Origin of the sequence: Enterocloster sp. 210928-DFI.2.20 (assembly GCF_020554465.1) — a bacterium.
Taxonomy (GTDB): Bacteria; Bacillota; Clostridia; order Lachnospirales; family Lachnospiraceae; genus Enterocloster; species Enterocloster bolteae.
Genome location: NZ_JAJCHK010000032.1, coordinates 1 through 57671 on the forward strand (window position 1 = coordinate 1; position 57671 = coordinate 57671).

53 protein-coding genes (1 of these 53 running past the window's edge) are annotated in these 57671 nt (G+C 50.8%); 44 read left to right on the forward strand and 9 right to left on the reverse strand.

The window, feature by feature from the left end; genetic code table 11:
* The first annotated feature begins 78 nt into the window (after positions 1 to 78).
* The 5 genes from LI015_RS22045 (at position 79) to LI015_RS22065 (ending at position 4780) form a co-directional block, all read left to right on the forward strand.
* Entirely contained in the window at positions 79 to 1209 is a 1131-nt protein-coding gene (locus LI015_RS22045; protein ID WP_002568943.1) for a TRAP transporter substrate-binding protein, read from the forward strand.
* A gap of 72 nt (positions 1210 to 1281) precedes the next feature.
* Entirely contained in the window at positions 1282 to 1806 is a 525-nt protein-coding gene (locus LI015_RS22050; protein WP_002568942.1) for a TRAP transporter small permease, read from the forward strand.
* A complete protein-coding gene (locus tag LI015_RS22055; RefSeq protein ID WP_002568941.1) occupies positions 1806 to 3101 on the forward strand; it encodes a TRAP transporter large permease in 1296 nt (431 codons plus the stop codon). Before LI015_RS22050 ends, LI015_RS22055 begins: the two co-directional genes overlap by 1 nt.
* 106 nt (positions 3102 to 3207) lie before the next feature.
* On the forward strand, positions 3208 to 3693 hold the full coding sequence (locus tag LI015_RS22060; protein ID WP_002568940.1) for a YcxB family protein: 486 nt from the start codon (positions 3208 to 3210) through the stop codon (positions 3691 to 3693).
* 67 nt (positions 3694 to 3760) lie between these two features.
* Positions 3761 to 4780 (forward strand): TRAP transporter substrate-binding protein, encoded by a 1020-nt coding sequence (locus LI015_RS22065; protein ID WP_002568939.1) that lies wholly within the window; start codon positions 3761 to 3763, stop codon positions 4778 to 4780.
* Positions 4781 to 4904: 124 nt separating this feature from the next.
* On the opposite strand, the gene LI015_RS22070 is transcribed toward LI015_RS22065, so the two are convergent.
* Complete coding sequence (locus LI015_RS22070; RefSeq protein ID WP_227126387.1) at positions 4905 to 6062, reverse strand: hypothetical protein; 1158 nt, start codon at positions 6060 to 6062, stop codon at positions 4905 to 4907.
* Between the two features lie 210 nt (positions 6063 to 6272).
* Between LI015_RS22070 and LI015_RS22075 the strand changes: the two genes are divergently transcribed.
* From LI015_RS22075 to LI015_RS22135, 13 genes are all read left to right on the forward strand, one after another.
* Positions 6273 to 6851, forward strand: a complete 579-nt coding sequence (locus tag LI015_RS22075; RefSeq protein WP_227126388.1) for an HD domain-containing protein — start codon at positions 6273 to 6275, stop codon at positions 6849 to 6851.
* Positions 6848 to 8311, forward strand: coding sequence for a polysaccharide deacetylase family protein (locus LI015_RS22080; RefSeq protein WP_227126389.1), 1464 nt, complete (start codon positions 6848 to 6850; stop codon positions 8309 to 8311). Before LI015_RS22075 ends, LI015_RS22080 begins: the two co-directional genes overlap by 4 nt.
* A gap of 394 nt (positions 8312 to 8705) precedes the next feature.
* On the forward strand, positions 8706 to 9734 hold the full coding sequence (locus tag LI015_RS22085; protein ID WP_227126390.1) for a hypothetical protein: 1029 nt from the start codon (positions 8706 to 8708) through the stop codon (positions 9732 to 9734).
* A 74-nt stretch (positions 9735 to 9808) separates the two neighbouring features.
* The gene (locus LI015_RS22090; protein WP_002568933.1) at positions 9809 to 10642 is read left to right on the forward strand and encodes a purine-nucleoside phosphorylase; all 834 of its coding nucleotides are present in this window, start codon (positions 9809 to 9811) and stop codon (positions 10640 to 10642) included.
* A gap of 143 nt (positions 10643 to 10785) precedes the next feature.
* Positions 10786 to 11619, forward strand: coding sequence for a hypothetical protein (locus LI015_RS22095; RefSeq protein ID WP_002572932.1), 834 nt, complete (start codon positions 10786 to 10788; stop codon positions 11617 to 11619).
* Between the two features lie 216 nt (positions 11620 to 11835).
* The gene (gene clpB / locus LI015_RS22100; protein ID WP_117626951.1) at positions 11836 to 14427 is read left to right on the forward strand and encodes an ATP-dependent chaperone ClpB; all 2592 of its coding nucleotides are present in this window, start codon (positions 11836 to 11838) and stop codon (positions 14425 to 14427) included.
* Positions 14428 to 14738: 311 nt separating this feature from the next.
* On the forward strand, positions 14739 to 14918 hold the full coding sequence (locus LI015_RS28875) for a DUF4250 domain-containing protein (RefSeq protein ID WP_002586814.1): 180 nt from the start codon (positions 14739 to 14741) through the stop codon (positions 14916 to 14918).
* A gap of 102 nt (positions 14919 to 15020) precedes the next feature.
* Complete coding sequence (locus LI015_RS22110; RefSeq protein ID WP_002568930.1) at positions 15021 to 16211, forward strand: type II secretion system F family protein; 1191 nt, start codon at positions 15021 to 15023, stop codon at positions 16209 to 16211.
* A 10-nt stretch (positions 16212 to 16221) separates the two neighbouring features.
* Positions 16222 to 17679, forward strand: coding sequence for a hypothetical protein (locus tag LI015_RS22115; RefSeq protein ID WP_227126391.1), 1458 nt, complete (start codon positions 16222 to 16224; stop codon positions 17677 to 17679).
* Positions 17666 to 18316 (forward strand): hypothetical protein, encoded by a 651-nt coding sequence (locus LI015_RS22120; protein ID WP_118019054.1) that lies wholly within the window; start codon positions 17666 to 17668, stop codon positions 18314 to 18316. Before LI015_RS22115 ends, LI015_RS22120 begins: the two co-directional genes overlap by 14 nt.
* Positions 18300 to 18566 (forward strand): type IV pilus modification PilV family protein, encoded by a 267-nt coding sequence (locus tag LI015_RS22125; protein ID WP_227126392.1) that lies wholly within the window; start codon positions 18300 to 18302, stop codon positions 18564 to 18566. The genes LI015_RS22120 and LI015_RS22125 overlap by 17 nt, the downstream gene beginning before the upstream one ends.
* Positions 18567 to 18644: 78 nt before the next feature.
* A complete protein-coding gene (locus LI015_RS22130; RefSeq protein WP_002568926.1) occupies positions 18645 to 19178 on the forward strand; it encodes a prepilin-type N-terminal cleavage/methylation domain-containing protein in 534 nt (177 codons plus the stop codon).
* Positions 19175 to 19969, forward strand: a complete 795-nt coding sequence (locus tag LI015_RS22135) for a hypothetical protein (protein ID WP_038270208.1) — start codon at positions 19175 to 19177, stop codon at positions 19967 to 19969. The genes LI015_RS22130 and LI015_RS22135 overlap by 4 nt, the downstream gene beginning before the upstream one ends.
* Before the next feature lie 28 nt (positions 19970 to 19997).
* Here the strand turns inward: LI015_RS22135 and LI015_RS22140 are convergent, their stop codons facing one another.
* Entirely contained in the window at positions 19998 to 20753 is a 756-nt protein-coding gene (locus tag LI015_RS22140; protein ID WP_227126393.1) for a prepilin peptidase, read from the reverse strand.
* A gap of 72 nt (positions 20754 to 20825) precedes the next feature.
* On the opposite strand from LI015_RS22140, the gene LI015_RS22145 reads away from it, so the two are divergent.
* The 10 genes from LI015_RS22145 to LI015_RS22190 all read left to right on the forward strand — a co-directional run bounded on the left by LI015_RS22145 (position 20826) and on the right by LI015_RS22190 (position 32990).
* Positions 20826 to 22544, forward strand: a complete 1719-nt coding sequence (locus LI015_RS22145) for a GspE/PulE family protein (RefSeq protein WP_227126394.1) — start codon at positions 20826 to 20828, stop codon at positions 22542 to 22544.
* Between the two features lie 39 nt (positions 22545 to 22583).
* Positions 22584 to 22940, forward strand: a complete 357-nt coding sequence (locus tag LI015_RS22150; protein WP_227126395.1) for a type II secretion system protein — start codon at positions 22584 to 22586, stop codon at positions 22938 to 22940.
* A 72-nt stretch (positions 22941 to 23012) separates the two neighbouring features.
* Positions 23013 to 23435, forward strand: a complete 423-nt coding sequence (locus LI015_RS22155) for a type IV pilin protein (RefSeq protein WP_002568921.1) — start codon at positions 23013 to 23015, stop codon at positions 23433 to 23435.
* Between the two features lie 15 nt (positions 23436 to 23450).
* Complete coding sequence (gene cls, locus LI015_RS22160) at positions 23451 to 24983, forward strand: cardiolipin synthase (RefSeq protein ID WP_002572927.1); 1533 nt, start codon at positions 23451 to 23453, stop codon at positions 24981 to 24983.
* 133 nt (positions 24984 to 25116) lie between these two features.
* Positions 25117 to 25620 carry a putative ABC transporter permease gene (locus LI015_RS22165; RefSeq protein ID WP_002568919.1) on the forward strand — a complete coding sequence of 168 codons (504 nt, stop codon included), beginning with the start codon at positions 25117 to 25119 and terminating at the stop codon, positions 25618 to 25620.
* 105 nt (positions 25621 to 25725) lie between these two features.
* Positions 25726 to 26478: a lysophospholipid acyltransferase family protein gene (locus LI015_RS22170; RefSeq protein WP_227126396.1), complete on the forward strand. Its 753-nt coding sequence runs from the start codon at positions 25726 to 25728 to the stop codon at positions 26476 to 26478.
* 2 nt (positions 26479 to 26480) lie between these two features.
* Positions 26481 to 27617 carry a bifunctional chorismate mutase/prephenate dehydratase gene (locus tag LI015_RS22175; RefSeq protein WP_002568917.1) on the forward strand — a complete coding sequence of 379 codons (1137 nt, stop codon included), beginning with the start codon at positions 26481 to 26483 and terminating at the stop codon, positions 27615 to 27617.
* Between the two features lie 15 nt (positions 27618 to 27632).
* Positions 27633 to 28901, forward strand: coding sequence for an ATP-binding protein (locus tag LI015_RS22180; RefSeq protein WP_002568916.1), 1269 nt, complete (start codon positions 27633 to 27635; stop codon positions 28899 to 28901).
* A gap of 127 nt (positions 28902 to 29028) precedes the next feature.
* Positions 29029 to 30594, forward strand: coding sequence for a Ppx/GppA phosphatase family protein (locus LI015_RS22185; protein WP_002568915.1), 1566 nt, complete (start codon positions 29029 to 29031; stop codon positions 30592 to 30594).
* Positions 30595 to 30596: 2 nt separating this feature from the next.
* Complete coding sequence (locus LI015_RS22190) at positions 30597 to 32990, forward strand: RNA degradosome polyphosphate kinase (protein WP_002568914.1); 2394 nt, start codon at positions 30597 to 30599, stop codon at positions 32988 to 32990.
* A gap of 116 nt (positions 32991 to 33106) precedes the next feature.
* On the opposite strand, the gene LI015_RS22195 is transcribed toward LI015_RS22190, so the two are convergent.
* From LI015_RS22195 to LI015_RS22205, 3 genes are all read right to left on the reverse strand, one after another.
* A complete protein-coding gene (locus tag LI015_RS22195) occupies positions 33107 to 34450 on the reverse strand; it encodes a GntP family permease (protein WP_002568913.1) in 1344 nt (447 codons plus the stop codon).
* A 22-nt stretch (positions 34451 to 34472) separates the two neighbouring features.
* Complete coding sequence (locus tag LI015_RS22200) at positions 34473 to 35621, reverse strand: CdaR family transcriptional regulator (RefSeq protein WP_227126397.1); 1149 nt, start codon at positions 35619 to 35621, stop codon at positions 34473 to 34475.
* Positions 35622 to 35684: 63 nt separating this feature from the next.
* Complete coding sequence (locus LI015_RS22205) at positions 35685 to 36488, reverse strand: MBL fold metallo-hydrolase (RefSeq protein WP_227126398.1); 804 nt, start codon at positions 36486 to 36488, stop codon at positions 35685 to 35687.
* A 305-nt stretch (positions 36489 to 36793) separates the two neighbouring features.
* Between LI015_RS22205 and LI015_RS22210 the strand changes: the two genes are divergently transcribed.
* The 9 genes from LI015_RS22210 to LI015_RS22250 all read left to right on the forward strand — a co-directional run bounded on the left by LI015_RS22210 (position 36794) and on the right by LI015_RS22250 (position 47146).
* Positions 36794 to 37498, forward strand: coding sequence for a response regulator transcription factor (locus LI015_RS22210; RefSeq protein WP_002572923.1), 705 nt, complete (start codon positions 36794 to 36796; stop codon positions 37496 to 37498).
* The gene (locus LI015_RS22215; RefSeq protein ID WP_227126399.1) at positions 37488 to 38624 is read left to right on the forward strand and encodes a sensor histidine kinase; all 1137 of its coding nucleotides are present in this window, start codon (positions 37488 to 37490) and stop codon (positions 38622 to 38624) included. Before LI015_RS22210 ends, LI015_RS22215 begins: the two co-directional genes overlap by 11 nt.
* A gap of 34 nt (positions 38625 to 38658) precedes the next feature.
* Positions 38659 to 41175: a hypothetical protein gene (locus tag LI015_RS22220; protein WP_002572922.1), complete on the forward strand. Its 2517-nt coding sequence runs from the start codon at positions 38659 to 38661 to the stop codon at positions 41173 to 41175.
* Positions 41175 to 42137, forward strand: a complete 963-nt coding sequence (locus tag LI015_RS22225) for an ABC transporter ATP-binding protein (protein WP_002568907.1) — start codon at positions 41175 to 41177, stop codon at positions 42135 to 42137. Before LI015_RS22220 ends, LI015_RS22225 begins: the two co-directional genes overlap by 1 nt.
* Entirely contained in the window at positions 42115 to 43047 is a 933-nt protein-coding gene (locus LI015_RS22230; protein ID WP_002572921.1) for an ABC transporter permease, read from the forward strand. Before LI015_RS22225 ends, LI015_RS22230 begins: the two co-directional genes overlap by 23 nt.
* A 2-nt stretch (positions 43048 to 43049) precedes the next feature.
* Positions 43050 to 44486 (forward strand): SPFH domain-containing protein, encoded by a 1437-nt coding sequence (locus LI015_RS22235; protein ID WP_118019066.1) that lies wholly within the window; start codon positions 43050 to 43052, stop codon positions 44484 to 44486.
* 27 nt (positions 44487 to 44513) lie between these two features.
* A complete protein-coding gene (locus LI015_RS22240; RefSeq protein ID WP_118019067.1) occupies positions 44514 to 45614 on the forward strand; it encodes a TFIIB-type zinc ribbon-containing protein in 1101 nt (366 codons plus the stop codon).
* Complete coding sequence (locus LI015_RS22245; RefSeq protein WP_227126400.1) at positions 45611 to 46603, forward strand: TPM domain-containing protein; 993 nt, start codon at positions 45611 to 45613, stop codon at positions 46601 to 46603. Before LI015_RS22240 ends, LI015_RS22245 begins: the two co-directional genes overlap by 4 nt.
* 282 nt (positions 46604 to 46885) lie before the next feature.
* The gene (locus LI015_RS22250) at positions 46886 to 47146 is read left to right on the forward strand and encodes a GIY-YIG nuclease family protein (protein WP_002568902.1); all 261 of its coding nucleotides are present in this window, start codon (positions 46886 to 46888) and stop codon (positions 47144 to 47146) included.
* Between the two features lie 112 nt (positions 47147 to 47258).
* Here the strand turns inward: LI015_RS22250 and trhA are convergent, their stop codons facing one another.
* Positions 47259 to 47930, reverse strand: coding sequence for a PAQR family membrane homeostasis protein TrhA (gene trhA / locus LI015_RS22255; protein WP_002568901.1), 672 nt, complete (start codon positions 47928 to 47930; stop codon positions 47259 to 47261).
* A 257-nt stretch (positions 47931 to 48187) separates the two neighbouring features.
* On the opposite strand from trhA, the gene LI015_RS22260 reads away from it, so the two are divergent.
* The gene (locus LI015_RS22260) at positions 48188 to 49012 is read left to right on the forward strand and encodes an RluA family pseudouridine synthase (RefSeq protein WP_227126401.1); all 825 of its coding nucleotides are present in this window, start codon (positions 48188 to 48190) and stop codon (positions 49010 to 49012) included.
* Between the two features lie 148 nt (positions 49013 to 49160).
* Positions 49161 to 49526, forward strand: coding sequence for a DUF6465 family protein (locus LI015_RS22265; protein WP_227126402.1), 366 nt, complete (start codon positions 49161 to 49163; stop codon positions 49524 to 49526).
* 93 nt (positions 49527 to 49619) lie between these two features.
* On the opposite strand, the gene LI015_RS22270 is transcribed toward LI015_RS22265, so the two are convergent.
* From LI015_RS22270 to LI015_RS22280, 3 genes are read right to left on the reverse strand one after another with little or no spacing between them, the layout of a single operon-like run.
* A complete protein-coding gene (locus tag LI015_RS22270) occupies positions 49620 to 50957 on the reverse strand; it encodes a sensor histidine kinase (protein ID WP_227126403.1) in 1338 nt (445 codons plus the stop codon).
* Entirely contained in the window at positions 50954 to 51688 is a 735-nt protein-coding gene (locus LI015_RS22275; RefSeq protein WP_002572915.1) for a LytR/AlgR family response regulator transcription factor, read from the reverse strand. Before LI015_RS22275 ends, LI015_RS22270 begins: the two co-directional genes overlap by 4 nt.
* Before the next feature lie 12 nt (positions 51689 to 51700).
* A complete protein-coding gene (locus LI015_RS22280) occupies positions 51701 to 52753 on the reverse strand; it encodes an LCP family protein (protein ID WP_227126404.1) in 1053 nt (350 codons plus the stop codon).
* 251 nt (positions 52754 to 53004) lie between these two features.
* Between LI015_RS22280 and LI015_RS22285 the strand changes: the two genes are divergently transcribed.
* The 5 genes from LI015_RS22285 to LI015_RS22305 form a co-directional block, all read left to right on the forward strand.
* Positions 53005 to 53973: a D-2-hydroxyacid dehydrogenase gene (locus LI015_RS22285; RefSeq protein WP_117626733.1), complete on the forward strand. Its 969-nt coding sequence runs from the start codon at positions 53005 to 53007 to the stop codon at positions 53971 to 53973.
* A gap of 483 nt (positions 53974 to 54456) precedes the next feature.
* A complete protein-coding gene (locus tag LI015_RS22290) occupies positions 54457 to 55536 on the forward strand; it encodes a zinc-binding dehydrogenase (RefSeq protein WP_002572912.1) in 1080 nt (359 codons plus the stop codon).
* A gap of 20 nt (positions 55537 to 55556) precedes the next feature.
* Positions 55557 to 56600: an NAD(P)-dependent alcohol dehydrogenase gene (locus tag LI015_RS22295; protein WP_227126405.1), complete on the forward strand. Its 1044-nt coding sequence runs from the start codon at positions 55557 to 55559 to the stop codon at positions 56598 to 56600.
* 38 nt (positions 56601 to 56638) lie between these two features.
* Positions 56639 to 57493, forward strand: a complete 855-nt coding sequence (locus LI015_RS22300; protein WP_227126406.1) for a class II fructose-bisphosphate aldolase — start codon at positions 56639 to 56641, stop codon at positions 57491 to 57493.
* Positions 57483 to 57671, forward strand: partial view of a carbohydrate kinase family protein gene (locus LI015_RS22305; protein WP_002572910.1) — the beginning only. 777 nt of this gene lie beyond the right edge of the window; only the first 189 of its 966 coding nucleotides appear in the window; it begins with the start codon at positions 57483 to 57485; its stop codon lies beyond the right edge, outside the window. The genes LI015_RS22300 and LI015_RS22305 overlap by 11 nt, the downstream gene beginning before the upstream one ends.

Sequence of the window (57671 nt, forward strand, 5' to 3'; positions counted from 1 at the left end):
AAAAGGAATCTGAAAGCCTTATATTTACTGGCTTAGAGATTCCGAGAGATTATAAGTATTAAGAGGAGGACACGTTTCATGAAAAAAAGATGGATTAGTACCGCGTTGTGTGCAGCAATGGTAGCCGGCTCCCTGGCAGGCTGCGGCTTAAAGAGCCCTGATGCAACCACAGCGGCTCCCGCAGCAACTGAGGCACCTACAGAGGCCGCAAAGGCAGAGGGGGATGCTGCTGAGGAGTCAAAGACAGAAGCAGCTGATACCGAGGCAGCAGCTGATACCAGCGACATGCCTGAGGTTACTCTGGTTATGGCAGAGGTTAACCCGTTAGACACCATTGTGGGACAGACTGATACCAAATTTAAGGAGACTGTTGAGGAACTGTCCGGCGGCAAGATTAAGATTGACCTGCAGGCCAGCGGTGTACTTGGTTCAGAGAACGACGTTCTGGATACCATGCTTGGCGGCGGCGGCACCATTGATATTTCCCGTATTTCCGCATTTGCCCTGACAAGCTACGGCGCTGAGAAGTCCGTGCTTTTGTCCATTCCTTATACATTTGCAAACCGTGACCACTTCTGGAAGTTTGCTGACAGCGAACTGGCTCCTGAATTCCTCATGGAACCTCATGACAACGGACTTGGCGTAAGAGGCCTGTACTACGGCGAGGAAGGCTTCCGTCACTTCTTCACAGTTAAGGAAGTTAAGGGCTTAGACGACTTAAAGGGCATGAAGCTGCGTGTGTCCAATGACCCGATTATGAATGGTATGGTGGAAGGCCTCGGCGCAAGCCCAACGGTTGTTTCCTTTAACGAACTGTACTCCGCACTTCAGACCGGTGTTGTGGACGGTGCTGAGCAGCCAATCGCAAACTACAAGTCCAACGCATTCCAGGAAGTTGCTCCAAACCTGATTCTGGACGGCCATACACTGGGCGCAATCCAGGTTATCATCACAGATGAAGCATGGGATAAGCTGACAGAAGAGCAGCAGAACATCCTGATGGAAGCCGGCAAGGTTGCATCCCAGTTCAACAGAACCATTTCTGAGGAAGCTGAGAACAAGGTGCTTGAGGAATTAAAGGCCGATGGCATCAACGTGGTTGAGGTTCCTGATATCAAGCCATGGCAGGATGCTTGTAAAGGCATCATCGAGTCTTCTACAAAGGACCAGGCTGAACTGTATCAGCAGATTCTTGACATGAACAAATAATAAACGGCAATCAGACAGGCACAGGGCAAATGAATAAACTCTGTGCCTGTAGTTTTTGAAAGGGGAATCAATATGCCTGCAATATTTCAAAAGATTGATAAAATCAGGCCTGCATATGATATGACATACAGGGTTGTACTGTTCCTTTGCAAGCTGCTTCTGGTAGTGGATATCCTTATCACCACCATGGCTGTGGCAGGAAGGTACATTTCGTTCATTCCCGATCCTGCGTGGAGTGAAGAGGTTGTTCTGACCTGCATGTCCTATATGGCAGTGCTTTCGGCAGCTCTTGCCATCAGAAGAGGCGCCCATATCCGCATGACCGCATTTGACCGGTATCTGCCCGCTAAGGTGGTAAAGAGCCTTGATATCATCGCTGACCTGGCAGTACTTGCGCTGGCGGTAATCATGATTACAGTGGGCTGGAAGTATGCAACAGGAATCGGCTCCAAAGGTACCTATGTGAGCATGCCCAAGGTTTCCAGGTTCTGGATGTATTTCCCGGTGCCTCTGGCCGGCGTGGCCATGCTGGTTTTTGAAGTAGAGGCCTTATACAATCATGTTAAGAGTTTCTTTGTAAAGGAGGGGATGGAGTAATGGATGCAAATAGCATGGCAATTCTGGTTTTGCTGGGCAGCTTCTTCCTGATGGTATTCTTACGGTTCCCCATCGCTTATGCGGTGGCGCTTTCATCTGTGTTCTGCCTTTTGTTCCAGGGACATAACCTGACTACCATCTGCCAGCAGATGGTAAAGGGAATCAGCTCCTTCAGCCTGATGGCTGTTCCCTTCTTTATCACCATGGGATGCCTGATGGGTTCCGGCGGTATTTCCGAAAAGCTGATTGCACTGGCCAATGCATGTGTGGGATGGATGCGGGGCGGCATGGCAATGGTTAATATTGTCGCTTCTTATTTCTTTGGCGGTATCTCAGGTTCTGCTTCTGCAGATACGGCTTCTCTTGGTTCCATCCTGATTCCCATGATGGTGGACCAGGGATACGATGACGATTTCTCAACAGCAGTAACCATCACTTCATCCTGTGAGGGACTGCTGGTGCCTCCCAGCCACAATATGGTTATCTATGCCACCACGGCAGGCGGTATCTCCGTGGGAAGCCTTTTCCTGGCAGGATATATACCGGGAGCACTGCTGGCCGTAACGCTGATGATAGGATCCTATATCATTTCCGTTAAGCGTAATTACCCTAAGGGCGAGAAGTTCAGCATCATCAACCTGATTAAGCAGCTGAGTGTTTCCTTCTGGGCTCTGGCAGCTGTGCTGATAGTTGTATTCGGCGTGGTGGGCGGTGTGTTTACGGCCACAGAGTCCGCAGCAGTTGCTGTTATCTACAGCCTGATTGTCAGCGTGTTTATCTACAGGGGACTGGACTGGAAGGGCGTATGGAGAGTCCTGGGAGACAGCGTGGACACCCTGTCCATTGTAATGATTCTCATTGCCACATCCAATATTTTCGGATTCTGCCTGACCCAGCTGCATGTGCCTATCCTGGCCGCCAGCGCAATCACCGGCATGACCAATAACCCCATTATTCTGGCCCTGCTGCTGAACCTGATTCTTCTGGTGCTCGGATGTATCATGGATATGGCGCCAATCATCCTGATTGCAACCCCTATCCTGCTGCCTATCGCCACATCCATTGGTCTGGACCCGATTCAGTTTGGTATCATGGTAGTGCTTAACTGCGGTATCGGACTTCTGACACCTCCTGTTGGCGCTGTTCTGTTCATTGGCTCTGCGGTTTCCAAGGTGCCCATGGAGCGGGTGGTTAAGGCTACGCTTCCATTCTATGTGTGTATGATTATCACCCTGCTGCTGATTACCTTTATTCCGGCTGTCAGCATGTGGCTTCCATCTGTACTGGCCCACTAATAAATGAATACCGGAAAGCAGTTTATCATGTTATAATGAAAGTTCAGAGTGGCGGCCATGTCGCCACTCTGTTAAGATTCAGGACATCCGTACAAGGAGCATATGAATGAGATACAAATACACATACAGGACAACAGCGCGGGATTTATGGCAGCTTTCCATGTATTATATATACGGTTCGCTGGCAGGACTTTGTAATATCATATTTACAGTGGCGGCATTTGCCTTGGGCTTCTCCAGGTGGGACCAGGCCCAGGGGATCGTGAGGTGTCTCATTGTGCTGGGGTGCTGCCTTTTTACAGTTATCCAGCCGCTTATGATTTATGCCAAGGCAAAGAAGCAGGCGGCGGGGATTACCCAGGACACCCAGGTTTCTATTGACGACAACGGGCTTTACATCCGGGTGGGCGATGACACGTCGCAGCTGCCGTGGAAGTCGGTAAAAAGGATATCCAGGAAACCTGCCATGATTATTATATTCAGCGATACCACCCATGGATTTATATTTACAAACCGTGTGCTTGGAAATGAGAAAGAAGAATTTTACCGTTATGCCTCCTCTAAGGTGGAAGGCAGGAATGTGCATAATTAAAGGACAGGCCCTCCTTGACCGGGTCTGGTAACTGGGGTATGATATATGCGAAGGGAGGGACGGCTGCTTGAGAAAAAATGTGATTTACCTCATGGGCTGCGCCGCTGTAATGATTCTGGCCGCGTCCTGTGCAGGCAGAAGCAAGGACAGCACGGCGCAGAAGACAGTTCCGGAGTTCGTCCTGACATATGCTGAGAATCAGGCGGAGGATTATCCCACCACCCAGGGAGCTTATAAATTTGCAGAGCTGGTACATGAACAGACCGGGGGCAGGGTGGAGATACAGGTCAATGCGGGCGGTGTTCTCGGAGACGAGAAAACAGTGATTGAACAGCTTCAGTTTGGCGGGGTGGATTTTGCCAGGGTATCCCTGTCGCCCCTGGCTGAGTTTGTGCCCAAGCTGAATGTACTTCAGATGCCCTATCTGTATACAGGAAGAGAGCACATGTGGAAGGTGTTAGAGGGGCCCATTGGCACGGATTTCATGAATTCCTTCGGCGGTTCCAGCCTGGTGCCGCTGTCCTGGTATGATGCAGGCGCCCGTAATTTCTACAGTACGGCCGGGCCCATTGAGTCCCTGGACGACATGAAGGGGCTTAAAATCAGGGTCCAGGAATCTGAACTGATGATGGATACGATTCAGGCTCTGGGTGCCACGCCGGTGCCCATGGCTTTTGGGGATGTATATTCAGGCCTGCAGACAGGGGAGATAGACGGGGCCGAGAACAACTGGCCTTCCTATGAGTCCACCAGGCATTATGAGGTGGCCAAATATTTCACCCTGGATGAACACACCAGGGTTCCGGAACTCCAGCTGGCAGCCCAGTCCACCTGGGATAAGCTGCCGGAGGAATACAGGAACATTATACGGGATTGTGCACAGAAATCGGCCCTGTATGAGCGTGAACTGTGGGATGAGCGTGAGAAGACCTCAGAGGACAGGGTCAGGAGAGCCGGATGCGTGGTGACGGAGCTGGATGCCAGGGAGAAAGAACGGTTCCAGGAAGCCGCGGCCCCTATGTACGAAAAATACTGTTCTGAATATGTGGATATTATTGACGATATCATGGACGCGGGCAGACAGTGACAGGCTTCAGATTGGACAGGATAGAAATGAATTAGAATATAGAGCAAAAAACAGACCATGGTCCGTGCAGTGGATCCATGGTCTTATTTTGATTGATTTTTTTACAGATAGACTCAGATAAGTGTCAGCCCAGGGGTACGATGGTGACATTATCCCCCGAACCGTTATCAGGAGACGGTGCCTGTGATGCCTGAGTAGGTGATGGTGCCTGCGGCGCCTGAGTGGGAGACGGTGCCTGTGACGACTGAGTAGGCGATGGTGTCTGGGGGTCGGCGGGAGACAGGGCAGCTGTTGTGGCTGCGGTGGATTCTGCGGCTTTAGTGGATTCTGCGGCCTTAGTGGTCTCCTTGGCTTTGGTGGTCTCCTTGGCCTTGGTAGTCTCCTTGGCTTTGGTGGTTTCCTTGGCCTTGGTAGTCTCCTTGGCTTTGGTGGTCTCCTTGGCCTTGGTGGTTTCTTTGGCCTTGGTGCTTTCCTTGGCCTTGCTGGTTTCCTTATCCGTGCCCGAACCTTTGGAGCTGCTGCCGTTAGTGCCGTTGGTGCCGTCTGAAGGGAATTCCTTGTCACGGCCGCTGAGGTCTATGCCGTCTTTTACGCTGAAATAGGAGCTTTTTATGGTATTGCCCGCGTAATCCGCCACAAATACTACAAGGGTCTGAGTATCCATGGGGAAGGTGATCTCTCCGGATTCTTTATTAATATGGCTGGGTTTGACAGTCTTTTCCTCTTCATCCGTGGCATAGACAGCATCAAAGTTAATACCGGACTGGCTGTCCTCCGCTGTAATGGTTAGAATGCCGTTTTCCATCACATAATCTTCCTGTATGGTAGGCGCCATATCGTCCAGGGCTTGAATGGTGTCAGACAGTCTGGTAGACATTCCGTTCCATCCCTTCACATATATCTGCAGGGTTCCGTTGCTGGTCAGGGTGGCAGTGTAGACTCCCTTTTCCTTTTCCATTTCAAGGGGCTGGGATTCCATGGTGACGCTGGTTTCGCGTATGGGGAGAAGGGAACGTATGCGGATGGATATATCCACGCTGCGGTAATCCCTGGTGTCAGATACATCATACTCTATCTTTGGTTTGGATGTGGCCACAATGAATATGACCAGATTGATTAGGATAAAGGGGAGTATGTAGAATACCAGGGTATGCAGTTTTCTGTTATCGTTCCATGAACGTTTATTATAGGTGTTGCGTTTGGTGCTTCTGCCGCGGTTGCCGCCGTAAGAACCGGAAGCACGTTCGCTGCGGGGAGCCGAATATGACGAATGACGATCCATGAATTATCCTCCTTAAGTATTGCGGAAAAAATACTTCTATAGCATATCAGAAATTCTCTTTTCTTACAAGTTTAACTTGGAAAATGGCAAAGATTCCACAATACCCTTCAAAATGCCGCCTGAATATGTTATGATAGGTATGATTCCTGACATCAAAGGGAGAGGTACATAAGGAATATAAATAGTGCTATCACAGAAGGAGTAAGACCTATGATTGGAGAAGCGGCTGCGTTTGCAGATAAAGCCCACAAGGGAGCTTTCAGAAAGGGCACGAAGATTCCGTACATCACGCATCCCATGGAGACGGCAGTGATTGTGTCCGCCTTTACGGATGATGAGGAAATTATTGCGGCAGCGCTGCTTCATGATGTTATGGAAGATGCAGGAGTTACCAGGGAAGAACTGGAGGACAAGTTTGGTTCCAGAGTAGCGGATCTGGTAGTGGATGAGAGCGAGGATAAAAGCCGCAGCTGGCAGGAGCGAAAGACCCGTACGGTCAGACATCTCTGCACGGCTTCCAGGGACATTAAGATATTGGCTCTGGGGGACAAGCTCAGCAACATGCGCTGTACAGCCAGGGATTATCTGGTGGTGGGCGATGCCATATGGCAGCGGTTTAATGAAAAGGATAAGCAGAAGCATGCCCGGTACTATTGGGGGATAGCCCATGCTCTGAAGGAGTTGGAGGACCACCTGTATTTCAAGGAATATGTGATGTTATGCAGGACCGTGTTCGGTGAGGATGTTATTTCCTCAAATAAAGACATGATGCGAGGAGAATGTGAATGATCAGATGTGGGAAAAAGTCGAAGATTCTGGCTGCTGTCTTGGCAGCCGGAATTATTTTAAGTATGCAGGGAATGACGGCATTTGCCGGCAGTACGGGGGTAGGTGCGGCTAAGCCGGCCCAGACAGGTCCGGGTGTGGCAGCACAGAATGACAGCCAGCCGGGTCAGGCTGGGGGGCAGACAGTACAGCCGGAGGGCCAGAACGGCCAGACAGGCCAGGCGGAAGGCCAGGCAGTACAGCCGGTGGGCCAGACAGGCCAGACGGAGGGACAGGCAGGCCAGACGGAGGGACAGGCAGGCCAGACGGAGGGACAGGCAGGCCAGGCTGAGGGCCAGACAGCTCAGCCGGTGGGCCAGGAACAGAGCGCACAGCCGGTTACGGGCCAGGAACCTCTCCAGGTGAATTACAGTGCTTTTATATTGCAGCAGGGATGGAGCGCGGTCACGGCTGATAACAATTTGTGTTCAGCCCCGGTCAACTCATGGGTCACTGCCGTAAAGGCTAATCTGATTCATATTCCGGACGGTACACAGGTGGGCATTCGCTACCAGGTGAATCTGAGCGGTACGGGTTGGCTCTCCTGGGCGGAGGACGGAGCTGAGACAGGAGGAGCAGAAGGCGTCATGCCTCTGGAATCCATACGCATGGAACTGACTGGCAGCGGCGCAGCCGCATATGATTTATACTATAAAGTACTTCAGAACGGCGCCTGGACAGACTGGGCGGCCAATGGCGCGTCTGCCGGACAGGAGGGGGCAGGTCTCAGGGTGGACGGCATACGGGCTTCCATCACGGCTAAGGGTGCAGGGATTCCTGCGGAACCGGTGGTTTCCCATGGAATTGACCCATCCAGGCCCATGATTGCCCTTACATTTGATGACGGACCCAAGACATCCGTGACCAGCCGGATACTGGACAGTCTGCAGGCCAATGGAGGAAGGGCAACATTCTTCATGCTGGGTTCCAATGTGAACGCCAATGCAGGCGTAATCAAGCGCATGGTGGACCAGGGATGCGAGGTTGCCAACCACACCCATGACCACAAATACCTGACTAAAATCGGTGCAGAGGGAATTGTAAGCCAGGTGGGATCTACCAACCAGAAGATCCAGGCTGTCTGCGGCGTATCACCGGTCCTTATGCGCCCGCCGGGCGGATATATTGATGGGGCATCCCTTAACGTGCTGGGCTCTATGGGTATGCCCGCCATCATGTGGTCCATTGATACCAGGGACTGGCAGCATAGGAATGCGCAGAGGACCATTGACACCGTGCTGAGCCAGGTAAAGGATGGGGATATCATACTGATGCATGATATCTACAGTACAACAGCAGATGCGGCGGTGGTGCTGATTCCGGAACTGACAGCGCGGGGATATCAGCTGGTGACAGTAAGCGAGCTGGCGGCCTACAGGGGAGGAATTGCTCCCGGACACAAGTACAGCCAGTTCAGACCGTGATTCTTCAGCTGACAGTGCAGAGGCAGGTAAATTAGAGACGGTATTCCTTCTAGCGGAGAGGGGATACCGTCTTTTTGTCCGCCCTGCTGTCCATGGGGGCCGGGGATTGATTGAGCGTCCCGGCATATCAGGCCCGGCATATAAGTCCCTCCATATGAGGTGAATAATATCGGAATTACCCTTGATTCTTGTTCTCAGGTTATGTATAATAAGACCACAGATTGTTTTCTTCAGACATCTGGCTGTGCGTCTGCACAGAGGCGAGGTTTTCTTCTGAAACCCGTGTTTCCCATTTTAGCAGGCAGTTTTCATCTGTGCACATTGACATATTCATATGATTTGTATACTGTTCTCCGGCAGTTTGTAAAATGGCAGATAGCCGGGAGGAATGCTTATGGCATATAGAGAGAAAGGAATACCGCCGGAAAGACGGTTGAATATAAGAGGTAAAATGGGCAGGGTTGTGCTTGCTGTGACTGCCGTGGCGGCAGCTGTATTCTGGCTGTCAGGCAGCGGGGCGGCCATGGCGGCGCAGGAACCGCAGGAGGAAGGTTATGGCGCAGAGCTTCGGATCACCCGGGATGTGGAGACGGCAGAGGACGGTGGAATCCGGGAGCCGGCTGACCGGTATTGGGACGGTGATGGAAAGGAGTACCGGCTGGATTCCTGGGAGATAGTGACAATTCCAGGACAGGATGTCAGCCGGCGTCTGGAGCGGAAGATGGTGTATACTGGTGTGGAAGGGGCTGAAGAGATTCCAGGGTCCATTTCTTTGAAGGAGGATGTATCGGGAAGCCAGGCAGAGGGAACCCTGTTCCTGAGGAAAAGCCGGATTGTAAGAGAGGAGTGGCAGGATGGATTTACGGTGCCTGTCACCTTTCACGCCTACGGTGCGGATGAATACCATGGAGGTTCCCTGGTTATACCGGGGGACGCGGTTTTAGAGACCTGCGTGTCCATGGGGGGACAGCTGCTGGAGTTTATGGGCCTGTCTCCCCTGGAGTACCGCATACTCTCCGCAGACTGGTATGGGGAGTCATACGAGGATGAGGAGGGGAGAATGTGCCGCCAGGCCATGGTCTGGGGACAAAAGCTCCTTAGGGACTATGAGGCTGAATATGAAGGGGAAGTCAGCTGGATTAAACCGGAAACCCAAGAGCTGGAGATGGTTTACAGGCAGATTTCCGCGGTTTCTCCTGCAGCTTTGGAGACAGCTCAGGGGGCAGAACATGTACCTGCGCCGGAGATTCAGGGTGAAGGCCCGGAAGGAAGTCTCTGGTACTGGGTACGCAGCGGTTTTGTCATAACGGTGGGGGCTGGACTCATAGGCATAGGCGTGGGACTGCTGGCTCTTTTGGCAGTGTGGTACAGGCAGAACCGGCGGGAGCACCGAAGAAGATGCCTGCCTCGCATAAAAGGTTGAGCCCTGCGGCTCAGGTATGATATACTTCACATAACAAGGGAGGGATAAACTCCCGTTAGAAAAGGAGAACAGATATGACAAATCCTGTGTATGACAAGCTGAGAAACTGCTATGACAGCATAAAAGATAAGATTCCCTTTGAACCTAAGGTGGCACTGGTGCTGGGGTCCGGTCTTGGTGACTATGCGGAGCAGCTGGAAATCCAGGGGACCATTGATTACCACGATATAGAGGGATTTCCGGTATCTACGGTACCCGGACATAAGGGCAGGTTTGTGTTCGCCCGTATAAATGAGGTTCCGGCCGTGCTGATGCAGGGACGGGTCCATTATTATGAGGGCTATCCCATGTCAGATGTGGTCCTGCCTGTCCGTCTTATGAAGCTTATGGGAGCGGAAATCCTCTTTCTGACCAATGCGGCCGGCGGAGTCAACTATGATTATGGGGCAGGGGACTTTATGCTCATAAAGGACCAGATATCCTGCTTTGTCCCCTCCCCGCTGGTGGGGCCGAACCTGGAGGAGCTGGGACCAAGGTTCCCGGATATGAGCCATATATATGATGAGGACCTGAGGGATATTATCCGCTCCACTGCTCTTGAGCTTGGAATCAGGATACAGGAGGGGGTCTATGTGCAGCTTACAGGACCTGCCTACGAAAGCCCGCATGAGGTGAAAATGTGCAGGATACTGGGCGGGGATGCAGTTGGCATGAGTACGGCCTGCGAGGCAGTGGCGGCCAATCACATGGGGATGAAGATATGCGGTATATCCTGTATATCCAATCTGGCCTGTGGTATGACAGACGTTCCTCTGTCCCACAAGGAGGTCCAGGAGGCGTCGGATAAAATGGCCCCTCTCTTCAAAAAACTGGTATCAGAGTCCATCAGAAAACTGGGGAGTATTTAAACTTTTATGAAAAATTAAAGAAAAAGACATAGTAAAATAGTGTTTTTCGTAGTAATATGTAACGTGGACAAAGGCAGGGGGAATATGCTGCCCGTCCTGGCATAGTATATGACATATCATGATTTAGAAAAGAGGAGATTATTATGAAGAGACACTATTTGGCAGTTGCAGTCCTGGCACTTGCATTGGGGATGACAGCTTGTTCTTCCGGCAATAAAGAAACTACAGCGGCCCCAACTACTACAGCATCCCAGACTGAGACAGAGAAAGCGACAGAAGCAGAAGACGATATGGAACTGGAATACTTCTATGGTTTTGTGGGAGAGGTAGCTGATAAGGTGGTTACCGTTAAGGACGACGAAGGCAAAGAAGTGAAGTTTGATGTATCTGAGGCTAAGATTGAAGGCGCAGATGCCATTGGAGAAGGTGATGAGGTAGAGGTTGCCTACGCAGGTGAGCTTTCCGCAGACACCACCAAGGCAAAATCAGTGGATATCGTTACATCTGCAGCAGCAGAGGCAGCGGAAGAGGCAGCCGCTGAGGAGGATGACATTGTCACAGGAACCGTAGAGAAAGCAGACGACAATACCCTGACCCTGACCACGGACGAGGGTACATATACCTTTAACACCAAGATTGCGCAGAAGGTATCCAAGGACGGCATCAAGTCCGGAGTACAGGCAGATGTGACCTACTACGGGGACCTGGAAGACGAGACCGACAAACCGGTGGCCACCAAAATTGTGACCGAGGATGCCATGGACTCAGAAGACGCTAAGATCAATACTCTTTCCGGCAAGGTGGCAGAAGTTGGGGCGGATTATGTGGTCATCGACACAGCGGACCCGGAGAATACCCTGTTTACCTTCCTGGGAAAAGAAGGCATGTTTGACAAACTGAAGGTAGGGGATACCGCAACTGTTATCTACGAGGGAACCCTTACAAACAAGACAATTACAGCTACCGGCGTGAAGTAGAGAAGATGCAGCTGGCCGCGGCACAGACAGATAAGGACTGTGCCGCGGCATTTTTTATTTAAAATAATTAGCACTCGACCCTTGACAGTGCTAACAACATGTGTTATAGTACGACTAGAACAAAGATGACAAAGCACAATTCCGTAGGCCGCTGCTTCCGGAGGATACACACAGGCATTCTGGTCAGAGGCGGCAGAGAAGAAAGGGGAATGGGCAATGAATATTAATAAATTTACTCAGAAGTCAATGGAAGCAGTTCAGAACTGTGAGAAGCTGGCATATGAATACGGAAACCAGCAGATTGATGAGCAGCACCTTCTGTACAGCCTGCTGACCCTGGAGGACAGCCTGATTCTTAAGCTGATTACCAAGATGGGAATACAGGGAGATATGTTTTCCAATGAGGCAAAGCAGGCAGTGGAGCATCTGCCCAAGGTAAGCGGCAGCGGCCAGCTTTACATCAGCAGTGATTTGAATAAGGTGCTCATAAGCGGAGAGGACGAGGCAAAGGCCATGGGTGATGAATATGTATCCGTGGAGCACTTGTTCCTGTCTCTTTTAAAGCATCCCAATAAGGAAATCAAGGCGTTATTCAAGTTATATAATATAACCCGTGAGACATTTCTTCAGGCACTGTCCACAGTAAGGGGCAACCAGAGGGTGGTCAGCGATAATCCTGAGGCCACCTATGATACATTAGCCAAATACGGATATGACCTGGTGGAGCGGGCCAGGGACCAGAAGCTGGACCCGGTTATCGGCCGTGACAGCGAGATTCGTAATGTTATCCGTATCCTCTCCCGTAAGACGAAGAACAACCCGGTGCTTATCGGTGAGCCCGGCGTGGGCAAGACAGCCGTGGTGGAAGGTCTGGCCCAGAGAATCGTGCGGGGGGATGTCCCGGACGGACTGAAGGATAAGAAGCTCTTTGCCCTGGACATGGGAGCCCTGGTGGCGGGAGCCAAGTACAGGGGTGAATTTGAGGAACGGCTGAAGGCTGTGCTGGAAGAGGTAAAAAAGAGCGACGGGCAGATTATTTTGTTCATTGATGAGCTGCATACCATTGTGGGGGCAGGTAAGACAGAGGGGTCAATGGACGCGGGCAATATGCTAAAGCCCATGCTGGCCAGGGGAGAGCTTCACTGTATCGGCGCCACCACACTCAATGAGTACCGCCAGTATATAGAGAAGGACGCTGCGCTGGAACGAAGATTCCAGCCGGTGATGGTGGATGAACCCACGGTGGAGGATACTATCTCCATACTGAGGGGACTTAAGGAGCGCTATGAAGTATTCCATGGAGTGAAGATAACAGACTCTGCTCTGGTGAGTGCAGCCACCCTGTCCGACCGGTATATTACCGACCGTTTCCTGCCTGATAAGGCCATTGACCTGGTGGATGAAGCCTGCGCCATGATTAAGACTGAGATGGATACCATGCCTGCGGAGCTGGATGAGATGTCCAGGAAAATCATGCAGATGGAGATAGAGGAAGCAGCCCTTAAGAAGGAAACAGACCGTCTGAGCCAGGACCGCCTGGCGGATCTCCAGAAAGAGCTGGCTGAGCTTCACGATGAGTTCGCGTCTAAAAAAGCCCAGTGGGAGAATGAAAAGGCCAGTGTGGACCGTCTTTCGTCCCTCAGGGAAGAGATAGAGAGTGTAAACAGGGAGATTCAGGACGCACAGCAGAAGTATGACCTGAATAAAGCGGCGGAGCTGCAGTATGGCAGACTGCCGGAGCTTCAGAAGGAGCTGCAGGCGGAAGAGGAACGCATCCGCAATGAGGACTTAAGCCTTGTGAGGGAGAGCGTTTCAGAGGATGAGATTGCAAGAATCGTATCCAAATGGACCGGAATACCGGTTGCCAAGCTGACAGAAAGTGAGAGAAGCAAGACCCTGCATCTGGATGAGGTTCTTCACAAACGTGTGGTGGGCCAGGATGAAGGCGTGCAGCTGGTAACCCAGTCCATCATCCGTTCCAAGGCAGGCATCAAGGACCCCACCAAGCCAATCGGATCCTTCCTGTTCCTGGGGCCTACCGGTGTAGGTAAGACGGAGCTGGCCAAAGCCCTTGCCGAGGCGTTGTTTGACGACGAGTCCAACATAATTCGGATTGATATGAGCGAGTACATGGAGAAGCATTCCGTGTCGCGTCTTATCGGAGCGCCTCCAGGATACGTTGGATACGACGAGGGAGGACAGCTGACAGAGGCCGTGCGCCGCAAACCATACAGCGTGGTGCTGTTTGACGAAGTGGAGAAGGCCCATCCGGACGTGTTTAACGTACTTTTGCAGGTCCTGGATGATGGACGTATCACGGATTCCCAGGGCAGGACCGTGGACTTTAAGAATACCATCATTATCCTCACCTCCAACATCGGTTCCCAGTATCTGCTGGAAGGAATTGATGAGAACGGAAACATCAGGCCCCAGGTGGAAAATATGGTTATAGATGAGCTTCGCGCCCATTTCAGACCGGAGTTCTTAAACCGTCTGGATGAAACCATACTCTTTAAGCCCTTAACCAGAATGGATATCGCAAGAATTGTGGATCTCTGTGTGGCAGACCTGAATAAACGTCTGGCCGACAGGGAACTGACCATAGAGCTGACAATGGGAGCCAAGGAATTCGTAACGGATAAGGGATATGATCCGGCCTATGGTGCCCGTCCCCTGAAACGTTATCTCCAGAAGAATGTGGAGACCCTGGCAGCGAGAATTATACTGGGTGACGGAGTCAGGGAAGGAAGCACCATTGTCATAGATGTGGACGAGGACAAAACACGGCTGATTGCATATGTGGAATGATGTTAGATAAATATATATGAAGATACAGGTGAGGGAGCGAATCTGCGCAAACAGGTTCTCTCCCTTGCTTTTTTCCATAAATTAGGAGGTATTTTTCAGAAAATTTCTAATGAAGAAATATAATTACATCAACTTCTGGGAATGACGAAAAAAGTAGGGAAAATACCCTAATTTCATGTTGAAAACGTTACTTGCAGGTGATATAATCGTTTCTGCTGAAAGCCGGTGTACCTATAGCCGGAATAGAACTAGATATAGGGTATTTGATGTGGATTTAATCAATATGAGGTAATAGAAAGCAGGTAAAAATTGTGAGTACCATTCCGAAAGACCCAGTTATTTTGCTGAGTTATGTAAACACGCAGCTCCGTGACAATTATAGTTCTTTGGACGAGATGTGCCAGGCATTGGATGCGGATAAGTCCAGAATTATATCTGTACTGTCTGGTATTGGCTACCAATATGAGCCGACTCAGAATAGTTTCCGTTAATAAAATCATATATAAGTGTTTTGCGGCCGGCTTTGTCTGACTTATATCAGATAAAGCCGGTTTTGTACATATGAATGCCATATGGAAAGGGGGAGGGGAACCATGCCGCGTTACAGATACAGGGCGAAAAGTGAAGATGGAAGAGTTCACTGTGGAACCGAGAAGGCAGACAGCGGCCGGGCTCTTTTCGTCATACTTAAATCCAGGGGACTCTATTGTTATGAATACAGCTCGCTGGAGCGGACACCCTCAGCGCGTCCGGCAAAGCTGAATCAGAGACAGCTTCCTCTGCTGTGCAGGCAGTTAGCAGCCATGCTGACAGCCGGAGTGCCGCTGTCCAGAGCTCTGGAGGTGAGCGCGGGGTCTGCCAGGGATAAGACCCTTAAGGTGACGCTTGCCGGACTCAGGGAGAGCATACACAAGGGACGTACCTTGTCAGAAGCCATGGAGGAGATGAAGGGAGTATTTCCTAATCTGCTGGTTTATATGACGCGCACGGGCGAGTCCAGCGGAAGGCTGGATGAACTGCTCCATAAGATGGCGGGGTACTACGGCCGGGAGGAAGAATTAAATGGCAAGGTGCGGGCGGCCATGACGTATCCGGTCATATTGTTTTCTATTACCGTGTTAGCCGCCGTATTTATGCTGACCACGGTTCTTCCGCAGTTTGCCTCCATGCTGCAGGAGCAGGAGCTGCCCTGGATTACCCGGATGATGATGAGGCTCAGTTTCAGCCTCCGCAGCCGCGGGGTTCTCTACATTATGCTTATTCTGGTATTGATGGCCCTGTTCAAGGGGATTCTAACATGTCCTTTTGTCCGGCTGCAGGCAGACCGGGCTGTGCTGTATACTCCAATAATAGGAAAACTTTTAAGCACCGTATATACATCCCGCTTTGCATCTGCCTTTGCCGTGCTTTACGGAAGCGGAATTGGAATTCTGGATGCCATGCACACCGTAGGGCGGGTCATGGGAAACTCATATGTGGAGAAGGGACTGGTCCAGGTTGCGGAGAGCTTAAAAGGAGGCGTGATGCTGTCCCAGGCGTTGGATGAGCTGAATCTGTTCCAGCCGGTGCTCATCTCTATGGTGGCAGCAGGAGAGGAATCAGGCGCATTGGATATGGTGCTGGAGGATGCGGGAAGTTTTTATGAAAAGGAGGCAGCCAGGGCAGTCAACCAGATGATTGCCCTTCTGGAGCCAGCCATGATTCTCATACTTGCCCTGGTGGTAGGCAGTGTGGTCATGGCCATCATGATGCCTGTATTTAACATGTACTCGTCAATGCTGTAAGAGGTAGAAAATGGAATATTACATATGTTTGGAAGAGGACAGGATATGTTATGTCCGCGGCAGGTTTAAACGGTGTGCGGGTTCCGGGCTTCGCCGCTGCCTGGAAATAGTGGAGTGGGAATTCGTGGAGCCGGTGCCTGATGTGGCATCGGCCCTGACGCGTCTTGCTGAAAAATACGGCATGGAGGGGAAACGTGTCAATCTGATAGCTGGACGGGATGTCAGGATGATGAGCTTTGCCATTCCAAAGGCAGGAAAGAACGCCATGAAAAGAATGGCAGTCAATGAGATGTCCCTGCTGGACCCGGATTTTGGAAACCATGCAGCAGCCCTGGATCTGAGGGCGAAAACCGGCAGGACAATGGCGGATGTTACTGCCTACTATATGGAACAGCGCAGTCTGGATGCGTATAAGAAGGCCGTGGAGGACGGGAAGATGATATGCGGCCGTGTCCTGGTCCTGCCTGACTGTATGGCCATTATGGCCAGGGAGCTATGGAGGGAAGAGCGGGTTCTTCTGCTGGATGTGAACCAGGCCAGCATGGGCTTTTATGTGTTGTCAGGCGGACATTGTCTGGCATGCCGTATGACAGGCCTGAAGGCCGGCTGTTTTCTGCGGGAGGGAGCAGTGGACATGCTCTGTGAAGAGATGGCGGAGCAGGTGGAGGAGCTGATACAGGACTGTACTGCGGCGTCAGATGTTCCTGTCCCGGATTGTATGGTACTCATGACATCCTGTATTCCTGACGCACAGGCAGCGGCTGAATATATGTCCGGACGGTTTAAGATACCTTGCAGTGTCAGAATGCCGGAACCAGTGGACGCTGTATGTCTGGCAGTTTGTGTGGCTGGTTCCCTGGAGGGAAAGAGAAAGGCTCTGGAACTGGAGGAACGGGGATATGAGGATGGAAAGAACTCTATTCTGGGCCGCGGGCCGTTTATGACCAGAGGCTGGGCTTTATTCCTGCTTGCCAATGGATTGGCGGCGGCGGGACTGTCCTTTCACGCGGCCTATGTGGACCATGCGGCAGGGAAAGCGCTGGCCAGGACAGAGTATGCCATGGAAGGAACAGAGTATAAGACCCGTGTCCGTAAATCCATGGAGATGGAAGAAAGAATAGGTGAAATGTCGGCTGACAGGGAGAAAACACGGACAGAGAAGGCGCTGTTGGCCGGAAAGAATCTGCTGGGCATGAATGAATTCAGGGCATTTACAGAGGCCATGAATCCGGAGATGAGAATTGAATCCATTTCCTTTGACGGCGAGGGGCCTTACCTTCAGATGGTGGTGTCCATGGATCGTTCTGAGGATGTACCGGCCTACGTGGAGAGGGTGGAACATTCCGGGATTTTCAGGCAGGTAGGACACAGCCTGTGGGAAAAGAGCGCAGAGGACAGGGAGACAGAGCGGATATACGCAACTGTTTACGGAACTCTGGGAATGGGAGGACAGGATGAAGCTCAGTAGCAGGGAGCGGTTTCTCATAGGTGTATTGTTCACCATCATTATCTGGGCTGTGGCGCTGGAAGTATTTATCTGGCCGTGCCGCGCCGGATACCGGAAGTCCATGGAGCTGATGGAAAGCGGGAATCAGGAAAGGGAGGAAATGGAATTTTATCTGAGCCATTATGAGGAACTGGAACAGAAGTTAAAGGAATGGGAGCGTTTAAGGAATACAGAGGATTTCTTCTACCGGGATATTGATGATATTTTTATGGACAGGAGCCTGCAGGACATGGCAGCCAGGGCAGGGGTAAGCATACGCCGCATGAGTATAGGCGGAGCTGCTGCGGCAGAAATTTCCTATGACACGCAAACCTATGACGCGCAAAGCGATGACCCGGAGGAAAGCGGGAAGCCGGCCGTGGAAAGCGGGCCAGCTGGCAGGACGGTAAAGGAATCAGTCATTACCATGGAAATAGAATGTCCGGACCCAAAGGGTGTGATGACGTTTGCAGATGAAATATACAGGGAACAGAAAAGTGTTTTGGTAAGCTTTATGGATGTGGAAGCTGTGTATGAGAGCGGAGAGGATGGACAGGAAACGTATCAGGGAATGAAGGGAATCGTGGAGGTCAGGTATTATTATGAAGAAATCGGTTAACAGGTCATCCAGAGGAGGGTTTACTCTGATTGAGATTGTGGTATCAACTGCCCTCCTGGCAGTTGTCTGTACAGGGTTTCTGATGATGACGGCTGCCAATGCAGGCCAGCTGTCCGGGGAGCAGAGATTGGAACAGTCTAATTATAACCTCAGCGCCTTGGCCGGCGAAGGGGAGGGAGAGCCTACGGGAGAAACCATTGCAGTGGAGTTTGGCCTGGAAGAAGAGAACGGAGTCCGGGAAAATATTTGAACAGTATGAAATCACTGAATCGGAGGAGGATACAGGCAACCATATGACATTTTACAGGCACAGATAAAGGCGGGGAATATGGCGAAAGAAAGCAGGACAGGGAAGAACAACGGAGGATTTACATTGATTGAGACAGTGGCTGCGCTGGCCATTGCCGCAGTCCTGGCTGTATTTATTTCCGGTTTCATCCATCCGCAGATGAAGCTGTATTATGAGCTGGACCGGCTTTCCCAGGCAAAGGCCATGTGCAGCGAGGCGTATCGCGGTCTGGAGGAAAAGCTGAGGTACGGCTATGTATTTTTCTGCGATTACCAAGATACAGGTGTGATATCGTACTATGTAAGGGACAGAGAGAAGATTCCGGATATTAAGGAGGGCAGGTCATATTATGAAGAACTGCCGCCGGTGGAGGACTGGCCGAGTATCTCCGCCGAGGAATTAGAAGTGGCGGAACTGGGCGGTATGGAATTAGAGCTGGATTTTAGCGGAACAAAGAATACGCGGGCCAAAGTGAGCATAAAGGTGAAGAAGGACGGGGATGTTATATATGAGCAGAAGACGGCCATCGGTTCCATGTATGGTTATACCATGGATTGGGAAGGCGGGACATGATGGGCAGGAGAAGAACAGTAAGAAAAAATAATGGGCATACCCGTGGAAGCAGCCTGATGTATGTGGTACTGCTCATGACGCTTTTAGCTGTGCTGTCCAGCGGATATATGGCTATTTCCCGGTACAATATGAAAGCTGCCCTGAAAAACAGGCGCTATATGGAGGCCCAGCTCTCCGCCAAGACCATCCACCGCTCCTTCTGCGAGGCAGTAAGCAGTGGGGAGTCCCCGGCCATGAATCTGATCTGGCAGAATTTCCAGGAAGACTGCGACAGGGTCAGGGAAGAATTTGATGCAATGATGGACGAAGAAGAGGCTGAGGAAGGGGAAGATGGGGAACTTAAGGCAGAATCCTTTTCTTCGGAGGAGGACACGGATACAACGGATGCAGAGGAAGAACTTCGCTGGGAACGGTATCTGTACCATGCATTGGGGAACAAGAAATATGTGGTCCGCGGAAAGGGATGTTCAGAGGATTCCGGCGGCACAGATGATGGTGCGGCGGATGCCCCTGCGGCAGACGGTTTTACTACAGACAGTAACATAACAGACAGCACAACAACAATTGACATTACATTGACAGCGCATCCCCTTAAATCCCTGGCCACGGTCCGCACCAGGGTAGAGAGCAGCGGGTACAGCTTTTCCATGATGGCGGACATTGTATTTGATGACCGGGACGGATCCGTGATGGTCATTGGCAAACCGTACCGCTCCAGCAGAGGGGATGACCCGGAAGTAAAAGTTTATCTGAATGGAAACGGTGTATACCGCTATTATGAAGGCAGCTGACCATGAGAAATGAAACGGGTGTGGTCCATTACCGGAAAAAACCCAGATACCACAGGAACAGCTGTCTGAACCAAAGACCGCATACCATCAGGGACACTGCAAAAAACGGGGCCATAGGTATCTGCGTCTTTCGGCCAACCCTTCCCCGCACAAGAGGAACTGCATACCAAAGGCCTGCTGCGACATAGCCCATCAGAAGGGCCGTTATTGCAGGAGCTGCGCCAATCAGCAGACCGCTGGCAGCAAAGAGCTTTACGTCGCCCCAGCCAACGCCTCCCCGGCTAAGCAGATTTACAAGAGCCAGGAAACCGCCTGCCAGAAGGGAGCCGCCCAGCCGGTTAATAATGGCGGGTCCGGATCCGGCTGCCAGTGAGATACAGCACAGAATAAGAATCAGGATATGGATGCCGTCAGGTATGTACATGTGCCGTGCGTCTATAAATGCAGCTGTAATAAGAATACTGGAAAACATACACATAAGGGCTGACTCCATACCTGGCCCTTTTGCCAGGAGACACAGGAGAAAGGCAGATGTAGTGAGAAGCTCCACAGCCGGATACTGAATGGAAACAGGGGCCCTGCAATACCGGCACCGGCCCTTTAGAAATAACCAGGACAGAACAGGAACCATATCGTAAAAGGCCAGTACATGGCCGCATGCCGGACAGTGGGAACGCCCGGTTACAAAATTCTGGTTTGCAGGTATGCGCAGGATACAGACATTCAGAAAGCTGCCTGTCACTGCGCCTAACAGTCCGTATAATACAAAATAGATAAAAACCATGGTATTACCTCGCTTCCGTCATAAACTGCTGCCTGGCGAAAGTATACCATATGGAAGGGAGAGGAGACAACAGTGCCAGATAAAATACCTATAGAAAACCTGTTGATTGACAGTGGATATCTGACCCGGAGCCAGCTGGACCGCGCCATGCGTCTTAAGCAGGGAAGGCTGGAATGCTCCATTGAGGAAATACTGACAGAGTTCGGTTATGTTACAGAAGCAGCACTGCTGACCTGTGCAGCTGCCAGGGACCATATGGAGGTGGCGCCTTTTGGCCCTCTCAAGGCTGATCGTAAGTCAGCGGCCGTGATTGAGCCGTCCTTTGCCGTGAGAAACCGGATTCTTCCCATGAGTTTTGAGGAAGAGTGTCTTATAGTGGCGGCAGCCTATCCGGTGTCTCCCGATGTGCTGGATGAGGTGGAAACCCTGTCCGGTATGAAGGTCAGGGCAGTGCTGGCGCCGGAGAAGGAACTGAAGCAGGCGCTTAAAAAGGCCTATGGTTCCGCACCGGAGCACGTATACGGAGAGAATCCATATGTTTCAATGGAGAGGCCCGGTGTGGGAGTTGGCGCGGCTGCGGAAGCCTCTGTTTCAGAGCTGGCCTTCATGGAACGGGTGGAAAGCGCTCCTGTGGTACGCATGGTCAATACGGTCATAGAGGAGGCCTTCCATAAAAATGCCAGTGACATTCATGTGGAGCCGGGAAAGAATGATCTGGTCATCCGCATCAGAATCAACGGGGACCTAATGGTCCATACTACGCTTAAAATGGAATATCACCGTCCCATGATAACCAGGCTTAAGCTGATGGCCGGTATGGACATTGCGGAAAAGCGTCTTCCGCAGGATGGAAAATATCATTATGAGCGGGGTGAGGTGTCCACGGACCTGAGAATCTCCACCCTTCCCTCCATTTATGGAGAGAAAGCAGTTCTCAGGCTTTTGGGAAATGACAGGAATAACTCGCTGATGGATATAAGGCGTCTGGGAATGGAGGAAGAACAGAGGATTGTATTTGAGCATATCCTTAAGGCGCCTCACGGTATGGTCCTGGTGACAGGTCCCACTGGAAGCGGAAAGACAACCACCCTGTACGCTGCCATAAACCGGATGGTGAAAAAGAAGATCAACATAGTTACAGTGGAGGATCCGGCTGAGAAAGTTATGGACGGAATTACCCAGGTTCAGGTCAATTCCAAAGCCGGCCTTACATTTGCGTCTGCCCTGCGATCCATCTTAAGACAGGACCCGGACGTGATCATGGTAGGCGAAATGAGGGATGAGGAGACAGTGGCCATCGGAGTCAGGGCAGCCATCACAGGACATCTGGTCCTGTCCACCCTTCATACCAATGACTGCGCTTCCACCATTCACAGACTCCGCAATATGGGAGTTCCTCCTTATATGGCAGCGGCTTCCCTGTCCGGAATCATAGCCCAGAGACTGGTAAAGCTGCTCTGTCCCAACTGCCGTCAGCCCTACGAGCCGGACGAGCGGGAGCAAAGGATATTTGCGGAGCGGGGGAGACATATTCCAGACAGGCTGTGGAGGTCTGCGGGCTGTCCTCTTTGCGGGGGTACGGGATATACCGGGAGGACAGCGGTCTATGAGATAATGGATGTGGATGAACAGATTAAGGCCATGATACTTGATAATGAGCCCCTTTCATCCATCCGCAAATACCAGGAAAAGAAAGGCTCCATGCCTCTAAGGGACCATGTCCTGAGGATGGCTGCCGACGGAGAAACCGATATGGAGGAGGCTGAGAAAATACTGTATTCCGTCCAGTAGGGAGCTGCAATCGTACAAAAGAAAAGAGGAGTCATGATAATGAGTATACATATGAAAAAGGGAAAGAAGAGAACGGAAGGATTTACGCTGGTGGAACTAATCTGTGTCATTGCCATACTGGGAATACTGGTGGCCATAGCAGTGCCTTCCTACCGGGGAATCCAGGACAAATCAGCGGAGCAGGTAGCCATATCCAATGCCAGATCCAATTATACACTGGGAAAGGCACAGCAGGACATGCTGGACGCGGGCGTCATAAAGGAATCTGAGAAAGAGGAGTACCATTTTGACAAGAATGATAACAGCGCCTACTGGGAAGGCCAGATAAACGGCAAAACGTATAAAGCCGTTTATGACGGCGATACCGGGGAGGGCAGGATTGAGTCTGGAAATTAAATCCTATATGTGGTACAATGAGCCATTATCGGAGGCTTAAGGCGGGAAGCATAAGATATGAGGAAAAAGGACATGAAGAAAAAGGGAAATTGTGCGTTTACTCTGGTGGAACTGATTGCGGTGGTTGCAATCCTGTCCATACTTTTGTGTATCGCGGTGCCTAATATGATGAACTATATAAACGCTGCCCATGAGGCAACCGCACAGACAGAGGCCCGGATTTGCGTGGACGCGGTCCAGCGTTATCTGAATGACGAGAAGGAAAAGGGTAAGCTGACCGGAGGAATGCTTCTCAGGCTAATGGGCCTGGATCTCAGCAATTCCGACGGGCCGTTAAAGGACTATATATCCGGTGGGCAGAAGGGAGCCAGAATCGTCTCTGTGGAGGCGGATCTGGCCACAGGCCGCCTGCAGGTCCTGAAATATGAAAACCGGTACTGCACCGTGAAACTGAATATTGACGAGGATGGGAATATAACGGAAGCATCAGATTAGGAGAGAGGCTGTAAAATGGAATTAATCTGGAGTACGGTACTGACGGTATGGGGATGGCTGCTGGACCACCTGCTGTATATCAATCTGGCATTTTCAATTATTATCATATTTTTTCAGCGCAGGGACCCCAGGAGTGTCTGGACCTGGCTTCTGGCCCTGTACTTCATCCCGGTGTTCGGAATCGTCTTTTACCTGCTCTTTGGCCAGGATATGAAGAAGAGCAGGATGTTCCGGGTGAAGGAAGTCAGCGACAGGCTGAACCTGCCGGTCAAAAGCCAGGAAGACATCATACGCTCCGACGACATGCCGGAGGAAATGATGGACCCCATGTCCAGAGATTTTAAGAGCCTGATTATCTATAATCTGGAGACATCGGGGTCTGTGCTTACGGTGAACAACCAGGTGCAGATATACACGGACGGGCAGGCTAAATTTGAGGCCCTGAGAAATGCCCTGCGCCAGGCCCGCAGGTTTATCCACATACAGTACTATATCATCAAGAACGATGAGCTGTTTGACTCCATTGTCCCCATTCTTCTGGATAAGGTGAGGGAAGGCGTGGAAGTGAGAATCCTGTGCGACGGCATGGGCGGCCGCTTCATGCCGAAGAAGCGCTGGGACCAGATGCGCAGTGCGGGGATCAAGGTGGGGGTATTCTTTCCTCCCTTCCTGGGATGGCTTAACCTGAGGGTAAATTACCGAAACCACCGGAAAATCGTGGTGGTGGACGGCAACACAGGGTTTGTGGGTGGCTTTAACATAGGCCGTGAATATATATCGCGGGACCCCAAGTTTGGCTACTGGCGTGATACCCATCTGGAAATAAAAGGGGAGGCAGCCATCAGTCTGCAGATCCGTTTTGCGCTGGACTGGAACTACGTGACAGGGGAGAACCTGTTTAAGGAAATCCGCTACTTCGGGGAGGAGGCAGAGTATGCCAGACGCCGGCTGAACGGCCAGATTCATGCTGTGTGGCCGGACCCGGACCATGTAAACGAGATGGTCTGCATGCAGATTATTACCAGCGGACCGGATACCAGGGAGCCCCATATACGGAATAATTACCTGGAGCTGTTTCACAAGGCAAAGCACCATATCTATATACAGACTCCCTACTTCATACCGGATGACGCCATATTTTCCAGCCTTAAGATTGCGGCCCTTTCAGGGGTGGATGTGCGGCTGATGATTCCCTGCAAGCCTGACCATCCCTTTGTGTACTGGGCTACCTGTTCCTATGCAGGGGAGCTTCTGGACTATGGGGCCAGGGTTTACGTGTATGAAAACGGATTCCTTCACTCCAAGGGCATTATGATAGACGGAAGGGTGAGCTGCTATGGAACAGCCAACATGGACATACGAAGTTTTGAACTGAACTTTGAGGTCAATGCCACCATTTATGATGAGGAAGTCACGGGCCAGCTGGAGGAGGCCTTTATGAATGACCTGCCCCACTGCCGGGAAATCACCAGGGAAGAGTATGCGGACAGGAATCTGTGGATGCGCATAAAGGAACAGTCCAGCCGCCTTTTGTCGCCGCTGTTGTAGAGGATTCCCGGGGATGCCGGAACCCTTCAGAGGGAAAATCCCCGCAGCTTGGTAAATCCCTGCCCCGGGAACACGGAAAGTTCTGGAAAAGCAGCTGTCTGCGAATAGAAGGCAGCTGCACAGGCTCATACTAATGGCTATGAGAGCGCAGACAGGACAAATCAACCACGAAAATAAAATATACGAATTATTTCTTAACTTTTGCAGATGCGGAATCGCAGGATGGTGTCTGGAGGTCATGTTTACCTCAGTGGACTCCATCATGGCCGGGGACTGGCGGCTTATAGGCCGTACCTCCCTTATCATGTTTCCCATCTATGGCATGGGAGCTCTCCTGCTTCCCATAAGCCGGTTCATAGACAGCTGGCTTACCGGTCTTCCGGGACTGGAGGACGCAGGTCAGGACAGGCTCAGCCGTGTTGGCCGGTCCATACGGCACGGACTGATTTATATGGTTCTGATTTTTATTGCGGAATATATAACCGGTATATGGCTTACCAGTATAGGAATCTGTCCATGGGACTACTCCCTGTGGCCCGATAATGTGGGCGGGGTCATACGGCTCAAGTTCGCACCACTCTGGTTTATGACAGGTCTCCTGTTTGAATATCTCACAAAGCCCAAGGGCGGCGATTAAATGACAAACCTGGTTGCAGGGTATTGTATTTAAGCCGTCCTTTTTGATATAATGGAAAATAAACATTTCTTGACATATAAATAAGGATGTATAAAGGAGAAGGCAATGATACGTATTATATTGGTGGCCATGACTGTCATATTATACCTGATTTTTTCCGTGCCGTTACTGGCCGTACTCAGGTTCAGGGCCAAAACGGACCCTGTGGGAGTCCAGAAAGTGAGTCTTGGAAAGATTCAGGGGGTGTTCCGTTTTATATTGAAGCTGGCAGGCGTTACATATGAGGTGCAGGGGCTGGAGAACATACCGTCAGACAGGGCTGTCCTCTATGTGGGCAACCACAGGAGCTACTTTGACATACTGGTGGGTTATATGACGGTTCCGGGGCTGACCGGGTTTGTGGCTAAGAAGGAAATGTTAAAGATACCCCTTCTGCGCACCTGGATGCAGAGGGTCAATTGTCTCTTCCTGGACCGCGTGGATATAAAGGAGGGCTTAAAGACCATCCTGGAAGGCATCGAGAAGGTGAAATCCGGCGTATCCATATGGATATTCCCGGAGGGAACCCGCAATGAGAACCAGGAGCTGACCCGGCTTCTGCCGTTCCATGAGGGAAGTCTGAAGATTGCGCAGAAAAGCGGATGTCCTGTTATACCGGTGGCCATCACGGGTACGGCAGAGATATTTGAACAGCACCTGCCCTTCGTAAAGCCCAGCCATGTGTGCATACGCTACGGGGAACCTATCTATATCAAGGAGCTTCCGGCTGAAAAACGCAAGTTTCCAGGGGCATATACAAGGGATGTGATAGAGGGTATGCTGAAAGAGATGAAGGAAGAACAGGAGCAGGATAAATAACCATGGAGAATCTGGATTTACAGGAAATCAGAGGCCAGCTGGATGAGATAGATACCAGGCTGGTGGAATTGTTTGAAAAGCGGATGGAGCTTTGCGGCCAGGTGGCGGAATTTAAGATTGGAACGGGAAAGGCTGTATACGACGGACAGCGGGAAAAGCAGAAGCTGGCCGCAGTGGCAGCCATGGCCCACAGTGAATTCAACCGGAAGGGAGTGCATGAGCTCTTCTCACAGATTATGACCATCAGCCGCAGGCTGCAGTACCGTCTTTTGGCGGAGCATGGCAAGGGCGGTGATACCGGATTTACCATGGTGGACGAGCTGAAGAGGGAAGGTGCGCGCATTGTCTACCAGGGAGTGGAGGGGGCCTACAGCCACAGGGCAGCCCTCCAGTATTTTGGGGAAGATGCTGATGTATACCATGTTCCGGTCTTTGAGGATGCCATGATAGAGGTGGAGGAGGGAAGGGCTGATTATGGAGTTCTTCCCATCGAGAATTCCCTGGCAGGGGCCGTGATTGACAATTACGATAATCTGCTGAAGCATGACATATACATTGTGGCAGAGACAAAGGTGGCAGTGGACCACGCGCTTTTAGGCCTGCCGGAGGCCTCCCTGGAGGATATCAGGCGTGTATATTCCCATCCCCAGGGACTGATGCAGTGTTCAGGGTATCTGGGCGCCCACAGGCAGTGGAGCCAGATAAGTGTGGAGAATACAGCCGGGGCAGCCAAGAAAGTACTGGAAGAGGGGGAAGTATCCCAGGCAGCGGTAGCCAGTCCCACGGCAGGAGCACTTTACGGCCTTAAGGTTCTGGAGGCCTCCATCAACAACAATAAGAACAATACCACCAGGTTCATTATCGTTGCCAGGAAACCCATGTACAGGAAGGATGCGGGAAAGGTAAGCATCTGCTTTGAAGGTTTACATAAGAGCGGCTCCCTGTATAATATGCTGGGAAACTTTATTTATAACGATGTGAACATGCTGATGATAGAATCCCGCCCCATAGAGGGACGCAGCTGGGAATACCGGTTCTTTGTGGATGTGGAGGGCTCGCTGGGCGACCCGGCAATCCGCAACGCACTGTTGGGAATCTCCGAGGAAGCGGTCAGCATGAGGATTCTGGGAAATTATTAGGGAGGCAGGAAGGTCATGGATATCAAAGATTTAGTAATATATAGAAACCTGGAGCACCAGGAGCTGTTTCGTGATATAGCCCATCTGATGGGATACGCACAGGGCGGGCAGGAGCCTGACGGTGCGTCCTGCGGGGGACGACTGACGGAGCTGGCTGTTAAGTACGGATTTGAGGGAAACCTCTGGCATTGTTTCCTGGCCTTCTGTCTGGCAAACAATGAAAATGCATACACTACCACATGTGAGATAACAGGACCGGCGGGCGGTTCCCTGGATGAGCTGGCCAGGGAGGACTGCCGGATCTTCAAGGCCCTGTTTGATTACGATATACGAAACCTGGAACCCTCCGGCCTGTGGGCCCTGATGGAAGACTATAAACCGGCCAGGAAGGACAGCAGGGTATTTAACCGCCGGGTCAGAAACAGGATTGTAAACCTGGCAGTACAGCTGGAGGAATCTGCGGATGCAGGGGAGTTCCAGGACCATGTGGTGGATTTCTACAGGGAATTCGGCGTGGGAAAATTCGGGCTCAATAAAGCATTCCGCATCATCGAGAGGGAGGAAGGCCAGCCTGTTATCATCGACCCCATTATCAATGTGGAGCACATATATTTTAAGGATATAGTTGGCTATGAACTTCAGAAGCAGAAACTCATAGAGAACACAGAAGCCTTCGTGGAGGGAAAGGAAGCCAACAATGTACTTCTCTTCGGAGACGCGGGAACAGGCAAGTCCTCCAGCGTCAAGGCGGTGCTCAATGAATATTATGGCAGGGGTCTGCGCATCATTGAGGTATATAAGCACCAGTTTAAGGCGCTGTCCGATGTGCTGGAGCAGATTAAAGACAGAAACTACAAGTTCATTATTTATATGGATGACCTGTCATTTGAAGATTATGAGCTTGAGTATAAGTATCTGAAGGCGATTCTGGAGGGAGGGCTGGGCAAGCGTCCTGGCAACGTGCTCATCTATGCAACCTCCAACCGCCGGCACCTTATACGTGAGAAGTTCAGCGACAAGCGGGAGCTGGACGACGAGCTCCACAACAACGATACGGTGCAGGAAAAGCTGTCCCTGGCAGCACGGTTCGGTGTCACCATCTATTACGGCTCACCGGATAAGAGACAGTTTGAGACCATTGTAAAGGCGCTGGCGGATCGCCATGGCCTGGATATGCCGGAGCAGGAGCTTTTTGCCGAGGCCAACAAGTGGGAATTGAGCCACGGAGGTTTGTCGGGAAGAACGGCTGCGCAGTTCATAACCCATCTGAAGGCAAGGCAGTAGGTTCTGTGCGGGACTTCTTTTACGTAAATTTTACATAGTTTTTACCGCCTTTCGATGTATGATGGGAGGAGGCCGTATATAATAACCATGAGTCAACCTATAAGGGACCGATAAGGAGTTGAGAAAAGTGGCAGTTCGGACATTTGCGGCGATTGATGTGGGTTCATTTGAGCTGGAGCTGGGTATCTATGAGATGACCTATAAGACAGGAATCCGGCGTATTGACCACGTACGCCATGTAATAGCTCTTGGTAAAGACACCTACAGCACAGGTAAGATAAGCTATGAGCTGGTGGAGGAGATGTGCCAGGTACTGGAGGAATTTGTCCAGATTATGAAGTCCTATAAGGTAAAGGACTACAGGGCATATGCAACCAGTGCCATGAGGGAGGCGCACAACCGCCAGATTATCCTGGACCAGATCCGGGTGAGGACAGGGCTTACCGTGCGCATTATCAGTAATTCAGAGCAGCGGTTCATCAGTTATAAGGCCATAGCTGCCAAGGCAGCAGAATTTAATAAAATTATCCAGAAGGGGACCGCCATCGTGGATGTGGGATTCGGAAGCGCGCAGCTGTCTCTTTTTGACAAGGATTCCCTGGTGACCACTCAGAATCTGCCTCTGGGCACCCTTCGCGTAAGGGGGCTGCTAGCCAGGATACCGGCCACTGTGGAAGAACACAAGCAGCATATAGAGGAGATTGTGGACAATGAACTGTTCACCTTCCGGAAGATGTATCTGAAGGACAGGGAAATCACAAACCTCATTGGCATCGGTGAGAACATTCTTTATATTATCAACAGGCTGGACCTGAATACCTACGGGGATAAGGTTGACGCGGCCACGATGAACCGTTTCTACGAGCGCATGTGCCAGATGACAACGGATCAGATCGAGGAGCGATTCGGGGTCAACAGCGAGTATGCGTCCCTGCTCCTGCCAAGTGTGGTGGTATACAAACGGATTCTGGAGCTGACCGGGGCCGAGATGTTCTGGGTGCCCGGCATCCGCCTCTGTGACGGCATTGCAGCAGAATATGCCAGCGAGAACAAGCTAGTGAAATTCAGCCATAACTTTGAGAACGATATACTGGCTGCGTCCAGGAACATTGCGAAGCGCTATAAGTGCCACACCAGCCATAACCAGGTGCTGGAACAGTATGCCCTGTGTATCTTTGACAACATGAAGAAATTCCACGGACTGGGGCAGCGGGAACGGCTGATGCTGCAGATTGCGGTGCTGCTCCATGCCTGCGGAAAGTTTATAAGCATAAAGAATTCCAACGAATGCTCCTATAACATTATCATGTCCACGGAAATCATCGGCCTGAGCCATCTGGAGCGGGAGATCATTGCCAATGTGGTGCGGTATAATATCCGTGATTTTGACTATGACAAGGTACAGCTGGAGACCCAGGTGCATCAGGAGGAGGATATAGGAATGAGCCGCAACGCCATCACCATCCTCATTGCCAAGCTGACGGCCATCCTGCGTCTGGCCAATTCCATGGACCGCAGCCACAGGGGAAAGCTGGTGGACTGCCGCATGGCTATCCGGGAAAATGAACTGGTAATCACCACCGGTTATCCGGGGAATATGGCGTTGGAAGCCGCATCCTTTGAACAGAAGGCGGATTTCTTTGAAGAGATATTTGGCATAAGGCCGATACTCAGACAGAAAAGGAGGGTGTAGATATGGCAGAATCAGCTGGAAAGCCTCAGGCATCTAAATCCAAGACAGAAAAAGCGAAAGTAGAGAAAAACAGAGCGGAAAAAACCGATACCTCAAGGGCTGCTTCGGCAAAGAGCGGCTCATCCAGGGAAAACGCAGGGGTTAAGGCAGACGATACGGTGAAGGCGAACAGCGGGGCTAAAATAAGTGCCGGAGCTAAGGCACAGACTGGGGCTAAGGCAAATGCCGCTGTCAGGCCGGAAGCAGTCCCTGTGGATTTTGCAGCGGACCCGACGAATTATGTTAACCGTGAGCTGAGCTGGCTGGAATTTAACTACCGTGTGCTCAGCGAGTCCAGGGACAAGAGCATTCCCCTTTTTGAACGTCTTAAATTCCTGAGCATAACCGCCTCCAATCTGGACGAGTTTTATATGGTCAGGGTGGCCTCCTTAAAGGACATGGTACATGCAAAGTACACCAAGCCCGATATCGCCGGTCTGACGCCCCAGGAACAGCTGGACCGAATCAGCGAGAGGACCCATGAGCTGGTGGAGATGCAGTATTCAACCTACAACCGTTCCCTGGTGCCAACCCTGAGACAGAATGGGCTGCGCATGATTACAGAGCATGAGGATATGACGGAAGAAGAGGCGGCATATACGGACGAGTATTTTAGGAAGAATGTATATCCTGTTCTGACGCCCATGGCCTTTGATTCATCCAGACCCTTCCCGCTGATACGGAACAAGACGCTGAATATCGCTGCGCTTTTGAGGAAAAAGAGCGGAGAGGATGAGGAGCTGGAATTTGCCATGGTGCAGGTTCCCTCGGTGATTTCCAGAATTGTGGAGCTTCCCAGGGAGATAGATGAGGACGGCAAGGAGCGCAGGGTGGTCATCCTTCTGGAGGAAATCATAGAGCGGAACATGCCCTCGTTGTTCCTCAATTATGACATTGTGGCCTCTCATCCCTTCCGCATCATGAGAAATGCCGACCTTACCATAGATGAGGAGGAGGCGGTGGACCTGCTGGAGGAAATCCAGAAGCAGCTTAAGAAACGCCAGTGGGGCGAGGCCATCCGTCTGGAAATCGAGGACAATGTGGATAAGCGTCTCCTTAAAATCATCCGCAGGGAACTGTCCATAAACAGCCAGGATATTTTTGAAATCAACGGCCCTCTGGACCTGACGTTTCTCATGAAGATGTATGGACTGGAAGGCTTTGAGCTCTTCAAGGCACCCAGGTATGTGCCCCAGCCCGTGCCGGCCCTTATGAATGAAGACGATATATTCACCAATATCAGGAAGGGCGATATCCTGCTTCACCATCCATATCAGAGTTTTGATCCGGTGGTGAACTTTGTTCGCAGCGCTGCACGGGACCAGTCGGTCCTGGCCATCAAGCAGACCCTGTACCGTGTCAGCGGAAACTCTCCCATTATTGCGGCTTTGGCGGAGGCAGCGGACAATGGAAAGCAGGTGTCGGTTCTGGTGGAGCTGAAAGCCCGTTTTGACGAAGAAAACAATATCAACTGGGCAAAGATGCTTGAGAAGGCAGGGTGCCATGTAATATATGGCCTGGTGGGCCTTAAGACCCACAGCAAGATTACCCTGGTGGTACGGATGGAGGAAGATGGAATCCGCCGCTATGTACATCTGGGCACCGGCAATTACAATGATTCCACAGCAAAGCTTTACACGGACTGCGGCATACTTACCTGCAATCCCCAGATAGGGGAGGACGCCACAGCTGTATTCAATATGCTGTCAGGTTATTCCGAGCCCCTGGCCTGGAATAAGCTGTCTGTGGCCCCTCTCTGGCTCAGGGGACGGTTCCTGCGCATGATACGCAGGGAGGCTGAACATGCCAGGGAAGGAAGGCCCGCCCATATTATGGCCAAGATGAATTCACTTTGTGACAAGGAAATTATCACAGCTCTGTATGAGGCGTCCTGCGCAGGCGTGAAGGTGGAAATGATTATCAGGGGTATCTGCTGCCTCAAGGCAGGCGTACCGGGACTCAGCGAGAATATTTCCGTGCGTTCCATTGTGGGAAACTTCCTGGAGCACAGCCGTATCTTTTATTTCTTTAATGACGCAAGTCCTGAGGTATACATGGGCAGCGCGGACTGGATGCCCAGGAACTTAGACCGCCGGGTGGAAATCATGTTCCCTGTTGAGGACGAGGTATTAAGGGAAAAGGTCATCCATATTCTGGAAGTGGAGCTGGAGGACAATGTAAAGGCCCATATTCTTCAGCCGGACGGCAGCTACGAGAAGGAAGACAAGAGGGGAAAGGTCCTGGTCAATTCCCAGGAGCAGTTCTGCCGGGAGGCCATTCTTATGGCTAAGGAATCCGCAGATCAGGAGGACCCGGCCAGGAGCAGGGTCTTTAAGCCGGTTATGAGCAGTAATTAGGAATGTTCCGGAAAGAAACGTTCCAGGAAAAACATTCAAGATAGAATCGTGTAAGAAAGAATCCCCGGGCCGGCCTGGGGATTCTTTTTACAACATGTAACAAATTTGCATCCTGATTAATGCACAAACACCAGCGAAAGCAGAAATACAACTATAATAGTCACGATACCCATAACTCCGGTCATGCCGGTCTGGCACTTATAAGCATCCTTTGTCTCCATATCGGAAAACTGGGATACCACCCAGAAGTAGGAATCATTGGCATGGGACACGGTCATGGAACCGGCGCCAATGGCCATGATGACGAGTACCTTTGCCAGCGGGGAGGTGAATCCCAGGGCAGGCATCAGCGGGGCAATCATAGCGGAGGTGGTAATCATGGCCACGGTGGAAGCGCCCATGGCTGTCTTTAACAGGGCCGCAATGATGAAGGGAAGGAATACGCCTACGCCAAGGCCCAGAAGGGAAGCGCTCAGGGCATCTGCAATAGGAAGTTTCTGAAGAATGGCTCCAAACGCGCCGCCTGCGCCGGTGATGGCCAGGATGCCGGCGGAATTGGTGACACCTTCTGTAATCCAGGACAAGGTATTTTTCTTCTCAGCAGCCGGAACCAGGGTCATGGCCAGGAACACGCCTAAAATCAGGGCAATAACAGGATTACCGATGAAGGAGAAGAACATTTTTACAACTCCGTCTCCAAAGGGTGCGCTTGGGAAATCACCTACGGATTTAAGTGCAATCAGTACGATGGGAAGCAGGATTGGCGAGAAGCTGTGAAGAGCGCCGGGCAGCTTGCCGTATTTCTGAAGCAGCTCATCCACTGTGTACTCAGGGTTGGCGGGAATATCAATTTTGCTGGATACCTTCTTGGCATAGATGAGCGCCGACAGGGTGGCTGGTATGGATACCAGAAGTCCTACCAGTATGGTCAGCCCCAGATCGGCTTCCAGGGTACCTGCCATGGCAATGGGGCCGGGAGTGGGGGGAACCAGACAGTGGGTTGCATATAAACCGCCTGACAGGGCAGTGGCCATAACGGCCAGGGATACATTGCTCTGGCTGGCCAGGGCCCTTGATATAGGGCTTAAGATGACAAAGCCGGAGTCGCAGAATACAGGGATACCTGTCACATAGCCTGTGATGGCCATGGTCAGGACGCTGTTCTTTTTTCCGACCATTTTAAGGATGGTGTTGGCCATGGTCAGGGCAGCACCTGTTTTTTCAAGAATGGTTCCGATGATGGTTCCTGCCAGAATTACAATACCGATGCTGGCCAGTATGTTTCCGAAACCGCTTTTTACCGTGTTGATGACTTCCTCTGTGGGAATTCCGCAAACCAGGCCCACAGCAATGGCTATAACCGTAAGTACGATGAAGGGGTGCTGGTTAAACTTGGATATGGCCAATACCATACATACTACGGCCAGAAATATGACTAAGAATATAAATAAACCTGACATTGTAAAACCTCCTCAAATATGTTTAGGTGATATCATCTACCGGATGATACATGAAAATCAGACGAATCAGGAATTCCCTGGTAAAGGGAGTCTCATTTTCCAGGTCCAGCAGCTGGAACAGCCGTTTCATCCTGTAAAGAAGGGTGTTTTTGTGAAGATGAAGCCGCTCGGATGCCTTCTGCACACTGCCGTTCTCCTGGTAATATACCCTGGCAGTCACCAGAAGGACCTCGACCTGCCTGGCATCCTGGCTGGCTGTCAGTTTCCGGTACAGCATTTCCGCGTACTTCGTACCGCCGTGAATCAGGGACTTGTAAATCAGATACTGAATTTTGACCTGACTGTCCTCCAGATTACGGACCGGCCCGCCCTCCATGGAAATCAGGGTGTTGGATTCCTTCATACCGCCCGGAATGTCCTCCAGCCGTGGGCAGGCGCCGCTGACAGCAATACAGAGCCCCTCCTCCCGGACCACCTGGGCTATGATTTTGTCCAGATCTTCGTCCGCTTTCCCATGTCTGGGAGCACTGTGAATGATGATGCAGTCATTGTTCTGGATGCCGAACACATCTCTTGAGCGGTCCAGGGTGCCCTGCCACATCATGTTCTGGAAGAGCTGGGTGTAATGGTTCATCTGCTCCCTGGTATTTTTCCGCTTGCCTGCCCGTATCATAATGACCTTTACAGGAAATGCCAGCTGGACCGGAATCAGGGCGGACAGCTGGTAAATGGTTTCCATCTGCCCGATGTCTCCCAGAAGCAGCAGGCTCAGAAGGCGGTTTCTGACCTCAGATTCCACGTTCTGTTTCTGGGCCATGGCCTGCTGGGCAAAATGCTGTGTCACATAGACCTTCAGAAGATTGGCCACGTTCAGCATCTGCTCCTCGCATCCGAAGATGCCCACCACTCCAATCAGTTCGTCCTTCAGAAAGATGGGCATGTTATAGCCCTCCTTTGCTCCGGGATACCGGGGCAGATCCTTTGTCTCAATAAGAACCGGTTTTCCCGTGGCAATGACCTCAGCCGCGCCCTGGTGGAAGGTACCGATGCGTTCCTGTTCCGTGGAGGCGATAATGGTACCTTCCCGGTCCATGATATTGATGGTGCGTCCTCCCACCAGGGAGGATGTGGCCTCCACGAAATCCTGTGCCATACTGGAAAATTCTAGCATACATTCCTCCTGCCGTGAGATACATCCCCGATGGTATCAAAAAAATTAAAAGTGCATCGGGTATCAGAGGAACAGGCAGTCGCCAGCGCCCAGATACACGGTGTTCAGTTCCGTATGTTCAGCCATCATGCTTTGCAGAAGTTCCCCGGAGCAGTGGTTAAAGCCCAGAAGTCCGATGCCCAGGTCCTTCATGGTACGCAGGGTCATATGTATGCGCTCCCGGTCAGCCTCCACCAGGTGGGTCCCTCCCACCACGGCACGTATGGGCTGGGAAAAGCGCTTACTTACTGTATCCAGGATGTTGAGTATGCCCGGATGGCTGCAGCCCACGATTACCACCAGTTCACCTTTGTCCTCCAGTACAAGACAGACCTCATCCTGAAAATAATCCTGCTTCCACCCGTCTTTGTCCCGTATCACAAAACGTTCCGGGACCGTCTCAAAGTCATGGGACCGTGTTATACCGCCCATAACCCAGCAGTCCTTGCCAATGGGAAGGACAGAATCGCACACCATATGCCGGATACCGTGCTCCTCCAGAAACAGGCTGTCAAAACCAGTTCCCAGATAGGTTGCCTTCAGGCCGTTCCTTGCATACTTTTCTTCAAAAAAACCGTTTCCCGTAACCAGGGGACAGCTGAGACCTGCCGCCACAAAATCCCTGTAACCCGCAGCATGGTCATAGTGCCCGTGGCTTCCCACTGCAATGTCGGCCTGTTCCGGCCGGATTCCCAGCCTCAGGGCATTTTCCAGGGCGTGCCTGCCTGCTCCGAAATCAAAGAGGATGCGCATATCTCCTGTTTCCACATAAAAGGACAATCCGTGTTCTGCCTTCATGGCTTTTTGCTCTCCGGCCAGATTGTCCATGACAGTTACTATCTTGATGATCCTCACCTCCTAAAAGTTTATAAAATTTTTATAATATTTATGAAATAATTATATCATAATTTACTTCTTTTTCCATTGTGACAGAACACAAATATTTGCAAAAAAATCTATTTTTCAGTCTATTTTTATTTAATGTATACAAATGAAAGAAGATATTACCATTATAGGGAGGTCCGGTGCATTGTAACAGAAATTCCCACAATATTTCAAGAAAAAAGTAAGGAAAACCTTGATATATTATGTTAGAATAGGTCATATAAGTTAACATATGAGGAGGGGACATCATGCCCGATATAAATATCCTGGTAGTAGATGATGAAAAAGAGATTGCGGATTTGATTGAGATTTATCTTGTAAGTGACGGTTATAAAGTGTTTAAGGCGGAGAATGCTGCCAAGGGGCTGGAAATTATTTCCAAAGAAGAGGTACACCTGGTACTGTTGGATATTATGATGCCGGGGATGAACGGCCTGGAGATGTGCAAGAAGATAAGGGAAACCAACAACATTCCGATTATCATGCTCAGCGCCAAGTCCACGGATTTAGACAAGATATTAGGGCTGGGGACAGGGGCGGACGATTATGTGGTGAAACCCTTTAACCCGCTGGAACTGACAGCCAGGGTCAAATCACAGCTGCGCCGTTACACCCAGTTAAACCCAAACAGCGCTTCCAAGGAAAAGGCCAATAACGAGATTACCATTAAGGGAATGACCATTAATAAGGATAATCATAAAGTAATCGTGGACGATGAGGAAATCAAGCTCACCCCCATTGAGTTTGATATCCTGTACCTGCTGGCTTCCAACCCGGGCAAGGTATTCAGCACCGACGAGATATTCGAGAAGGTGTGGAATGAAAAGGTATATGAGGCCAACAATACGGTCATGGTACATATCAGACGCCTGAGAGGTAAGATGAAAGAGGACACCAGACAGAATAAAATCATCACCACAGTGTGGGGAGTAGGTTACAAAATTGAAAAGTGATATGAGCAGGCGCTACCATACCCGGGTTGTTACCAACATTCTGTACAGCGCTGTCATTTCCTGTCTGGTGGAAATATTTCTGGTGACCAACGTGTCCATGATCGCCAGATACATAGAAGAGTCCGGACGTATGAACCGCCTGCTTCAGGCTGTGCTGGATTACCATGTGGCGGTGGTGCTGGTCTATGTGGTATCCGGGCTGGTGCTGTTCGCGGTGACGTTTATGATTCTGCAGGAACCCTATATCCGCTATATCAGCAATATATCAGATGCGGTTCAGAGCATATCAGAAGGCAATCTGAACACCACCATTGATGTGATTGGGGATGACGAGTTCTCCAGTATGGCTGCCAACCTTAACAAGATGGTGGAGGATATACGGGAACTGATGGATAAGGAGAGGGAATCGGAGCGCACCAAAAACGAGCTCATAACCAATGTGGCCCACGACCTGCGCACACCCCTTACATCCATCATCGGATACCTGGAGCTGTTGGCCGGCAACAGTAAGATACCGGCGCAGATGCAGCACAAGTACATAGAGATTGCATATGGAAAGGCGCGGCGACTGGAAAAGCTGATTGAAGATCTGTTTGGGTTTACCAAGCTCAATTATGGCAGGATATCCATGCATGTATCCCAGCTGGATGTGGTAAAACTGCTGGGACAGCTTCTGGAGGAGGCATACCCGAACTTTGTGGAAAAGAACCTGTCATATGATCTGCAGAGCAATGTACCGGTAAAAATCATAACAGCTGACGGCAATCTGCTTGCCCGTCTGTTCGATAACCTGATTGGCAATGCCATCAAGTATGGCGCCGACGGAAAAAGAGTCCTGGTAAAGATACTGGCCCAGGAGGATGTGGTGACGGTCTCCATTACAAATTACGGTTATGTCATACCGCCGGAGGAGCTGCCTCTGATATTCAACAAGTTTTACCGGGTGGAACAGTCCCGTTCCAGCAGTACGGGGGGCACGGGCCTGGGACTTGCCATTGCAAAGGAAATAGTGGACATGCACGGGGGAACCATCAATGTGACCAGCGATTTGGACGGCACCGTGTTCACGGTAAAGCTTCAGGTGAATTTTGACATCAATAAAGAGAATTTTGGAACCATTAGCTGACTTGAACGGAGAATATAGGATGAGGAAGTGTAACATGCGGATATTTCCAGAGAAAATAAAAAGGGCGCTGAAAAGCACCCTTTTTGGCTTAATGCTGGCAGCGTCTGTCACGGTCCAGTCCCTGGGAGCCCAGGCCTTGGGGACGGACAGCACGGCTGCCAAGGAGGAAACCGTGGAATCACCGGTGGCCATGGACGTGGTCTACGGTTACCAGAATACTGCGAAAAGCGGCCGTTTCCTGCCCCTTAAAATCGAGCTGTCCAGCCAGTCCGGCCAGGTGTTTAATGGAACCCTGTGTATTCTGGCCATGGAGTCGGACTTCCAGGGATATAACATGAACCTGGATTATGATGTATACCGGTATGAGTATCCGGTTGAAATTGAACCCGGCGGAAACGTGAACAAATCAGTGAGCATATCGCTGGGGGCAAGGGTGGACCAGATGTATGTACGCCTGCTGGATGAGAATGGGGATGAGGTGGTAAGCAAACGCCTGAAGCTGAACCTGAACCTGGAGACAGCAGAGCTTTTTATCGGTGTGCTCAGTGACAGTCCGGCGGAGCTTCTGTATTTTAACGGCGTGGGCATTAACTACAGTACCCTCAGAACCAAGACCATCGAGATGACGGCATCCACTCTGCCGGCATCGGAACTGGGACTGGACCAGCTGGATGTGCTGCTGATAACGGATTTTGATTCCGGAAAACTGTCAGGTCAGCAGATAGAGGCTGTGTGGGAGTGGGTCCGCAAAGGCGGCGTTCTGCTCATAGGAACCGGGGAAAGAGGAGAGGATACCCTGAGGGGCTTTGGAAAGGAACTTCTGGAGCAGCCTCTTCCCCAACCGGATGAACGGGTCATCAACATGGGTGTGGAATACGCGGTGGACCGGCCGGAAGGCGCGTCCATCCCCCTGGTTTGCACGGATGTCATGCTGAAAGGCGGCACAGAGGTGCTGGGCAGCGATGAGCTGTCCGTCCTCTCATCGGTTTCAGCTGGCAGCGGACTGGTAGCCGTGGCCATGTATGATTTCGTGGACATAGAGGAATTCTGCCAGGCCAATATCTCCTATATTGACAATCTGTTTACCACCCTTCTGGGTGAAGATAAGATAAACGGGCTGGCCAGCGCCATGGACGGCAGCACATCCAGCCAGTTCTGGTCAGTCCAGGGACTGATTAATACAGGCAATATCAATAACCTTCCAAAGGTGGGGCTGTATGTGACCCTGGCAGTGGCCTATGTGGCCCTGGCCGGACCCGGCCTCTACTTCTTCTGGAAACAGAGGGGGATGCGCCAGTATTACCAGCTGTCTGTGGGGATTCTGTCCCTGTGCTGTACCGGCATGGTCCTTCTCATGGGGATGAGCACCAGGTTCACAGGCCCCTTCTTTACCTATGCAACCATAAAGGATACGGACAGGGATGAGATTTCGGAAACCACATTCATCAACATGCGGGCTCCCTATAATAAACCGTACTCCGTAACTTTGAATCCGGAATACACCCTGTACCCCATTACGGGAAGCGCTTACTACAATATGGGGCCCCTGCCCAAATTTACGGGTGAGGAGACGCCGTCCATAACCATACATTACGGTGAGGAGGGAACCAGGCTCAGGTCCGACAATGTGGGCGCGTTCAACTCCAAGTTCTTTATGATGGAGCGCCGCACGGAAAACGGACAGCAGGAGGGATTTACAGGCGATGTAAATTCCTTTGACGGTAAGGTGACGGGAACCCTGACCAACAACTACAGCCAGGAAGTGGACAATGTGGCCATACTTCTGTATAATCAGATGATTCTCATTGGCCACATGGAGCCGGGTGAGACTGTAAGCCTGGACGGCATGAAGGTCATATACGGAATCACTAATTTTGGCTATGCCATGGCAGAGCAGATTACAGGGGCTTCCCGCTATAAGGAGGATAAGGATATACGGGATGCGGCTTATGTGCAGGCATTGGAGAGGACCAACCTCCTGTCCTTCTATATGGGCAGCTATCTGTCAGGCTACCATTCAGAGGCCAGGGTACTGGGATTCAGCAATGAGAAGGAGGAGACAGAATTTTTAAAGTCCTCCAATTATGAGACGTATGGTTCCACCCTGCTTACATCCTCTATTGATGTCAACTATGAACAGGATGGCATGATATACAGGTCCGCGCTTCAGAAGCAGCCCAACGTGCTGTCCGGCGAGTATTACGAGTCCAACAACAGCATGTACGGCCTGACTCCGGTTATGTTAGAGTATTATCTGGGAAATGACATCGAGGTGGAGAAGCTGTCCTTCCACCAGATGAGCGATGAGGTGGTGCAGAGCATGCGGTATTATTACACGGTGCCCTTTGCCGGCAATATGTATTTCTATAATTACAATACCGGCACTTATGATTCCATGGATACCCATGTCCAGTCCTATGACAGGGAAGATCTGGAGCCATACCTGTCTCCGGGCAACACCCTGACCATCAAGTATGTGTACGATGCCACAGGCGATTACACCTGGAATATCATGCTGCCCATACTGACTGTCACAGGAAGGAGTAAATAATGCTGGAGATAAGAGGATTACACAAGATATACGGAAAATACCACGCATTAAGCGGCCTGGACATGACGGTGGAGACCGGCGCCCTCTATGGGTTTGTGGGGCCCAACGGAGCCGGAAAGACCACTACCATTAAAATCATGACAGGACTCCTGGAGGCAGAGGAAGGCAGGATTACCATAAACGGCATGAACGCCCGTTTTGACCTGGGAAAGCTCAAATCCATGATTGGCTATGTACCTGATTTTTTCGGGGTTTACGATAACCTGACCGTGTCGGAATACATGGAATTTTTTGCGGCCTGCCACCACATAAACGGTCTGGTGGCAAGGAAACGATATACGGCCCTGCTGGAGCAGGTGGGGCTGGAGGATAAGCTGGATTTCTTTGTGGACGGACTGTCCAGGGGTATGAAGCAGAGGCTGTGCCTGGCCAGGGCCCTGATTCACGATCCGGCCATCCTTATACTGGATGAACCCACTTCAGGCCTGGATCCCAGGACCCGTTTTGAGTTCAGGGAGATATTAAAAGAGCTCCAGGAGTCGGGCAAAACCATAGTAATCAGTTCCCATGTCCTGTCTGAGCTGTCCGAGCTCTGTACGGATATAGGAATCATAGACCAGGGAAGGATGGTGCTGGAGGGAAATATAGACGATATCCTGTCCAGGGTCAATACCTCCAACCCGCTGGTTATATCTGTGTTCACCAACATAGACAAGGCGCTGTCCATTCTTAAGAGCCATCCCTGCGTGCAGACCATATCCCTGCGGGAGCAGGATATATGCGTACGGTTTGCAGGTGATGCCCAGGACGAGGCCCTGCTGCTCCAGCAGCTCATTGACAGCGATGTGCTGGTTAACGGATTCACCCGGGAAAAGGGAAGCCTGGAATCCGTATTTATGCAGCTGACAGAACATGAAGAGGAAAGGGTGGTGTTGTCTTATGATGCAAAATCCGGTCTATAGCCGGGAGATGAAGGTCAGTTCCAGAAGTATCCGGCTGCCCCTCATTATCGTGCTGTTCAACGGAATCCTTTCCATGGTCACACTGCTCAACATGTATTCCGCTGTGGCCCAGGTAGAGTCCACAGCAGTTATCCAGTACAGCAGCTTTATGGATATGTATGAGTTTGTCACCACCATTGAGTTTATACTGCTGATGTTCATAGTGCCGGCCGTGACAGCGGCCAGCATAAGCGGGGAGCGTGAGAGGCAGACCCTGGAACTGATGCTCACCACCCAGATGACGGCGTCACAGGTGGTAATTGGGAAGCTGATGAGCGCGCTGAGCACGCTGCTTTTGCTGATTGTGTCCAGTTTCCCGGCAGTGGCCATGGTATTTGTCTATGGAGGAATCACCTGGCAGGACATCCTGTCCCTTCTTATGTGCTATATAACAGTGGCCTTTTTTGCGGGAAGCCTGGGAATCTGTTTCTCAGCCCTGTTCAAGCGGTCAACCATATCCACGGTAGTTACCTACGGAGTGCTGATAGCCGTGGTGGCCGGGACATACTTCATAAATAAGTTTTCGCTCTCCCTGTCCTCCATGAATATAAATAATTCAGTGGTGGCTTATGGGTTCGGGGAAAATGTGGTCAAACCATCATCAGGAAATGTGATTTATCTGCTGCTTATTAATCCTGCGGCTACATTTTATACAATCATAAACGGACAGATGGGAGGCAGCGCGCCCACAGCCAAGATGGCGGGATATTTTGGTATGCAGTCCACTGGTTTTGTGATGGAGAACTGGATTATCATCAGCATTGTGATTCAGCTGTCCATAGCAGCGCTTATGATTTGGGTGGCCATCAAGGCAGTGGAGCCGGTTAAGCGCAGGCGCAGACAGAAGAAGGCAGCTAAGAAAGGGGATTAATCATGGGAATCATTAAAGCAGTTACCACAGCAGTGGGAGGAGCCCTGGCAGACCAGTGGCTGGAGGCCGTAGAGCCGGATGATATGGGGGACAGAACCGTCTTTGTCCGGGGCGTCCAGGTGCGCAGGGGAAAGGGATCTAATACAAAGGGTTCATCTGATATTGTGTCAGACGGTTCCGTCATCCATGTGTATCCCAACCAGTTTATGATGCTGGTGGACGGCGGAAAAATAGTGGATTATACGGCGGAGGAAGGCTACTACAAGGTCAGCCATTCCTCCATGCCCTCCATGTTTAACGGGCAGTTTGGAGAGGCTTTGAAGGAGTCATTTAACCGTATCCGTTTCGGTGGCGTGACACCGGGGGCTCAGAAGGTATATTATGTCAACCTTCAGGAGATAAAGGGAATTAAATTCGGCACCCGCAACCCAGTGAATTATTTTGACAACTTTTACAATGCAGAGTTGTTCCTGAGGGCCCATGGAACGTATTCCATCAAAGTGACAGACCCCATTAAATTTTACGCTGAGGTCATTCCAAAGAATGCAGACCATGTGGAAATAGACTCCATCAATGAGCAGTACCTGTCGGAGTTCCTGGAGGCTTTGCAGACATCCATCAACCAGATGTCAGCAGACGGCACCAGGATATCCTACGTCACATCCAGGAGCCGGGAGCTGGGACAGTATATGGCCCAGACGCTGGATGAGGAATGGACCCGGATGCGGGGCATGGAGATACAGGCAGTGGGTATTGCCAGCATTACCTACGACGAGGAATCCCAGAACCTGATTAACCTGAGGAACCGGGGCGCTATGATGAGTGATCCGTCAATCAGGGAGGGGTATGTGCAGACTACCATTGCGGAGGGGCTTAAAAATGCAGGTTCCAACGACAGCGGAGCCATGGCCGGTTTTATGGGCATGGGGATGGGAATGCAGATGGGCGGCGGCTTCATGGGCGCGGCATCCAACACCAACATGCAGCAGATGCAGATGAACCAGGCCCCGGGCCAGATGCCCGGAAATACCGGAATGCCGGGGATGGGAGGCCATCCGATGGGAGGTCAGCCAGCGGGCAATCAGCCGATGGGAGGCCAGCCGGCGGGAGGTCAGCCGATGGGAAGTCAGCCGATGGGAGGTCAGCCGGCGGGAGGTCAGCCGATGGCCAGCCAGCCAGTGGGCGTCCAGCCGGCCGGAAGCCAGTGGGCTGTGCCCAACCAGATGGCCGGAACGCAGCCGGGCAGCGCGGGAATGGCCGGTCAGATGCCCGGAACACAGCCGGGCAGCGCATGGACCTGCCCCGGCTGCGGGACCTCTAATACGGGTAAGTTCTGCGGCGAGTGCGGCCATCCCCGTCCCGATACACCGTGGACCTGTGCCTGCGGAAACATCAATACGGGAAAATTCTGCAGCGATTGCGGGAAACCAAGGCCCTAAATGCTGTGATTACAGGAGAGAGAGAATATGGCAGCCATAACCTACAAATGCCCCAACTGTGACGGAGGCCTTGTATTTGACCCGTCTTCACAGAAATACCACTGCGAATACTGCCTGTCTGATTTTACCCAGGAGGAACTGGAATGTCTGAGTCAGGAACTGGTGCGCAGGAAAGCGGAACACCAGGAACCGGGACTCCAGGGACAGGACAGCCGGGAACAGGAGCGCCGGGAACCGGGCAGTGCTGGGGCACAGCCGGTTCTTTATACCTGCCCCAGCTGCGGAGCCCAGATTGTGACGGACGAAACCACTGCAGCGACTTTCTGCTATTACTGCCATAATCCGGTGGTGCTGGCAGGACGGCTGGAAGGGCAGTTCAGACCGGATTATGTAATACCCTTCCAGATAGACAGGCAGAAGGCGGAGGAGATTTTTTCCCAGTGGATAGGAAGAAAAAAGTATGTGCCGGAGACATTTTACAATAAAAAACAGATTGAGAGTATGAGCGGGGTTTATTTCCCGTATTGGCTTTACAGCTGCCGGGTGGACGGGGAGCTGGACGCCCAGGGGACCAGGCTCAGGACGTGGGATACCGCAGGCATGAGGTATACGGAGACAACGGTATACGACGTAAAACGCCAGGGAACCATGGAGGTAGACCATGTGGCCAGAAATGGCCTGAGAAAGGCCAACCGGCAGCTGGTGGACAGTGTGCTTCCATACAGGATGAATGAAAAAGAGGATTTCTCCATGGGTTATCTTTCCGGATTTCTGGCCGAGAACCGGGATATGGAAAAAGAACAGTTTGTGCTGGACGTGCAGACCGAGGTCAGGCAGTTTGCCCTTCAAAGCCTCCAGGACCAGGCCGGGAGCTACAGCAGTATGCAGGTACGCAAAAAGGAAGCAGGCATACGGGATGAGAAGTGGAGTTATGCCCTGCTTCCTGTATGGACCCTTACATATAATGACAAGGCCAGGGGAAAGATATACTATTTCGCTCTCAACGGGCAGACCGGAAAAATCTGCGGAAAGCTGCCTGTGGACAGGAAGAAGATTATAATTCTCTTTTTCTCTGTGTTCCTTCCGCTGTTTTTATTACTTATGACAGGAGGGTATTTCTTAGGATGACAGGACGCAGAATGGTTAGATGGCTCAGGCTCCTGGCAGTTTCGGCGGCCGTGGTGTGCCTGGGAGTCTGGATCGGGGCAGGCAGCATACTGGATTCCCAGGCACAGGAATCCGGGGCATATGGCAAGACTCAGGCCTATAATAAGGACAAGAATTATGATAAGGACAAGAATTATGATAAGGACCAGAACCATAAGGAGGCCCGGAGGCTGTTCGATGAAGCGGATCTCATAACATCAGAGGAAGCAGGAAAGCTGGAGGAACTGATTGCCCGGTGCAGGAAAAAGACCGGGATGGATGTGGCGGTGGTCACTGCTTATAATGACGGCAGCCATACGGCCAGTGAATATGCAGATGATTTTTACGACCAGAACGGACTGGGCACGGGCAGAAAAGCCAGCGGTGTGCTGTTTCTGATTTATATGGACAGACCCGGCAGCTATGGAGGTGAGGGCTATGTATCCACCACCGGTAATATGATACGGATTCTCACAGACCAGCGAATCGAACAGATACAGGATGATGTGGCCTATTCCCTGAAAACCCGTGATTATGCAGGGGCGGCAGCTGAATTCCTGAAGGATGTGGAGTATTATGTGGACAGGGGAATACAAAGGGGACAGTATAATTACGACACGGAAACAGGGGAAATCAGTATCTACAGAAGCATACGCTGGTACGAGGGAGTGTTTGCATTCCTGGTGTCAGCCGGGGTGGCAGGCTCGGTGTGCATGGGAGTGAAGCGGCGTTATTCCATGGAGCCCACCGGGCGGGAGAGAGCCAACAGCCTTTTGGCCTACCGGGCAGATGCCAAATTTGCCTTTGGGGACGCAGGAGATAATCTGATTCGCAAATTTGTTACATCGGCCCCTATACCAAGGCCCACACAGAATCATTCATCCGGGGGTTCAGGACGAAGCTCAGGGCGAAGTTCCACCCACCGGTCCAGCAGCGGCAGGAGCCACGGAGGCGGAGGCAGAAGATTTTAGAGGAATATTAAATGTGTTTTATGCACATTTTAAGGGTATGCGCGATATAATAAGGTATAGATGTGATTCAGAAAAATACCTTCTATCTGGTTGTGCCGCGCATCCAGCTGGTGCTTTAATCATAGATTACAGGGCAACCTGGGCGGTGATGACGTGTTGCAAGCGTTATTACCGTTTACATAGCCGGCATTATCTGATAAAATGAAACAGGAAGGGCACTCCCCTAAAGGGACGCCCTTTTATTGCTGTCAGGAGTTTATTTACCGGAAAGGAAGGATATCCATGAATTATACCTATATCCTCACCTGTGCGGACGGCACGTTTTACTGCGGCTGGACCAATGACCTGGACAAGCGTCTGAAGGTCCATAACCAGGGTAAAGGGGCCAAGTATACCAAACCCAGACGTCCGGTGGTGCTGTCCTATTATGAGGCATTTGAGACAAAACAGGAAGCCATGAGCAGGGAATATGCCATTAAACATATGAGCAGGGCAGAGAAGGAACATCTGATAAAGAAAACAGGTTTCCAGAGGACAAGCTGACCTTGAGACTGCTGCCGAAACTGCATACAAGAGAAAAGAACACTGCTTGCGGTATGAAATCATTGATTTCATATCAGAAGCAGTGTTCTCTGTATTTATACTCAATTAAACCTTATGCCACAAAGCGGTACATCATCACATAGTGGCAGAGGCTTCCACCCATAACAAAGAGATGGAAAATCTCATGGGAACCAAAATATCTGTGGCGGGAGTTGAAGAACGGAAGCTTCATGGCATAAATAATACCGCCCGCTGTATAGATGATACCGCCTGCCAGAAGCCACATGAAGCCTGCCCTGGGCATGGAGCTCAATATTTTGGTTATAGCCAGTATGCACACCCATCCCATGGCAATGTAAATCAGGGATGAAAACCATTTGGGGCATGTAATCCACAGAGCGTTGATAAGGATACCCACAATGGCAATGCCCCACACCAGGGTCAGCATGGTCCAGCCGGTTTTATCGCCCAGGACAATCATGCATACAGGCGTATAAGTGCCTGCTATCAAAATAAAAATCATCATATGGTCTATCTTGCGCAGCAGCTTATTAATCTTAGGGGAGATATCCAGGGTATGGTATATCGTGCTGGCCGCATAAAGGCCAATCATGCTCAGAATGAAAATTGCCAGTGCGCTGATGCGCATATGTCCGGAGTCATGTCCTGCCTTTGAGAGCAGCGGTATGGCTGCGATGATAGCCAGAATCATAGCAATGAAATGGGTCAATGCGCTGCCGGGATCCTTAACCTTGGTAATCCCGCGTTTTAATTTTGCTGTCATAGTATCCAGCCTCCTTTTATTAAAAACACAGTACAGTTTAATCAAAACCCTGCAATGTAGTTTTGAATACTACATATGTTTGTATTATATACTATACACCTAAGACCAAAAATATGCAATACTTTTTAAGAATTACTTTGAGTGCAAAACTAATTTCTGAATATAATCAACCGGGCAGAGGCAAAACTATGGTATAATCAAAAGCGTTCCTTTAGAATCGTCTGTACAGGAGACAGACAGATAAGCGAGGTCGAGGTATGGTACCAATATTATATGAAGATAAAGATATTATAGTAGTGCAAAAACCCGCGGGATTGGAGTCCCAGGTGTCAAGAGGCTTTGCGCCTGATATGGTAAGTGAGATACGCCGTTATCTACATAATCCACAGGATATCCACAACCATCCACAGGGAGTATCCACAGCCCAGCCGCCTTATGTGGGGGTTATCCACAGACTGGATAAGCCGGTGGAGGGAATCATGGTATACGCACTGAACCAGAAATCCGCAGCATCATTAAGCGCCGCTTTGCAGGCCGGAAAAATAAAAAAATCATACTTGGCAGTGGTTTGTGGAAAACCTGTGGATAAACAGGGGACATATGTGGATTATCTGCGCCACTGCAAGGAAAACAACACATCAAAGATTGTGGATAAGTCCGACGAAAACAGCAAAAAAGCAGTTCTTAATTACAGGGTTCTGGAAGTTATCAACAACCCCAAAAACCAGGAGCAGATATTATCCATAATAGATATAGAGCTGTTTACAGGAAGGCACCACCAGATAAGGGTGCAATTTGCCGGACATGCAACTCCCTTGTATGGAGATGAACGATACGGAGGCGGGTTATCCACAAAATCCACAACCATGACTGTGGACAGAGGAAGGAAAAAAAGCAGCTTTGGGGATGCACACCGGCCTCTGGCCCTGTGTGCCCGCCGGTTGGCATTTCCCCATCCGTCCACTGGAAAAATCATGGAATTTTCCATGGTTCCGTCGTCAGGAGCCTTTGCCTGGTTCCCGGACAGGGCCCGGAAACTGATTTCCCAATCGGAATGTGACAAATGCCATAAAGAAATATGACAATGTGTCAGTATATGTTCAAAAAATTTCCATAAAGGCCTTTGTTTAGCGGTTTATTTTCCATATCCGCGACATTGACAAAAAAAGGTGACTGCCGTATAATCCCCATTGACACTGGAAATCGGATTGAAATTAGGGAGGAACTAACATGGCAAGACCAAAGAGGACTGCGGCAGCGGCAGCGCAGACAGGCGCCGCGCAGACCAGGACAGCAGAGGTTAAGAGTACAGCAGAGGTTAAGACAGCAGAAGATGTTAAAAAGGCAGATGAGCCCGCGGTTAAAGAAGCAGTGAAAGAGACTGTAAAACCGGAGATTGAGAAGAGTGTTGTAGTGGAGTTCGGCGGCAGGCAGGTAGCTGCAAAGGATGTGCTGGCGCAGGCGGAGAAGGCATATGCGAAGACTCATCCGGGAACCGTAATCAAGTCTATGGAGCTGTACATATCACCGGAACAGAATGCAGCTTATTATGTGGTAAACGGCGAGGGTTCAGACGATTTCAGAATCGACCTGTAGAGTAAAAAATGGCCTTATATAAATAGGGTCATTTTTTATTTGGCCTTTTCTGGAAATTCTGTTTTTTAACCCATCTCTTCTAATCCATCTCTTCTAACCTCTCTCTTCTAAACCCCTTCCCTTAACTCCTCCCAGGAAACTTATGCTGACCGTGAACACACCGCCTTCATATCCATAGGTAAGCTGGCCGCCGTATTCCTGCGCAGTGGCAGATGCCCTGTTAAGTCCAAGACCGTGAAGCCGTCCATCCTGTTTGCGTGAGATCAGGGCGCCGTTTTTGACACAGGGGGGTGCGGGCGATGAGTTGGAAATATCTAAGAAGAGCATTTCCCTGGCCTTTCTCATCTTAAAGAGAATCCAGCCCTGTCCATCGGGCATGGAATGGGCGGCTTCATAGGCATTGTCCAGGAGGTTGGCAAAGAGACTGCATATATCCTGGTCCTCCATGGGGCGCAAATCAACGGCGTCGGCCTGTACCGTAAATGTTATATGAGACTGGATGCAGCGGTTTCTGGTATGGTTTAAAAGCACATCCAGGGTGGAGGTGCCGGTCCATATGGAGGGTGCCAGGCGCTCCAGGGGAATGCCCAGCTGGCCGATATAATTCCGGGCCTCCTGGTATTTTCCTTCCTTCAGCAGGGTGTCCATGACTAAAAGGTGGTTCTTCAGGTCATGGGAAAGGGACTGCTGTTCCTGTTGAAGCTGCCTGACCATCTCGTATTCCTGGCGCACCATCTGGTCCTTCAGTTCAAGAATATTTCTGAGCTCATGTTCCTTCATGTAATTGGAATAAAAGAGCAGGAGAAAAATAAAGCACAGCACCATGACAAGGCACAGGCTCCAGCTGAACAGGGTAATCACGGAAATATCCTGAAGGGTGACCACTGACAGGAAGGTAATGCCCAGAATGCCCAGAAGGGAAATGGTGAACAGCATCCGCGGGCTGTAGAGCAGCCCCCCCTTAAAGGCGCGTCTGATAAGCATATATAACAAAAACAAAAGAGCGGTATCCGCAGCCAGGTAAATACACCGTAGCAGAGACAGCTGGTTCAGGATAAACTGCGCAAACTGGCGGTTGCCGGCAATGACCCCCATGACGGACATGCAGAAATAATTGATCACGTACAGGCACAGAATATAAAAGCTAACAAGGGACACCGCATAAAACAGATTCACCTGGAACAGTACCACCGTGGTCATACAGATATAAAATACAAACCAAAGAGTGGATATTATAGGGTCTATGCCCAGTATATCCATGGCCCGGACAGAACCCACCAGCACCAGGGACAGAATAAAAAACAGCACCTTTCCCCTGACCCGGTCCGGCAGGAACAGCCCCACAAAGCCATAGCAGAGCCACGCTTCAATGAAATCTGAAACAAGTTCAAACATCTGGTACATGGACTGATACCAGTGGTTCATAGTCATAGCATTTTCCTCCAATACCTTGTTATAGCTTCACGGGTTTCCTTAAGGCGGTTCCGGCTGACCGGAAGGACAGAGCCATTGTCCAGGTAAATCTGCTCGTCCTCCAGTTTTTCCACATGGAACAGGTTCACGATATATCCCCGCTCCACCAAGAGAAAACTGCCGGTGCCTCCGTCTGTTAAGGTGTTCAGCTCCTCCAGCACCTGGGCCAGGGGCTTGCGCACAGGAATCTCTGCGCCTTTTGCGGCTATGACAGAGTATTTCTGCTGCTTATAAACATAGATGATATCCTCCGCGGACAGTTTCTGAATCCTTCTGGCTGATTCGATAATATAGGTATCTGAAGAGCTTTGTTTCAGAATGCGGCTGGCATCCTTAAGTGCCAGAGGCAGGCAGGTTTCCATCTCGGACTTGGGGATGTAGCGGAAAACAGACAGTTCATATGCCTTTACCGCGTACTGGGTGTGGGAGGTGATGAAAATAATCAGGGACAAGGGAAGATGGCGGCGCAGGGACGCGGCCAGGCTCATTCCGTCCTTTTCAGGCATTTCAATATCCAGCAGCAGAAGGTCAAAGTGGGCGCCCTCCTCCACATCGTAAAGCAGCTGGCCGCTGCTGGTGTAAAGCACTGTTTCCGGGGACGGGGATATGTCCCTGGCATGGTTTGCGATGACATGGCTAATCTGCTGTGTAAAGCAGGGTTCATCGTCACAGACAGCAATTCGTATCATACTCATAACTCCTTAATTTTTAACAGCCCTTTTTATGATTTCTCTGCTGATGTCCCGGACCTGACCGGAGCAGGTGTAGGCATCATCGTCATACAGGAAACGGTGCAGTTCTTCTACATTGGATTCCAGGGTGCTGGGAATGACCACGCTGCCGGTCTTGCCCAGGCTTGCGGTGGTCTGTTCAAAAGGAAATCCGGCTGTACCGTTTATGTAATATTTTTTTATATTATATGCAATATCCATAAACTCTTCCTCGCTTATGCTGGTCATGATTTGAGGCGCCACTGTATGGAATACCTGAATCAGGGTGGAAATATCTGCCTTCCTGGCGTTGTCAAATACCTGCTCAATAACAGAACGCTGCCGTTCGGTCCTCTTAAAGTCTGTGTCCATCTGCCTCAGGCGCATATAGGCAACAGCCTGAACGCCGTCCAGGTGCTGCATGCCGGGTCCTTCCAGATGGGTGGAGGGGATTCCTGTGATGTTCACTGTCTCCGTGATAAAAGCATTGATATAATAGAACTCCGCTTTGGACAGTTCTATGTCCACGCCGCCCAGAAGGTTGATGGCATCAGCTGCGCTGTTCCAGTTAAAGGACACGAAATCCTCCACCTTCATATCCAGGTTTGTGTTAATGGCAGAGATATTGCCGGATGGTCCCTGGAGAAAGTAGGATTGGTTCAGTTTTCCATATCCGCTGTTTGCGGTGTCATTCATCAGAAATGTATCGCGGTATAATGATACAAGGCGTATTTCACCAGTATCCCTGTTGATGGAGCACAGCATCTGTACATCGGCATTATTTTCTTTTCCAAGTTTTCCGTTGCGGCTGTCCACGCCAAAGACAGCAATGGTCCAGTATCCGCCCAGCTTTTCCTGGGTCTCTGTGTCCAGGTTTTCATTGGTCATGGCGGAGGCCAGCTCTGGTTCATCCTCCGGCCGGGTAATATTGATGGAGCCGGCCATCTTTGTAATGTAGAGAAGGCCGGAGCAGAGGGCGAAGAGCAGTGTGGACAGCAGGATGATACCTGCCTTTTTTAAAATGGTTTTCCAGTTAAGGTTCATGGGTGCAGCTCCTTTCAGTGAGAATGGTGCGGTTTCCCGGTATGCCGCTGTACTCAGTACTGATGGTTCCATTATAGCATTGAATGGAGAGATGTGTGGAATTTGTCCGCGAATGGGAGGAAATGGGGCCTGAATGTGAAGTATAAGAGACGATTGTTTAAAACAAAGAAAAAATGTTGACAACAAAGATAAAACCACGTATTATAAATTATATACCAATAAAAAATTACGTTAAAGAAGGGGTGTTTGACATGAAAATTGTTGTTCTGGACGGGTACACGGAAAACCCAGGGGACCTTAGCTGGGAAGGGCTGCAGGAATTGGGGGAGCTTACTGTATATGACAGGACTCCGGTGGGAGATACAGCGGAGATTATAAGGAGGATTGGCGATGCCCAGGCTGTCTTTACCAATAAGACGCCCCTCACAAAGGAAGTATTTGAGGCATGCGGCCATATCCGTTATGTGGGTGTGCTGGCTACCGGGTACAATGTGGTGGATTGTGAGTCAGCATCAGCCAAGGGAATCCCTGTATGCAATATTCCTACATATGGAACAGCTGCGGTTGCCCAGTATACAATTGCCCTGCTTTTGGAAATCTGCCACCATATCGGCCATCACAGTCAGGCTGTCCATGAAGGCAGGTGGCAAAGCTGTCCGGACTGGTGTTTTTGGGATTATCCCCTTATCGAGTTGGCGGGAAAGACTATAGGCATTATAGGATTTGGGCGTATCGGGCAGGGAACAGCGCGTATTGCCCAGGCTCTTGGCATGAAAGTGCTGGCTTATGATGCTTACCGGAATGAGGCGCTGGAAAACGAAAATTGTCACTATGCTGATTTAGATGAATTGTACCGAATGTCCGATGTAATTGCCCTTCATTGCCCGCTGTTCCCTGAGACCGCGGGAATGATTAACAAGGAATCCATAGCAAAGATGAAGGACGGGGTAATCATTCTCAATGATTCCAGAGGTCCGTTGATTGTGGAAGAGGATTTAAAGGAAGCTCTGAATTCCGGAAAAGTTGGGGCTGCCGGACTGGATGTGGTATCTACGGAGCCCATAAAGGGGGACAACCCCCTGCTTCAGGCCAGGAACTGCTTCATCACGCCCCACATTGCCTGGGCGCCCAGGGAGAGCAGGCAGCGGCTGATGGATATAGCAGTGGCGAACCTGAAGTCATTTATGGACGGAAGCCCGGTGAATGTGGTGAATAAGTAGGGAAGGAGTACGCGCACGCCCATCGCCGGCATGATTTGTGCTGCTTATATTATCTCATTTAGTTTAATACCCATCCGGATTACCATTTATTTAGATTCATACTGACTTAAACTAAAACTCACTTTATCAAACATTCATATACCGGGCTGCATATCAGGATACAAAAATACCAAGATAATGCAGCCCGGTATATATAGCGGCATGCCGGTCCCCCCGGCATGCCATTTTTTATTCGTTGGATTTGAGTATGAATGACGCAGGTGGGGAGTTACGCAGCGGGTGAGTGGAACGGTCCTTAGTGATTCCCGCTCCGCAGCCGTATCCGCCGCCCCCGCTCCCATTCCGCTCCGAGTTATTTTTGTTGAATAAACAGACAATAAATCTTTGAATCAAAAGAAATAGTGATTAAAACAAATAAATAATGTTGATTTTAAATAAAAATAGTGATATTATAATTACATAAAATAGTCAGGAGGGCGAATGATGAAAGCATTGGCAAAGTTTGGCCGTCCCAGCGATTTTGGGACCTACAGGATGATTGACATACCGGAGCCGGAATGCGGCGATAATGATATCATCCTGGAAGTAAAGGCAGCTGCTATCTGCGGGGCAGATATGAAGCATTACAAAGTGGATAATGGTTCGGATGAATTTGGCTCTGTCCGCGGCCATGAGTTTGCCGGAGAGATTGTCCGGGTGGGAAAGAATGTAAAGGACTGGAGGCCCGGACAGCGAATTGTATCTGATAATACAGGACATGTCTGCGGCAGATGTCCTGCCTGTGAACGGGGTGATTATCTGCTCTGTTCAGAGAAGGTCAATCTGGGCCTGGGGTATGGATACAGCGGCGGTTTTACAAAGTACTGCAGAATTCCGGGGGAGATACTTGCCATTCACAAGAGAGCCATCTGGGAGATTCCTGAAGGACTTGAATATGAGGAAGCGGCTGTGATGGATCCCATCTGTAATGCGTATAAGGCCATTGCCCAGCGTTCCGGCCTCCTGCCGGGAGAGAATGTGGTTATATTCGGTACAGGGCCTCTGGGCCTCTTCTCCGTGCAGATAGCAAAGATAATGGGGGCCCTTAATATTGTGGTGGTTGGACTGGAGGAAGATGTAAAGGTACGGTTCGGGGTAGCCAGGCAGCTGGGAGCTACGGAAGTGGTGAACGGTTCCGCAGAGGATGTGGTGCAACGCTGCCAGGAGATATGCGGAGGAAGTGACAGCATCGGTCTGGTGGTAGACTGTGCAGGCGCCAATATTTGTCTGAAGCAGGCCATTGAGATGGTGCGCTGCAACGGGGAAATTGTCCGGGTTGGTATGGGATTTAAGCCTGTGGGATTTTCCATCAATGACATATCCATGAAGGCAGTATCTATCATAGGGCATATGGCGTATGATGCCACGTCATGGAGGAATGCCCTGCAGCTGTTGGCTGCCGGCCGGATTCAGGTTAAACCCATGATTACGCACCGGCTGGGCCTCTCCAGGTGGGAGGAAGGGTTTGAGGCCATGGCTAATAAAGAGGCAATTAAGGTCATTTTGACCTATGATTTTGACTGAAGCCGAAAGGACGGGGAGAAATGAAGAATACGGAAGCGATTTTGGTTACGCCTGGAGTCATGAGGATTGAGGAATGCCCTATGCCGGTTCCGGCGGAGGACGAGGTGCTGATTAAGGTGGCGTATGTGGGAATCTGCGGATCGGATGTACATGGGTTTGAGTGCGGCCCCTTCATACCGCCAAAGGATCCTTCGCAGAAAATCGGATTGGGCCATGAGTTTTCAGGGACCGTGGTGTCGGTGGGCGCTAAGGTGACCCGGTTTAAAGAAGGCGACCGTGTACTCTGTGAACCGGGAATTCCATGCGGTAAATGTGAGTTCTGTCTTAGGGGACATTATAACATTTGTCCCCAGGTGGACTTCATGGCAACCCAGCCTAACTACAAAGGTGCCCTTACCAATTATCTGACACACCCGGAAAGCTTTACATACCATCTGCCGGCGCATATGGACATGGTGGAGGGGGCTCTGGTGGAGCCCGCCGCGGTGGGCATGCATGCAGCCGAGCTTGCAGGGGTAAAGCCCGGGAAGAACGTGCTCATATTGGGGGCTGGCTGTATCGGGCTTATGACGCTCCAGGCCTGTGTCCTTATGGGAGCGGAGCGGATTGTGGTGGCTGACGTGATTGAACGGCGGTTGGAGAAGGCGCTGCAATTAGGGGCATGGCATGTGATAAATGGAAGGAAGGAGGATACGGTAGACCGCAGCCGGGCATTGTTTGGCGGGGACGGGGCAGACATTGTTTTTGAAACCGCAGGCAGCAGAGTAACAGCCATGCAGTCATTTGCATCTGTCAGAAGAGGCGGGGAGGTCATGATAGTGGGAACCATACCAGGGGAAACCCCGGTGGACTTCCTTAAAATTAACCGTGAGGTAAAAGTACAGACCGTATTCCGGTATGCCAATAATTTTCCCATGACCATCCAGGCCATATCATCAGGAAGATTCGACGTGCTGACCATGGTTACGGATGAATATACGTATGAGGATGTACAAAAAGCATTTGAGGAATCCCTGAGCCGCAAGGCGGAGATTATTAAGGGAGTCATTAAAATCAGCGACTAAATCAGCGATTAAATCAGGAAAGGGATAAGGTATTATATATGTTAGTATCGACAAAGGACATGTTAGTAAAGGCGCAGAAGGAGCACTATGCGGTTGCCAACTTCTGTATATGGAATGTGGAAATGCTCTCGGGCGTCATGAAGGCATGTGAGAAGCTTCAGTCCCCGGTTATTTTGTCATTTGGAAGCGGGTTTCTTGTGAACACGGACATCAATCATTTTGTGAATATGATGCGTTCCTATGCCACTCAGACCTCGCTTCCCTGCTCCATCCATTGGGACCATGGGCGCAGCTTTGAAATAGTGAGCCATGCCATTGACATCGGTTATAATTCCCTCATGATAGATGGTTCGGCCTATAGCTTTGAGGAGAACATAAGGATGACAAGGGAGGTGGTGGATAAGTTCCATCCCATGTGCATCCCTGTGGAAGCAGAGCTGGGCCATGTGGGAGCTGAGACAGATTATGAGGAAGCGCTGAACCACTACATGTACACAGATCCGTCCCAGGCAGCGGAGTTTGTGGAAAAAACGGATATTGATTCTCTGGCAGTGGCCATCGGGAACCAGCATGGGGCTTATACGGCACCGCCGCAGATTAATTTTGAGATTCTGGAGAAGGTCCGCAGGGACGTTTCCATCCCGCTGGTGCTCCACGGCGCATCCGGCATAGGAGATGAGGATATCCGTCATGCCATAAGTCTGGGAATCACTAAAATCAACATTCATACGGAGCTGTGCGAGGCAGCCATGTCCGCAATCGAGGCCCACGAAAAGGGAGAGGGATATCAGGCCCTTAATATCCGTGTCAGAGATGCGGTCCAGAAGCGGGCGGAGGAAAAGATTCTGCTGTTTGGCAGCAATGGAAAGGCGGAGGGTTGGTTTGAAAAATAATGAATGCTGTGAAGTGGTGATTGTGGGCGCTGCCCATACGGATTTGCAGCTTTATCCGGTGGGAGCAGATGTGCTGGATACTGCATCCTATTCTGTAAAACAGATGGTACTTACTGTGGGGGGAGACGCCTTAAACGAAGCCACGGTCATAACACGGCTGGGCCACAAGGTCAGGCTG

Coding starts and splice junctions, on each gene's coding strand:
- LI015_RS22300 (WP_227126406.1), top strand. CDS start 56,639: ATGTTAGTATCGACAAAGGACATGTTAGTAAAGGCGCAGAAGGAGCAC.
- LI015_RS22280 (WP_227126404.1), bottom strand. CDS start 52,753: ATGAACCTTAACTGGAAAACCATTTTAAAAAAGGCAGGTATCATCCTG.
- LI015_RS22235 (WP_118019066.1), top strand. CDS start 43,050: ATGGGAATCATTAAAGCAGTTACCACAGCAGTGGGAGGAGCCCTGGCA.
- LI015_RS22250 (WP_002568902.1), top strand. CDS start 46,886: ATGAATTATACCTATATCCTCACCTGTGCGGACGGCACGTTTTACTGC.
- LI015_RS22130 (WP_002568926.1), top strand. CDS start 18,645: ATGGCGAAAGAAAGCAGGACAGGGAAGAACAACGGAGGATTTACATTG.
- LI015_RS22275 (WP_002572915.1), bottom strand. CDS start 51,688: ATGATACGAATTGCTGTCTGTGACGATGAACCCTGCTTTACACAGCAG.
- LI015_RS22095 (WP_002572932.1), top strand. CDS start 10,786: ATGAAGAGACACTATTTGGCAGTTGCAGTCCTGGCACTTGCATTGGGG.
- LI015_RS22115 (WP_227126391.1), top strand. CDS start 16,222: ATGGAATATTACATATGTTTGGAAGAGGACAGGATATGTTATGTCCGC.
- LI015_RS22170 (WP_227126396.1), top strand. CDS start 25,726: ATGATACGTATTATATTGGTGGCCATGACTGTCATATTATACCTGATT.
- LI015_RS22200 (WP_227126397.1), bottom strand. CDS start 35,621: ATGCTAGAATTTTCCAGTATGGCACAGGATTTCGTGGAGGCCACATCC.
- LI015_RS22050 (WP_002568942.1), top strand. CDS start 1,282: ATGCCTGCAATATTTCAAAAGATTGATAAAATCAGGCCTGCATATGAT.
- LI015_RS22180 (WP_002568916.1), top strand. CDS start 27,633: ATGGATATCAAAGATTTAGTAATATATAGAAACCTGGAGCACCAGGAG.
- LI015_RS22155 (WP_002568921.1), top strand. CDS start 23,013: ATGAAGAAAAAGGGAAATTGTGCGTTTACTCTGGTGGAACTGATTGCG.
- LI015_RS22060 (WP_002568940.1), top strand. CDS start 3,208: ATGAGATACAAATACACATACAGGACAACAGCGCGGGATTTATGGCAG.
- LI015_RS22110 (WP_002568930.1), top strand. CDS start 15,021: ATGCCGCGTTACAGATACAGGGCGAAAAGTGAAGATGGAAGAGTTCAC.
- LI015_RS22220 (WP_002572922.1), top strand. CDS start 38,659: ATGCGGATATTTCCAGAGAAAATAAAAAGGGCGCTGAAAAGCACCCTT.
- LI015_RS22260 (WP_227126401.1), top strand. CDS start 48,188: ATGGTACCAATATTATATGAAGATAAAGATATTATAGTAGTGCAAAAA.
- LI015_RS22210 (WP_002572923.1), top strand. CDS start 36,794: ATGCCCGATATAAATATCCTGGTAGTAGATGATGAAAAAGAGATTGCG.
- trhA (WP_002568901.1), bottom strand. CDS start 47,930: ATGACAGCAAAATTAAAACGCGGGATTACCAAGGTTAAGGATCCCGGC.
- LI015_RS22150 (WP_227126395.1), top strand. CDS start 22,584: ATGAGTATACATATGAAAAAGGGAAAGAAGAGAACGGAAGGATTTACG.
- LI015_RS22165 (WP_002568919.1), top strand. CDS start 25,117: ATGGCTATGAGAGCGCAGACAGGACAAATCAACCACGAAAATAAAATA.
- LI015_RS22230 (WP_002572921.1), top strand. CDS start 42,115: ATGATGCAAAATCCGGTCTATAGCCGGGAGATGAAGGTCAGTTCCAGA.
- LI015_RS22240 (WP_118019067.1), top strand. CDS start 44,514: ATGGCAGCCATAACCTACAAATGCCCCAACTGTGACGGAGGCCTTGTA.
- LI015_RS22070 (WP_227126387.1), bottom strand. CDS start 6,062: ATGGATCGTCATTCGTCATATTCGGCTCCCCGCAGCGAACGTGCTTCC.
- clpB (WP_117626951.1), top strand. CDS start 11,836: ATGAATATTAATAAATTTACTCAGAAGTCAATGGAAGCAGTTCAGAAC.
- LI015_RS22195 (WP_002568913.1), bottom strand. CDS start 34,450: ATGTCAGGTTTATTTATATTCTTAGTCATATTTCTGGCCGTAGTATGT.
- LI015_RS22120 (WP_118019054.1), top strand. CDS start 17,666: ATGAAGCTCAGTAGCAGGGAGCGGTTTCTCATAGGTGTATTGTTCACC.
- LI015_RS22140 (WP_227126393.1), bottom strand. CDS start 20,753: ATGGTTTTTATCTATTTTGTATTATACGGACTGTTAGGCGCAGTGACA.
- LI015_RS22175 (WP_002568917.1), top strand. CDS start 26,481: ATGGAGAATCTGGATTTACAGGAAATCAGAGGCCAGCTGGATGAGATA.
- LI015_RS22205 (WP_227126398.1), bottom strand. CDS start 36,488: ATGGACAATCTGGCCGGAGAGCAAAAAGCCATGAAGGCAGAACACGGA.
- LI015_RS22075 (WP_227126388.1), top strand. CDS start 6,273: ATGATTGGAGAAGCGGCTGCGTTTGCAGATAAAGCCCACAAGGGAGCT.
- LI015_RS22270 (WP_227126403.1), bottom strand. CDS start 50,957: ATGACTATGAACCACTGGTATCAGTCCATGTACCAGATGTTTGAACTT.
- LI015_RS22135 (WP_038270208.1), top strand. CDS start 19,175: ATGATGGGCAGGAGAAGAACAGTAAGAAAAAATAATGGGCATACCCGT.
- cls (WP_002572927.1), top strand. CDS start 23,451: ATGGAATTAATCTGGAGTACGGTACTGACGGTATGGGGATGGCTGCTG.
- LI015_RS22055 (WP_002568941.1), top strand. CDS start 1,806: ATGGATGCAAATAGCATGGCAATTCTGGTTTTGCTGGGCAGCTTCTTC.
- LI015_RS22090 (WP_002568933.1), top strand. CDS start 9,809: ATGACAAATCCTGTGTATGACAAGCTGAGAAACTGCTATGACAGCATA.
- LI015_RS22125 (WP_227126392.1), top strand. CDS start 18,300: ATGAAGAAATCGGTTAACAGGTCATCCAGAGGAGGGTTTACTCTGATT.
- LI015_RS22080 (WP_227126389.1), top strand. CDS start 6,848: ATGATCAGATGTGGGAAAAAGTCGAAGATTCTGGCTGCTGTCTTGGCA.
- LI015_RS22085 (WP_227126390.1), top strand. CDS start 8,706: ATGGCATATAGAGAGAAAGGAATACCGCCGGAAAGACGGTTGAATATA.
- LI015_RS22285 (WP_117626733.1), top strand. CDS start 53,005: ATGAAAATTGTTGTTCTGGACGGGTACACGGAAAACCCAGGGGACCTT.
- LI015_RS22295 (WP_227126405.1), top strand. CDS start 55,557: ATGAAGAATACGGAAGCGATTTTGGTTACGCCTGGAGTCATGAGGATT.
- LI015_RS22265 (WP_227126402.1), top strand. CDS start 49,161: ATGGCAAGACCAAAGAGGACTGCGGCAGCGGCAGCGCAGACAGGCGCC.
- LI015_RS22290 (WP_002572912.1), top strand. CDS start 54,457: ATGAAAGCATTGGCAAAGTTTGGCCGTCCCAGCGATTTTGGGACCTAC.
- LI015_RS22045 (WP_002568943.1), top strand. CDS start 79: ATGAAAAAAAGATGGATTAGTACCGCGTTGTGTGCAGCAATGGTAGCC.
- LI015_RS22245 (WP_227126400.1), top strand. CDS start 45,611: ATGACAGGACGCAGAATGGTTAGATGGCTCAGGCTCCTGGCAGTTTCG.
- LI015_RS22225 (WP_002568907.1), top strand. CDS start 41,175: ATGCTGGAGATAAGAGGATTACACAAGATATACGGAAAATACCACGCA.
- LI015_RS22190 (WP_002568914.1), top strand. CDS start 30,597: ATGGCAGAATCAGCTGGAAAGCCTCAGGCATCTAAATCCAAGACAGAA.